Below are 55,253 nucleotides of genomic sequence, written 5' to 3' on the forward strand. Positions count from 1 at the left end.
CCCGCAACGCGGACCTGATCTTCGATGTGATCGCCGGCGCCGTCGTCCACCGGGCACTGGTCAGCGCGGAACCGGTGGACGAGGCGTGGGCACACCGCTTTACGTCGCTGCTGGTGAGCGGCCTGGGCGGGGTCCAGGGCCGGTAGTCGTCGGGCCTGGTCGCCCCTGACCGGCGGGCGTCAGACCTGGTAGCGGTCGGAAGCGAAGAGGTGGACGTTCTCGGCCACCCACTCGCTGGTCCGCCCGAGCCCTTCCTCCAGGGTCGTCCGCGGCTCCCAGCCCGCCCATGCGCGGGCCCGCGTGTTGTCGGAGAGCAGCCGTTCGACCTCGCTGCCCGGGGGCCGCAGCCTGGCGGGGTCGACGACCACCTCCGCGTCCCTCCCGGAGGCGGCGATCAGCGCGGCCGCCAGCTCGCCGATGGCGATCTCCCGGCCCGTGCCGAGGTTGACGGTCTCGCCGAGCGCCCGGTCGCACTCCGCCATCGCGAGGAAGCCGCGCGCGGTGTCGGTGACGTAGGTGAAGTCGCGGGTCGGGGTGAGCGAGCCGAGCTTGATCTGCCGGGCGCCCGCGTGGAGCTGGGCCAGGATGGCCGGGATGACGGCGCGGGCGGACTGCCTGGGTCCGTAGGTGTTGAAGGGGCGCACGACCGTCACCGGCAGCTCGAAGGCGTGGTGGAAGCTGAGCGCCGTCATATCGGCGCCGATCTTGGAGGCGGAGTACGGCGACTGCGGCTGGAGCGGGTGCTGCTCGCTGATCGGGGCGGTCAGGGCGGTGCCGTACACCTCGCTGGTGGAGGTGTGGACGAGGCGGCGGACGGAGTGCCGGCGGCAGGCCTCGGCGACGTTCTCTGTGCCGACGACATTGGTCTGCACGTAGGCGCCGGGCGAGGCGTAGCTGTACGGGATGCCGATCAGGGCGGCGAGGTGGAAGACGGTGTCCGTGCCGGCGACGGCGTCCGACACCCGGCCCGCGTCGCGCACGTCGCCCGCGAACATCTCGACCTGCGGGTTCGTCAGGTGGTGTTTGAGGAAGCCCTTCTCGGCGTACGGCTTGTAGTGCACGAAGGCCCGCACGTCCGCGCCCCGCTCCACGAGCAGGTCCACCAGCGTGGAGCCGATGAAGCCCTCAGCTCCGGTGACGAGGACCTTGCGGCCGTTCCAGTCGAGACGGTCGTTGCTCATGACGTGTGCTCCAGTTCGCGCTGTACGAGGCTGAGTTCGGGAAGGTCTGCGAGGCGCAGCACCTGGGCGGCAAGGAGGTCGGCGGCCTGGGCGTGGGTGCTGGGACGGACCGCGCGGGACATCGCGGCGAGCCGGGCCGGGTCTGCGAGCAGCGGTTCGACGAGTGCGGCCAGCCGCTCGGTGGTGGTCTCCGCGTCCGGTACGAGGTGGGCCGCGCCCGCGTCGGAGAGCACCCGGGCGTTGTGCGTCTGGTGGTCGCCGGGGGCGTGCGGATAGGGGACGAGCACGGCGGGCACGCCGACGGTCTCCAGCTCGGCGACGGTCGCGGACCCGGCCCGGCAGACGACCAGGTCGGCGGCGGCGTACGCCAGGTCCATCCGGTCCAGGTACGGCACGACGGTCGCGACCGGATTCCCCCCGGTCCGCTGCCGGGTCTCCGCGAGCTTGGCAGGTCCCGTCTTGATCAGCAGGTGTACGTCGTCCCGCCCGCGCCACCGCTCGGTGAGTCCGGTGGCCGCCTCGGTGAGCCTGGCGGCGCCGAGGCTTCCCCCGTTGAAGAGCACGAGCCGTGCCGTCGCGGGGACGCCCAGGGTCCGCCGGGCTTCGGCGCGCAGTCCTTCCCGGTCGAGGCGGGCGAGGGACGCGGCGATGGGCATGCCCACCGTCAGGGCGTGCCGGCCGCCCGCCAGGTGGGCGCGGCTGCGGTCGAAGGCGATCGCGATGTTGCCGGTGAGGCGGGCCGCGAACTGGTTCGCCCGGCCGGGGACGGCGTTCGACTCGTGGATGATGCTCGGCAGCCCGGCCGTCCTCGCGCCGACGATCACGGGGGCGCTGGGGTAGCCGCCCATGCCGACGGCGACGTGTGCGCCCTGCGCCTTGAGGATCGCGCGGGCCTGCGCACCCGACTTCAGCAGCGCCGCCGGGAGCAGGTACCTCTTCGCCCCCAGCGACGGGTCGAAGGGGATCATGTCGACGGTGTGCAGCCGGTATCCGGCCCCCGGTATGAGCTCCGTCTCCAGGCCCCGGGTCGTGCCGACGAAGGAGATGACGGCGTCGGGCACGGCCCGGCGCAGGGCTTCGGCGAGTGCGAGCCCCGGGTAGATGTGTCCCCCGGTGCCGCCCGCCCCGATCACGACTGAGAGTGGTGTGCGCATGGCCGCCACACTCACGAAGATCCTTAAGAAGGATCTAAGAGCCCGGTTCGGCATGATTCATGCCATGACGAAGATCCTGGTGGCGGACGACGAGCCGGAAGTGCGGGCCGCCGTCGAGGACGGCCTGACGATCGAGGGGTACGAGGTGCGGGGCGTGCCCGACGGTCTCGCGGCGCTGTCCGCGCTCGGCATCTGGCAGCCGGACGCGCTCGTGCTGGACGTGATGATGCCGGTGCTGGACGGCCTCGCGGTGTGCCGCCGGCTGCGCGCGGTCGGCGACCGCACCCCGGTCCTCGTCCTCACCGCTCTCGACTCGGTGAGCGACCGGGTCGACGGCCTGGACGCGGGCGCCGACGACTACCTCGTCAAGCCCTTCGCGCTCGACGAGCTGGTCGCCAGGGTGCGGGCGCTGCTGCGGCGCGCCGCCCCGCTGCCGGAGGAGGACGGCTCCCTCGCGTTCGCGGATCTGGTCGTCGACCCGGTCACCCGCACGGGCCACCGTTCCGGGCGCCCGCTGGAGTTCAGCCGCACGGAATGCGCCCTGCTGGAGCTCCTGCTCCGTCATCCGGGCCAGGTGCTCCCCCGCGAGCTGATCCTCGAACTCGTCTGGGGCCGCGACTTCGGCCCGGACTCCAACTCCCTCGCGGTGTACGTGGGTTACCTGCGCCGCAAGCTGGAGGCGGCGGGCGAACGCCGCCTCGTCCACACCGTCCACGGCGTCGGCTACCGCCTGGACGTGGCGTGAGCGGCGGCCGTCGCCGCCGCGCCCTCGGGGCCCGCTGGCGCCGCCACCGCCCGCTGCGCACCCGCCTCGCGGTCTCCGCGTCCGCCGCTGTCGCCCTGGTCGCGATCGGTGTCTGCACGGCCGCGTACTTCGTCATCCGGTACGAGATGTACCACCAGCTCGACCTGCACCTGACCCAGTCGGCGACGCGCATCGTGCAGGCGGACCGCCACCCGGCGACCGGGGTGCTGTCGGGCGAGTGCCGCTTTCTCTCCGCCCCCGCGTGCGCCCAGGTCGTACCCTCGGATCCGGCGGAGGACTCCCGGGAGCGGTACGTCCTTCCCGTCTCGCCGCCGGTCCGTGAGGTGGCGTCGGGGCAGCGCGCCCCGTACTTCTCCAACTTCCGGTACGAGGGCCACCCGGCCCGTCTCGCGGTCACCCCGATCGGCGGCGGCCGGGCCCTCCAGCTCGCCCTGCGCGCCGACTCGGTGGAGCGGGGAGTCCGGCAGGCGGCCCTGCTCCTGTCGGCGGTGGGGGCGGCCGGTGTGCTGCTGGCCGCCGCGCTCGGTTACTGGGTTTCGCGGACCGGACTGGCCCCGGTGGCCCGCCTCACCGCCACCGCCGAGCGCATCGCCGCCACCCGCGACCCGCGTCACCGCATCGAGCTCCCGCCGGGCCCGTCCTCGCGCGAGGACGAGGTCACCCGCCTCGCCACGAGCTTCAACACCATGCTCGGCGAACTGGAACAGTCGGTGTCCGCCCAGCGCCGCCTGGTCGCCGACGCCTCCCACGAACTGCGCACCCCCCTCACCGCCCTGCGCACCAACGCCGAACTCCTGGCCCGGGCCGACCGGTTGAGTCCGGAGCAGCGGGAGCGGGCGTCGGGGGCGCTGGGCCGTCAGCTGCGCGAGGTGACGGGCCTGGTCAACGACCTGATCGAACTCGCCAGGGACGAGGAGCCGCAGCCGCTGCTGGAGGAGGTCCGCCCGGCCGCCCTCGTCGAGCACGCGGTGGCGGCGGCCGCCGCCCACTGGCCGTCCACGCCCTTACCCCTGCACGTGGCCCCCGACGCCGTGCCGGTCACCCTGCCCGGCGTCCCGGCCCGGCTGACCCGCCTCCTGACGAACCTCCTGGACAACGCGGCGAAGTTCAGCCCGCCCAAGGCCCCGGTGGAAGTCGAACTGACCGTGGTCGGCGCGCACCTGGAACTCACGGTCCGCGACCACGGCCCCGGCATCGCTCCCGAGGACCTCCCGTACGTCTTCGACCGCTTCTACCGCGCGGAAGCCGCCCGCGCCCTGCCCGGCTCGGGCCTGGGCCTGGCCATGGCCCGCCAGATCGCCCGCGCCCACGGCGCAGAACTGACGGCGGAACGGGCAGCGGGCGGCGGGGCGCTGTTCCGCTTGCGGTTCGGGGATCCCACGGTCAGCTGACGTGGGCCGGGCCCCACACAGCCTGCTCGACTCTTCCGAGTGGCACGCAAAGGAATGCCGCCCCGCCCGGCCCTGCTGCCGGCTCGGTAAGGAGCAACACTGCCGAAGCGAGACGGCGTGGCGATGTCCGAGTTACCCGCTGCACACGATCGAAGTCGAGCCCGAGGTACGCGCGTGGCTGGAGACCCGACGTCTGCAGTAGGCCGGAGGAGGACTCATGAGCAGCGGATACCACACCAGCTGGACGGTCCCGCCCGAGCACTGTGAAGACCCCGCCTACCGTGCAGCAGGCCGCCGGATGGACTTCGCGCAGGCCGTCTACGACCGGCGTTCCGCTCTGGGCTGGAGCACCGCGGAACTGGCCCGGCGGGCCAGAATGGCCGAGTCGGACATCGAGTCCGTCAAGGAGAGCGCGGTGGATCCCACCCTGGAGCTGATCGAGCTGCTCGCTGCGGCCCTGGACACGGGGCCCGTATCGACCCCGGCTCGACCCCGGAATTCCGGTTTGAGGGGCACGCCGCCTGAGCAGTCCGGGGGCGCCGGATCCGGCGCCCGGTTGTGCCCGGTGACACCAGTGTCAACTCCCCGTCCCGTCCCCCGCATTCCCGATTCCGATGTGACTCTTCGCCGTCTACTCCTCCCTTTCCCGCGCCCCGCCGGGCCCGCATACTCCGAGTCGGCATCCGCCAGGAAGCCCCTGTGAAGCCGACCCAGAGGATTTGCATGCCCGACCGCCCCACACTCGCCGCAGCCGCCGCCGGGACCTGGAAGCTCGGTGGTGAGCTGGCCGTCCGCCGTCTCGGTTACGGCACCATGCGCCTTCCGCAGATCGGGGCGGCGTTCGACGCCGCCTCCGCCCCGCGCGACCGGGGCGAGGCCGTCGCCCTGCTCCGCCGGGCCGTGGGCCTCGGTGTGAACCACTTCGACACCGCGGCCTTCTACTTCTCCTCGGCGCACTCCGCCAACGAACTGCTCCGGGAGGCCTTCCACCCGTACGCCGAGGACCTCGTCATCACCACCAAGGTGTGGCCGGCCCGTACCCCGGACGGGGAGTGGTGGTACGCCGAGCCCCATCAGCTCCGGGGCCAGGTCGAGGAGAACCTGCGCCAGCTGGGCCGGGACCATCTCGACGTCGTCAATCTCCGCATCCCGCGCAGCAGGTCGACCGGCTCCATCGCCGAGCACTTCGGTGCCCTCGCCGATCTGCGCGAGGCCGGGCTCATCCGGCACCTGGGCGTCTCCAACGTCACGGCCGCCCACCTCGCGGAGGCCCTGACCATCGCGCCGGTGGTCTGCGTGCAGAACCCGTACGGCCCGGGGGCGGCGGCCGAAGACACGGCGCTGCTGCGCAACTGCGGCGAGCAGGGCATCGCGTTCGTCCCCTTCTACGCCATCGCGGGGGCGGGCCGCGAGACCGGCGCGACGGGCGCCGAGGAGGAGCGGGTCCTCGCGGTCGCCCGCGCCCACGATGCCTCGCCCGCCCAGGTCCGCCTGGCCTGGACCCTCCAGCAGGGCCCGCACGTCCTGGCCATCCCGGGGACGGGCGACCCGGCCCACCTCGCGGCGAACGTCGCCGCCGCCTCGCTGCGGCTCACCGCGGCGGAAATGGCGCTGCTGGAGTCGCCCGGCACCGTCCCGGCCTAGCGGGCCTGCCCGGCGGGTCCTGCCCGGCGGGCCGGCGGCGGGTCCTGCCCGGCGGGCCGGCGGCGGGTCCTGCCCGGCGGGCCGGCGGCGGGTCCACCCCGGCGGCGGCCTACTGCCAGGGGTGGGTGCTCTGCTTCGCGTTGGCGGTCATGCGGCGCAGGACCTTCAGTGCGGCCACGTACTCCTCGTCGCTCACACCCTCGTGGACCTGGGCGCGCAGCCGGGTGACCAACTGCTTGACCTCCGCCTTGCCGCTGCGGCCCGACTCCGTGAGGGAGAGGCGGTCCTGCGGGTCCGCCGTGAGCCAGCCCCGGTGCAGGAGCTGGTCGATCACGCGGGGGATGTCGTACGGGGTCTCGGCGACGTCCGCGAGGGCGGCGATCACCTCGGCGCGGGTGGAAGGGGCCGCGTCGACGCGGTTCAGCACCCACCACTGGGGCTGGGTGACGTCGTAGTGGGCCATGGAGTCGCGCAGCAGGTTCTTCACTGCGGTGCTCGCCACGCCCGTCCAGTAGGCGACGGGCTGCGAGGCGAGGTCGGCGTCGGCGGCGTGGGGGTCGGCGGTGGTGATCACGGGTGCGGTGGCTTCTGTGGTCGTCATGCGGGCGACGCTATGACCTCAACCGAGGTTGAGGTCAAGCGCCCTTCCGCACCAACTTCCGCTAGAACCCCGGCGGTTCGACGTACACGCCCCACTCGTCCCGCAGCACCCCGCAGATCTCGCCCAGCGTCGCCTCGGCGCGTACCGCCTCCAGCATCGGCTCGATCATGTTGGATCCTTCGCGGGCCGCGGCCAGCATGGCGTCCAGCGAGGCCCGCACCTCGGCGTCGTCGCGGCGTGCCTTGCGCTCGGTGAGCACCCGCACCTGCTCCGTCTCGACCTCGTGGCTGACCCGCAGGATCTCCAGGTCGCCGGTGACCGAGCCGGTCGCGGTGTTCACGCCGACGACCTTCTTCTCGCCCTTCTCCAGGGCGCGCTGGTACTGGAAGGCGGACTCGGCGATCTCGCCGGTGAACCAGCCGTCCTCGATGCCGCGCAGGATGCCCGAGGTGATCGGGCCGATCGGGTGCTGGTTGTCGGGGTGGGCGCGCAGGCCGCGTTCCCTGATCTGGTCGAAGATCTTCTCGGCCTCGGCCTCGATGCGGTCGGTCAGCTGCTCGACGTACCAGGAGCCGCCGAGGGGGTCGGCGACGTTGGCGACGCCGGTCTCCTCCATGAGGACCTGCTGGGTGCGCAGCGCGATCTCCGCGGCCTGCTCGGACGGCAGTGCCAGGGTCTCGTCGAGGGCGTTGGTGTGCAGGGAGTTGGTGCCGCCGAGCACGGCGGAGAGGGCTTCGACGGCGGTGCGTACGACGTTGTTGTACGGCTGCTGGGCGGTGAGGGAGACGCCCGCCGTCTGGGTGTGGAAGCGCAGCCACTGTGCCTTGTCGGTCTTCGCCCCGTACACCTCCTTCATCCAGCGGGCCCAGATCCGGCGCGCGGCACGGAACTTGGCGATCTCCTCGAAGAAGTCCAGGTGCGCGTCGAAGAAGAAGGACAGGCCGGGGGCGAAGACGTCGACGTCCAGGCCGCGGGACAGGCCGAGTTCGACGTAGCCGAAGCCGTCGGCGAGGGTGTACGCCAGCTCCTGTGCGGCCGTCGCCCCCGCCTCGCGGATGTGGTAGCCGGAGACCGAGAGCGGCTTGTACGCGGGGATGCCCGCCGCGCAGTGCTCCATCAGGTCACCGATCAGGCGCAGGTGCGGCTCCGGCTGGAAGAGCCACTCCTTCTGCGCGATGTACTCCTTGAAGATGTCGGTCTGGAGCGTGCCGTTGAGAGTGGCGGGGTCGACGCCCTGCCGCTCGGCGGCGACCAGGTACATGCAGAAGACGGGGACGGCGGGCCCGCTGATCGTCATCGACGTGGTGACGTCACCGAGCGGGATGTCCTGGAAGAGGACCTCCATGTCGGCGGCCGAGTCGATGGCGACCCCGCAGTGCCCGACCTCGCCGAGCGCGCGCGGCTCGTCGGAGTCGCGGCCCATCAGCGTGGGCATGTCGAAGGCGACGGAGAGTCCGCCGCCGCCGGCCGCGAGGATCATCTTGTAGCGCTCGTTGGTCTGCTCGGCGTTGCCGAAGCCGGCGAACTGGCGGATGGTCCAGGTCCGGCCGCGGTAGCCGGTGGCGTGCAGCCCTCGGGTGAAGGGGTACTCCCCCGGCCAGCCGATGCGCTCGAAGCCCTCGTACGCGTCGCCGGGGCGCGGGCCGTAGACGGGTTCGACCTCGTCGCCGGAGAGCGTGCTGAAGTCGGCGTCGCGCTTGCGCGCCTTGTCGTACCGGGCCTGCCAGCGCTGGCGGCCCTCTTCGATCCGGTCGGCGTCCATGCTCTCCAATTTACTAGGACGTCCTAGTAAATGTCGATGGACAACCGCCGTACGAATCCGTACGGCGGGGGTGCCCGGCTGTTATGCCCGGGCGGTGACCGGTCCCTCGTCCTTGATCAGCGGCTCGACCTCGCGGACGACCTTGCGCTCCACGAAGAAGGCGGCGGTCGGGATGGTCCCCGCGATCAGCACCCAGAGCTGCTTCTTCACCGGCCACTTCGCCTTGGAGCCCAGGTCGAACGCGAAGATCAGGTAGAGGACGTACAGCCAGCCGTGGGCGATGCCGACGAACGTGGTGAAGCCCGCCGCGCCGTCCATGCCCAGCAACCGCTTGGCGATGAAACCGCCGGTCAGCAGGATCAGCAGGACGCCGGTGACGTAGGCCATCACGCGGTAGCGGGTCAGCACGCTTCGTTTCATGCCGTCGAGCCTAACCGGACGTACGGGGCGATCTTGCGGCGGGCCGTACCCGTTCCACGGGCCGGTGGCCTACGCCTCGTCGAAGTCCTTCGCCGCCACCCGCAGCGGGCGCAGCATCGCGAAGATCTCCGCGCACTCCTCGGCGTCGTACACCCCGAGCCCGAAGTCCATGGCCATCAGGTCGCGGGTGGCGCTCTCCACGACCTCGCGGCCCTTGGCTGTGATGGAGGCGAGGGTGCCGCGTCCGTCGTTCGGGTTCGGCCGCTTGTCGACGAGGCCGGACTTCACCAGCCGGTCGACGGTGTTGGTGACCGAGGTCGGGTGGACCATGAGCCGCTCGCCGATCTTCGACATGGGCAGCTCGCCCGCCTTGGAGAAGGTGAGCAGCACCAGTGCTTCGTACCGGGCGAAGGTCAGCCCGTACGGCTTGACGACGGCGTCGACCTCCGCGAGGAGGATCTGGTGGGCGCGCATGACCGAAGTGATCGCGGCCATCGAGGGCACGGGGCCCCAGCGCTGCTGCCAGAGTTCGTCGGCGCGAGAGATGGGGTCGAAGGGGAGGCTGAGCGGCTTCGGCACAGAGCGACCCTACCGGTCGGTCATATGCTGGTCGGCCCTGTCTCGCGGATCGGTACGACGATGTCCTCATCCGTCCGGCGGACCTCGGCGATCAGCAGCAGGGCGGCGAGCGTGCCGAGGACGCCGGCGCCGGTCACCACCAGGTGGACGGGGAAGAACTCGGCGGCCAGCCCCGCCAGGGCCATCCCGATCCCCTGGACGGTCATCAGCCCGGCGGTCTGCAGGGTCATGCCGCGGCCGCGCAGTTCCTCCGGCAGCGCGTCGACGAACCACTGGTCGAGCCCGAGGACGTACGCCCCGCCCGCGCCCGCCAGCGCGAGGAGGGACGCCGCCCATCCGACGCCCGGCACGGTGACGTACCCGAGCAGGGGCAGCAGGCCGAGGGCGGCGAGCGGCAGCACCAGGCGGGAGCGGGTGCGCGGGGAGAGGGCGGAGCCCGCGTACAGCTCGGCGGCGATGTGGCCGACGGGCATCGCGCACATCAGCAGGCCGAGGGCGACCGGGCCCACCCCGATGGCGTCGGCGTACGGGGCTGCGAGCGCCTCCGGCACCACGACGAAGCCGGTGGGCACCCAGAACAGCAGCATCAGCGCGCGCAGCCGCCGGTTGCCGAACACGAGCCGTGCCCCGGCCAGGGAGTCGCACAGCAGCACGCCGCCGCGCCCGCCCGCCGCGCCGGTGCGGGCCGGGCGCTTCTTCGTGCCGAAGCGCAGCAGCAGCGCCGAGCAGAGGAAGGTGCAGACGGTGACGGTGATCGCTCCGCGCGGGGAGACCGCGGCGAGCAGCAGCCCGCCGGCGCCGAACCCGACGAGCACGGCGCTCTGCGACACGATCCGCAGCAGCGACCGGCCCAGGACGTACAGCTCGCCGTCCCCGAGGATGTCGGCGAGCGTCGCCATCCGGGTGCCGGAGAACACCGGCGAGACGGCGGCCACCAGGCAGCGCAGGGCGAGCAGGCCGGCGACGGGCGTCCCCGGAAGCACCATGCCGGCCGCACAGACGGCACAGAACAGATCGCACACGACGAGCACGCGCCGTGCCGGGTAGCGGTCGGCGATCCCGGAGAGCAGGGTGCCGCCGATCAGGTAGGGGAGGAAGCCGAGGGCGAAGGTGAGAGCGGAGAGGAGGGGCGAGGAGGTGAGGTCGTAGACGAGGACGGTCAGTGCGATCTCGCTGACGACGACACCGAGCAGGGAGAGGAGATGGGCGACGAACACGGCCCGGAACTCGGGCACCCCGAAGAGCGCGGGATAGCCCCAGGAAGCGGACTCGGCGAGCGGCTCCGGGGACACCGGAGAGGTGGGTACGGACATGTCGGCGAGCGTGTCAGCGGCCGTTTCGTGTCGGTACTCTTTCGGCGTGGGCCGAATCCTGGTCCGAATCCTGGGCGGGACCCCGGGACCCCGGGACCCCGGGACCCCGGGACGCCGGGACGCCGGGACGCCGGGACGCCGGGACCCCGGACGCTGGGACCCCGGGAACTCGGGACCCGGGAACTCGGGACCCCGGGACGCCGGACGCCGGGCCGCCGGGACCCCGGGGCCCCAAGGCACCGGGATGGGGGCGCGGTCGGCCCCCTGAGCCACCGTGCCGCCGTCCCCGCTCTTCCACCGTGCCGCCGTCCCCGCCCACGGAACCGTCCGCCCCAGGAGAAGCCCCCTTGGCCTACCACCTCGATTTTCATCAGAGCTCCCTCACCCGCTGCCGCTTCGCCGCCTCCCCGCTCTGGGAGACCCAGGAGGCCGTGCGGACCCTCGCGCGGCCCGCGCGGCACGGGCACCACCTTCCCTGGCTGCGGCGCGTCCGTTCCGCCGCGCAGGCGCTCGATCTGCGGCCGCTCTGGCTGCTGATGCCCGAGCGCGGCTTCACCCCCGGCTTCTTCGGGCCGCCGCCCGCCGGGTCCGGTGCCTCCTTCGCGCAGGAGATCGCCGCCGCCCGCCGCACCGATCCGGCCGTGGTGCACGCGGAGATCGTCCGGGCGCTGGACTGCACGCCCGGGGCGGCGGACTCGGGGACGGGCCGGGCGCTGCTCGCCGACCCCGTGGCTGCTCTGGCGGAGCTGACCGGCCTGCTGGAGGCCGCCTGGCGGGCGCTGGTGGAACCCGACTGGCCACGGCTGCGCGACCTCTTCGAGGCGGACATCCTCTTCCACTCCCGGCGCCTCGCCCAGGGCGGGCTTCAGGCCCTGTTCTCTGAGCTGCACCCCCGGCTGGCCTGGGCGCCGCCCACCCTCACCCTCACCACCCGGTCGGGGTGGGAGGAACGCCAGCAGCTGGACGGCCGGGGGCTGGTGCTGATGCCGAGCCTGTTCTGCTGGCCGGATCTGGCGACCGGGTTCGACGGGCCCTGGCAGCCCGCGCTCGTCTACCCGGCCCGGGGCATCGGCGCCCTGTGGAGCGAGCAGGCGGCCATCGGCACCCCCGACGCCCTCGCCCGCCTCCTGGGCCGGGCCCGCGCCGACGTCCTGTGCGCACTCGGCGAACCCTCCTCCACCTCCGCCCTCGCCCTGCGCCTGGGCCTCGCCCCGTCCTCCGTCTCCGCCCACCTCACCACCCTGCGCGACGCCGGCCTCCTGGTGTCCCGCCGTTACGGCCATCAGGTGCTGTACGAACGCACGCCGCTCGGCATCGCTCTCGCCACGGGCACGTGACCCTCGGCATCACCCTCACCACCGGCACGTGACCCTCGGCATCACCCTCGCCACCGGCACATGGCCTCGCGCACTCCCGGGTCGTAACACCGCATCAGATGTCCGACATGCCAGGATTGGGCGTTCGTATCCGCCAGTCAGCAGTCGTCCCGAGGGGGCTGGATGTCCGGCCGAAGGATCTTCCGTACGCGTACGTCGACCGGCCTCGCACTCGCCGCCCTGCTGACCGCGGCGGTGGGCTGCGGCTCGCCCGGTCCCGCCGAGGAGCAGCCGCAGCCCCGGCAGCCCTCGGGGGCGCCGTCGGGGCCGCCCGTCCAGGCCTCCCCCTTCTGGGTGGACCCCGAGTCCAGCGCCGCGAAGCAGGTGGCGGAGTGGACCGCGCAGGGGCGTACCGACGACGCGAACCAGATCAGGAAGATCTCCGAGCGGCCGGTCGCCAACTGGCCCGCCGGGGACGACCCGGCCCCGGACGTCCGCCGGGTCACCACGGGCGCCGCCAAGGAGGGCAGGACCGCGGTTCTGGTCGCCTACAACATCCCGCACCGCGACTGCGGCCAGCACAGCGCGGGCGGCGCCGCCGACGCGAACGCCTACCGCACCTGGATCGACTCCTTCGCCCGCTCCATCGGCGACGCGTCCGCCACCGTCGTACTGGAGCCCGACGCCGTACCGCACATCGTCGACGGCTGCACCCCCGCCGAGGCGCACGGCGAGCGCAACGCCCTGCTCACCGGGGCCATCGACCGGCTCAAGCGGCAGCCGCGCACCAAGGTGTACCTGGACGCCGGGAATCCGGCCTGGATCGACGATCCGGGCAAGCTGGTGGATCCGCTGAAGCGCGCCGGGATCGGCAAGGCCGACGGGTTCTCACTGAACGTCTCGAACTTCCAGCGCGACAAGCAGGTCAAGGAGTACGGCGCCCAGCTGGCCGGGCTGCTGGGCGGCGCCCACTTCGTCATCGACTCCAGCAGGAACGGCGCGGGCCCGCTGCCCGGGTCCCGCGGCGACGCCTGGTGCAATCCGACCGGCCGGGCGCTGGGCACCCCGCCCACCGACAGGACCGGGGACCCGCTGCTCGACGCGTACCTGTGGATCAAGCGGCCCGGCGACTCGGACGGCGAGTGCCGGGGCGGCCCCCCGGCCGGGACCTGGTGGCCGGACTACGCGCTGGGGCTGGCCCGCAAGTCGCGCTGATCCGGAGCCACTTCGCCCCTTGGGCGCATCGGCCGGATTCAGCCGACCCGGATCCACTTCGCCTCGGACGGCACGCCGTCCTTGTCCGTGACGAAGAGCATGTACCAGCCGTGCGGCACCAGCGTCCGGTCCTGCGGCACGGTCAGGGTGACGCCGTTCGCGTCCTTCTTCAGGCCCAGTTCGATCGAGCGCTGTTCGACGTCCGTGGTGTGGGTGACCGCGCTCGGCCGCATCAGCCGCGCCTTGACGATCCGGCCGGCGTCCTTGGTCCGGAAGACCGCCTTGCCGCCGGCGAAGGCGGCCGGGCCGCTTTCCAGGACGGGGCGCTTGCCGCCCTTGTGCAGGTAGGGCGGGGTGAAGATCTCCACCCGCTGCTCGAAGGTGCCCAGTTTGGTGTTGTCCTTGTCGCCGTAGAGCGGGTCGGAGCCGAAGGTGGCGACGCGGCCGTCGGGCAGCAGCAGGGCCTCGGAGTGGTAGTTGCGGCCCACGGTCGGCTCGGCGGCGTCGCGGAAGGCGTTGGCCCTCGGGTCGTAGAACTGCGCGGTCAGGATGTCGCTGGCGCTGCGGCCCCGGTAGTCCCCGGAGCCGCCGGTGGTGAAGACGGAGTCGTCGGGCATGAGGACGCTGGAGAGGTAGCGGGTGCCCCGGGCGAGCTGCGGGCCGGTCCGGAAGGCGGGGTTGTCGGCCTTCAGGTCGGCGATCGCGGTGCGGGGGGTGGCCTTCTCGGACTCTCCGACGCCGCCACCGCCGAGGACCATCACCTTCTGGTCCTGCGCGGGCGGCAGGAGCACGGAGGCCGAGGTCTCCAGCTGGTCCTTGTCGGTGAGGCCGCCGACCTGGGTGAACTTGTTGGTCTTCACGTCCCAGATGCCCGGCTCGCGGCCCTTCTCGGCGGGGCCGTAGCCCGCGTTGGAGCCGGAGTAGAAGAGCTTGCCGCCCTTGGTGAGGAAGAGCGCGGGGTAGGTCGGGAAGTAGTGGAAGGGGCCCTTGCCCCACTTCTTGGTCTTGGGGTCGTAGATCTCGTTGTCGCCGGGGACGACGTCGCCGACGTCGTTGAGCCCGGAGGCGGCGAGCACCCGGCCGTCCTCCAGGGTGGTCAGGGTCGGGTACCAGCGGGCGTCCTTCATCGGCTGGACGGGGACGTACTTCTCCGCCCGGGGGTCGAACTCGTAGGCCGCCTTGATGCCCTGGAAGTCCTGCTTCTCGGTGGTGATCCGCTGGGCGAGGCCGTAGACGTTGTCCGCGTCCTTCTCCGGCAGGCCGACGATCTCGTACTGCGCGGCCTGGGTGGTGAGCGCGCCCGCGCCCTCCTTGACCGCCTCGACGAAGACCCGTGCCTCGGCGGCGCTCACCTTGGTCTCCCAGGGCTTCATCTGACCCGACGCGAAGTAGCCGATCTTGAAGTCGCGCTTGGCCTTGGGCACGGTGACGTCGAACTTCGACACGTACTCGACCCCGGAGGGGGACCGGAAGCGGGTGCCCTTCTTGAGGGTGATGGGCTTGTCGGGCGACTCGTTCTTCACGCGCATGCCGCCGCCGGCCCGGGTGACCTTGTCGTCGAGGACCTCGTAACGGGCGGTGCCGCCGGCCACCAGGAGCTGCCCGTCGGGGAGCTGGGCGTGTCCGGCGCAGAAGAAGTCCTCGGGAGTGGGGATCTTCTTGAAGGTGTTCTTCTTCGGGTCCCACAGGACGGTGTCGAAGGTGCCCGAGTCGAACTTCTTCTGGTCGTTGCCCGAGCCCGCGATGAGCAGCACCTTGCCGGTGTGCAGCAGGGCCGCGTGGATCGCGTTGAGCCGGTACTCGCCGGGGACGTCCAGCATCGCCCAGGAGCCGAACTCGGCCTTGTAGCCGGGCTGGGCGATCTTGTACGCGTGGTACTTGTCCTGCGCGAAGTCCAGCGCGGCGGGCGCGTTGAGGCCGACGAGGAGGACGACGGCGCCGCCGCCGAGCAGGACGTTCCTCAGCTTCCTGGGCGGTGCGGCGGCCTTGTCCGCGCCGTCGGACCGCTCCGGCGGGCCGGGCTCGGGCCTCTTCGGCCTGCTGGTCGGGCGGAAGCCCATGTCACTTCCCTCCGGTGGTGGTGGCGCTCGCGGTGGCGGCGGCAGGAGCCGTGCCGGCGGTCGGCTCCGGTTTCGGTTTCGGCGTCGGTGCCGGCGTCGGTGCCGGGTCGGCGTGCGGGCGGGCGGGCTGTACGGCCGGGGCAGCGGCGCGGCGCTCGGCGTACCGGCTCCAGATCCAGACCGTCACCGGTGCGAGCGTAATGACCAGGGCCAGTACGGCCCAGGTGCGCATCGCGGCGTGGGTGTGCCCGTAGTGCACCGACGCCCACAGCGAGGCGATCAGCACCGCGGCCCAGAAGAAGTGGATCCGGAAGGTGAGCAGCCGGTCGGGGCTGGCCTCGCCGCCCTTGGGGGTGACGACGAACCGGCCGCGTCTGCCGAGCACGGCCGCGCCCAGCGACTTCAGGTAGATGGGCGCGCAGATCGCGGACATCGCCATGCCGGCCAGTCCGCCGGAGCCCTCGGGTTCGTGCGGGGAGACGTTGTGGCGCCGGTTCCACAAATAGAGGCAGATCTGGAGGGCGACGGCGTCGCTGTAGAGCATCAGCCAGACGGAGGTGGAGACCTGGGTGCCCGACGCCCCGAACCACAGGAACAGCACGCAGCTCAGGATGCCCAGCAGCCAGTTCAGGGCCGTCATGGGGTAGTACACGAGCATCAGGCCGTAGTTGAGGAGCCGGCCCGGCGGGATCCGGAAGGGTGCCTTCCAGAACTGCTTGAAGACCGTCTCGTACGTGCCCCTGGACCAGCGCATCTGCTGGGTGAAGAAGTCCGTCCAGGAAGCCGGGCCCTCGCCGACCGCGAGCACGTCGGGGGTGTAGACCGAGCGCCAGAAGTGGTTGGTGCGCGGGTTCCTGCGGCGGTGCAGTTCGAAGCCGGTGGCCATGTCCTCGGTGATCGAGTCGTACAGACCACCGACCTGGGTGAGCGCGCTGACCCGCACGGCGTTGTTGGTGCCGACGAACATGGGTGCCCGGTAGCGGTTGCCGGCCCGCTGGATGAGGGCGTGGAAGAGGTACTGCTGCGACTCGGCGGCCTTGGTGACGGCCGCGGTGTAGTTGCCGTACACCTGCGGGCCCACGACGAAGGCGATGTCGGGGTCGCGGAAGTAGCCGAGCATCCGCTCCAGGTAGTTGGGCAGCGGGATGTGGTCGGTGTCGACGGAGGCGAAGAAGTCGTAGGAGCCGCCGTGCATGGCCAGCCAGGCGTTGTAGTTGCCGTGCTTGGTCTTCGCGCGGTGCGGTCCCTTGTCCTGGTTCCAGTCGGGGATGCCCTTGCGGGTGAAGTGCCGTACGCCCAGCTCCTCGCAGAGCGCCCTGGCGGCCTCGTCGTCGCCCTCGTCGAGCAACCACACGTCCAGCTTCCCGCAATGGCGCACCTTGACGGCGCCTTCGAGGGTCGCGCGGACCATCGCGAGGGGCTCCTTGCCCGGGACGTACGTCGTCAGGAACGCGACCCGCGTCCCCTTCTGCGCGGTCACCGGTACCGGGTCGCGGGCGACCAGCGTGGCGTGCGCGATCGACGCCACGTTGACCAGCATGAAGAACATGATGAAGGCGATCGAACCGAGCATGACGTGGTCCGCGCGGACCAGCCACGGATCGGCGTTCTCCCGCTCGGTCCAGTGCGTGGGCCACACCAGATAGGCGAGCAGCACCGCGGAGAGCACGGGCGCGAGCGTCATCAGAAGAACGGCTCGTATTCGGTGGGGCTCCTTCGAGAGCAGGCTCGTGTACTGGACCGTGTAGGGGCCGTCCCCCGGGTCCGTCAACGGCCCGGCGAGGCGGCTGTGCTTCTCGTAGTCGTAGCCCTCCGGCAACACTCTGCCTCCCAGCTGATCGCGCGAGGCGCATACCTCACAAAACCAACCAAAGATCAGATTTCGGGGCGTGTCGACTCCGAGAGCGCAGAAGGGTTACGGGACGCCCGCGTCAGCTCCGCTGTGTCCTGCGGCGGAGCTGGTGGCGGACCGCGCGCTGGGCGACGGGCCCGAGTTCGTCGAGTACGCCGACCAGTGCGGCCAGTTGCTCCAGCGCGCCCAGCGCGGCCTCGGCACCCCGCGCGTCCACGCCCTCGTACAGCTCCAGGCCGACGAAGGCGGCGGCCACCGCGCGGGCGAGCCCGGCCGGGTCGGTGAACTCGCCGACCGGGCTGAGGGCCAGCACCCGGACGAGCACCTGCTCGATCTCCTCGATCCAGAGGTCGAGCCCGGCGGCGGTGGCCGGGGCGAGAGCAGGATGGGTCTGCGCGCCGGCCAGCAGCTGGCCGAGGAAGGCGACGTGGCCGCCTGCCTTCTCCTCCGCGTGCAGGGTCCGCCCGAGGGCGAGCAGCTCGGCGAGGGTGGTGACCTGGGCGAGGCGGGGGCGGTAGTGGGCGACGCGCTGTTCGGCGCCGTACCGGCAGGCGGCGGCGAGGAGCTCGTCGACCGAGCCGAAGTGGTAGAAGACGAGTGCCTGATTGACTCCGGCGGTGGCGGCGACGGAGCGGGCGGAGGTCTTCGCGATGCCCTGCTCGGTGAGCGTGCGCAACGCCCCCGCCAGCAGCTTCTCCTTGGTGTCCGCCGAACTCATGCGCGCGCTTCCTCATCGATCGGCCGCAGCCCCGGGCGCGGCTCGCGGCCCCGCACGTCCCGGTACTCGGCCCGGAAGGACCCTTCGTACCCGAACAGCGGGCCGAACCGCCTGCTGGTCACCCTGACACGGATCCGGAAGCACCCGGACCGCTCGTCGAAGCTCTCACGGACCTCCGCGTCGCCGCCGATCAGGTCCGGCACCCGGACGTCGAGCCGGCCTTCGCGGAAGCGGTGCTCGCCGGAGCGGATCACCAGGCCGCCCGCCGGGTCGGCGGAGAAGTGCAGGTCGCTGGCGAGGTGCTGATGGGTGCCGAGGTAGTCCAGGACGCAGTTCCGCTCCGGGCTGTGCACCATCGTGGCGTCGAAGCGGCGGGGTCCGTCGGGGAAGTCGAAGGTGCGGACGAAGGTGACCGTCTCGCGCCCCCAGCTGTCCAGGTAGGGCACGTTCTCGATGACGAACGGGATCCGGCGGCCCTCGCGCGGCAGCAGGATGTTGCGGGTCGCGCCGAGTGCGAGGAAGGGGCGCACCCATCTGCCGCCGTGCCATATCTGCTCCATGACGCCGCGCCCGGTGCACGCCTCGCCGCTGCCGAGCCCGACGGAGAAGCGCCGCTGGAGCTGGGGGTGCAGCCGGCCGAAGACCTCGTCGCCCATGGCGGTGCGGAAGATCGATGCGGGGGCGGATGTGCTCATGCGGGGGGCTCCTTGGCCGGTGCGGGGGCGGGGGGCCGGTGTGCTCATGCGGGGGGCTCCTCGACCGGTGCGGGGGCGTACGTGTGCGGCTCCTGGTGGGTGAGTGCGGTGAGCAGGGACGGCGCACGTACGGGTACGGGTGGGCGGCGCAGGCAGCGGCGGGCGGCGGGGGTCCCGGGCAGGGGCGGCAGGAAGAGCGCCGCCGCGAGCAGCACGGCGCCGGCCACCGGGGCGCTGCCCGCGAGCACCAGGGCGAGCACCACGGCGGCCCCCCGGCCGGCCAGTTCGGCCAGCGCGTGCAGCAGGGAGCGGGCCGGCGGGGTGCCGCGCTCCAGCCACAGCCTCAGCCGGTCGAAGGACCACGCGGTGGCCCAGCCCATCAGCGGCCGGAACAGCAGCCGGTCCGCGACGGCGCCCGCCGCACCCCAGCGCGGCCGGTAGTCGTAGCCGGTGAGGAACCGGACGCCGTCCCCGGTCGGTACGTAGCGCCAGTAGCCGCTGCCCTCGGCGAGCAGCGAGAGCGGGTGCGGGGAGGAGAACCGCAGCGCGGAGGTGCGGGTGCCGTCGGGGCGGTGCCGCTCCCCCGCGGCGATGCCGGTGCCGGCCACGGTCAGCCAGGGCAGCACCCGGGTCGCGTACCGGAAGCGCTGCGGCTGCCCCTCGACGGGCGGCAGGTAGTCGATCTCGGTGAAGCGGAGGTCCCAGCGCCGGTGCATGTCCGGCTCCTGGGTGCGTTCCCAGAGGGCGTCCTGGTCGGCGCGGATCAGCGCCTCGACGTACAGCTGCTTCATGGGCAGGCCCCTGCGCCTTCCGGATTCAGAATTTGAGCAGTCGCTCAAAATGCAAGGTACGCCCTTTTGAGCGACTGCTCAAGAGGTGTTTGAGCACTCGCTCAAACCGAGGGCGGCAAAAAACCCCTGGTCCTCGGGACCAGGGGTTTCAGCGGGCTTCGGGCAATGGATCAGGCGGACAGGTGGCGCTCCACCGTGTCGACCTTGGAGGTCAGAGCGTCACTGACGCCCGGCCGGATGTCGGCCTTCAGGACGACGGAGACGCGCGGTGCCCGCGCCTCGACCGCGGCGACGGCCCGCTTCACGACCGCCATCACCTCGTCCCACTCGCCCTCGATGGAGGTGAACATCGCGTCGGTGCGGTTCGGCAGACCGGACTCGCGGACCACGCGCACAGCGTCGGCGACGTACTCCCCGACGTCCTCACCCACGCCCAGCGGGGTGACGGAGAAGGCGACGATCATGCGAGCGCCCCGCTCTCCTTGCGGGCGCGGGCGGCGATCACGCCGTCCTGCTCCTCGCGCTTGAGCTTCTTGTCGCCGTACAGACCGCCGAACGGCACCACCGCGAGCACCGCGAAGAACGCGACCCGCCCGAGCGACCACTTCGCCTTGACCCACACGTCGGCCAGCATCACCAGGTACAGCAGGAACAGCACCGCGTGCAGGATGCCCAGCGGCATCACCAGGTCGATGTCGGAAATACGGCTGAGCAGCGACCCGAAGATCAGCAGCAGCGGGAAGGAGATCGCCTCCGGGATGGAGACGAGGCGGAGCCGGTGAATGGCGGCGGCGGTCTTGATGTCCACGGGGAGGCACCTTCGGGTCTGCGGATCTGCGGGGTCCGCGGGGCTGCGGTCCGCCGGTCCGCGGGTCGTCTGCGGGGTCGTCTGCGGGTCTGCGGGGCAAAGCACGGCTGATCTTGTGAACGCGCGCACAAGCTCGGCCCATTGTGGCATCCGGCTTTGCCTGCCCTTGGCTCAGGGTCCGCTCAGGGGTGGTGCGCTCCGCCGCCTCGGGGTCCGCTCAGGGGTGACCTCCGCCGGAAGGCCCTGGCCGGGAGGGCACGCGCCCGATACCGTCGACCATGTGGCTCAGTTCCGACTCCAAGGCAGCAAGGTGCTCGCCGTCGACATGACCGGGGACGCCGTCAAGGCGAAAAACGGCTCCATGGTGGCGTACGACGGCCAGATCGCCTTCAAGAAGATGTCCGGCGGCGGTGAAGGCGTGCGCGGCATGGTGACCCGCCGTCTCACCGGCGAACAGATGACGGTGATGGAGGCGAAGGGGCACGGCACGTGCTACTTCGCCGACCGCGCCAGCGAGATCAACCTGGTGAACCTCACCGGTGACAAGCTCTACGTCGAGTCCAGCAATCTGCTGTGCACCGACGCGGGCCTGCGCACCGGCACCACGTTCACCGGGCTGCGCGGTGGCGCGAGCGGCAACGGCCTGTTCACCACCACCGTGGAGGGGCACGGCCAGGCGGCCATCACCTCCGACGGACAGGCCGTCGCCCTGCGGGTCAGCGCGCAGTACCCGCTCCAGGTCGACCCCGGCGCGTACGTCGCGCACACCGGCAACCTCCGCCAGTCCTTCCAGTCCGGCGTCAACTTCCGGACGCTCATCGGCGAGGGTTCCGGCGAGGCCTTCCAGATCCGCTTCGAGGGCGAGGGCCTGGTGTACGTCCAGCCCAGCGAGCGCAACACCGTCGGGGGCGACGTCTGATGCCGTTCCGCGAGATCAATCCGAGGATGGTCGAGGCGCAGATCGCTCCCGGCCAGAAGATGTTCAGCCAGCGCGGCGCGATGCTCGCGTACAAGGGCGAGGTCTCCTTCACCCCGAGCCTCACCGGCGGCCAGGGCGGCGTCATGTCGATGATCGGGCGCCGGGTGGCGAACGAGCAGACCCCGCTGATGACCGTCGAGGGCAGCGGAACCGTGATGTTCGGCCACGGCGGCCACCACATCCAGGTGATCGCCCTGGCCGGCGACACCCTCTACGTCGAGGCCGACCGGCTGCTGGCCTTCGACGGCACCCTCACCCAGGGCACCATGTTCATGGGCTCGCAGGGCGGTGTGATGGGCATGGTGCGCGGCCAGGTCTCCGGCCAGGGCCTGTTCACCACGACCCTCAAGGGCCACGGCTCGGTCGCGGTGATGGCGCACGGCGGCGTGATCGAGCTGCCGATCACCCCGCAGCGCCCGGTGCACGTCGACCCGCAGGCCTATGTCGCCCACCACGGCGACGTACGCAACAAACTCTCCACCGCGCTCGGCTGGCGCGACATGGTGGGCCGCGGCTCCGGCGAGGCGTTCCAGCTGGAACTCTCCGGCAACGGCGCGGTGTACGTCCAGGCCTCGGAGGAGAAGCTGTGAGCACCCCTGTGTCCGGTGGCCCCGCGGTCTTCGACCCGCACTCGCTGCCGTCCGACGACAACGTCAACGCCTACACCTTCTGCGTGGAGCTCAAGGGGAGCCAGTGGTTCCTGCAGAAGGGCAAGATGATCGCCTACTACGGGCAGATCGAGTTCAACAGCATCGGCCACGGCCGCTTCGACCGGCTGCTGCGGACCTCCTTCCACTCCCCGCTGCACGCCAGTGACTGGGTGGTGGCCGAGGGCAGCGGCAAGATGCTGCTGGCCGACCGCGCCTTCGACGTGAACTCCTTCGACCTGGAGGAGGGCAATCTGACCATCAGGGCCGGAAACCTCCTCGCGTACCAGCCGACGCTGGCGCTCAAGCAGTCGATCGTGCCCGGCTTCCTCACCCTGATCGGTACGGGCAAGTTCGTCGCGGCCTCCAACGGTCCCGTCGTCTTCATGGAGCCGCCGATCCGCGTGGACCCGCAGGCGCTGGTCGGCTGGGCCGACTGCCCCTCCCCCTGCCACCACTACGACCACGGCTACATGACCGGCGTCATGGGCGGCCTGCGCGCGATGACCGGCGTCGGCGGGGCGTCCGGCGAGGAGCACCAGTTCGAGTTCGTCGGGGCGGGTACGGTCCTGCTCCAGTCCACCGAGCAGCTGATGGCCGAGCAGGCGGTGGGGGCGGTCGGCGGTGCGGCGGGGCAGAATGCCGGAGTGCCCGGCGGCGGCCACGCACCGGGGCAGGGCGGCTCCGCACCGCGCCTTCCCGGCCAACTCGGGGACCTCCAGCGCCGCTTCGGTCTGTAAGGGGTAGTCTGCGGAGTGTGACGCGCTGGCGGATGCCGGGCGTCACACCCGCGAACATCGGCCATTTTTGTCCAGCATTCAACTTCTTGGGTAGAATGCCGACATGCCTTCCATGGACAGCGGCCCCTCATCCCACGACACTGCCGCCACCCGCTGGCTCAGCGACGACGAGCAGTGCGCCTGGCGCACCTATCTGGAATCCAGCAAGCTGCTGATGCACCAGCTGGAGAAGGACCTCCAGCCCTTCGGCCTGACCAACAACGACTACGAGATCCTGGTCAACCTCTCCGAGTCCGCCGACAAGCGGCTGCGGATGAGCGATCTGGCCACGGCCACTCTCCAGTCGAAGAGCCGCCTCTCGCACCAGATCACCCGCATGGAGAAGGCGGGCCTGGTCCGCCGCGAGAACTGCGAGTCCGACCGGCGCGGCCTGTACGCGGTCCTCACCGAGGAGGGCGACAAGATGATGCAGCGGGTCGCCCCGCACCACGTGGCATCGGTCCGCCGCCACTTCCTCGACACCATGTCGACGGAGGACCTGCTCCAGCTGCGCGACGCGCTGACCCCGATGACGCAGGAGCTGCGCGGCAAGCGCGGCAGGATCTGAGGCGGGGCGGGGCGGGCCGGGGCGGTACGGACCGGTACGGACCGGTACGGACCGGTACGGACCGGTTACAGCTGCTTCCGCTGCTCAGCGCCCCTTACCGCTGTGGCAGTACGAGCGTGAAGAGCGCACCCCCGCCCGGCGCCCTGCCCACCGTCAGCGACCCGCCGTGCCGCTCGGCCACGTCCCGGGCGATGGCCAGGCCCAGCCCGGCCCCGCCGTCGTCCCGGCTGCGCGCGTCGTCGAGGCGTACGAACCGCTCGAAGATCCGCTCCCGCTCCGCCTCCGGCACCCCGCCCCCGTCGTCCGCGACCGTCAGCACCGCCCGGCCGTCCGCACCGCTCAGGGCCACCTCGACGGAACTCTCCGCGTGCCGCTGCGCGTTGTCGAGCAGATTGCCGAGCGCCCGCGCCAGCTGACCGCGCGATCCGGCCACTTCCACCCCGTCCGGCGCCCGCACCGCCACCGGATGCCCGCCCTGCCCCTCGCGCTGCGCGACCTGCGCCCGTACGAGCGCGGACAGGTCGACCCGCGCCGCCCCGGGCCGCTCCCCCGCGTCGAGCCTGGCAAGCAGCAGCAGGTCCGCCGCCAGGTCCTGGAGCCGTACGGTGTCCTCGACGGCCCCCTCCAGGTCGAGCAACTCCGGGTGTGCGGAAGCCACTTCGAGCTGGGTGCGGAGCGAGGCGATGGGGCTGCGCAGTTCGTGCGAGGCATCGGCGACGAAGCGGCGCTGGCGCTCCACGGAGGACTCCAGGGCGGCCAGGGTCTCGTTGGTGGTGACGGCGAGCCGGTCCACCTCGTCCCGGGTGCCGGGCACCGGCACCCGCCGGGTCAGGTCCTCGGACGCGGTGATGGCCGCCATCTCGCGCCGGATGCCCTCGACGGGGCGCAGGGCCCGCCGGGTGACCAGCCAGGTGACTCCGGCCACGATCACCAGCAGCACCGGCAGCCCCACCAGCATCGCGGACCTGACCGTGCCGACGGCGTCCTGCTCGGCGGCGAGCGGTGCGCCCGCGTGAACGGTGACGGTGGCTCCCGCTCCGGTGGTGGCCTCGACGGCGGCGAACCGGTAGTCGGCGCTGTCGCCGTCCACGGTGGCGGCCCCGGAGGTGAAGCGGGGTTCGTCGCGGGAGACCTCGCCGCGGCCCGTGTCGCGCCGCCCGTCGCCGCCGTCCTGGCCGTCGCCGTCGCCGTCGGCCGGGGCGGCTCCGGGAGCGACCGGCCGGACCTGGCTGCTGCCCGTGCCGGAGATCGCCTCCAGCTTCTCGCTGACGGCCACCACCCGCCCGTCCTCGGTGACGACCTGGACGGGGTTCTCGTCCTTGTCCGGCATCTCCAGCCGGTCGTACGCCACGCCCAGCGCCACCTGCGAGGCGACCTCCTGGGCGGCCACCTCGGCCTGGAGGTCGGTCTGGTCGGTCAGCTTGGCGACCAGCACCAGCAGCACCGCGAGGCCGGCCCCGATCAGAGCCACGGCGACGACCGCGGTGGCGCCGAGCGCCGCCCTGGCCCGTACCGAACGCATCACGCCCCCTCGCCGTCCACCGCGACCAGCCGGTACCCGGCGCCGCGCACGGTCTGGATGCGGGCGGCGCCCAGCTTGCGGCGCAGCGTGGAGATGTACACCTCGACGATGTTGGGATCGCCCTCGTAGGCGAAGTCCCAGACGTGTTCCAGCATCTCGGTCTTGCTGACGACGGCACCCGGGCGCAGTGCGAGCTGCTCCAGCACCGCGAACTCCTTCGCGGTGAGGGTCACCTCGGTCCCGCCGCGGTGCACCCGCCGGGCCGCCGTGTCCAGGGTGAGCGCGCCGACGGTGAGCAGCGGGGAGGACGGCCCGGCGCCCCTGCGGCGCAGCAGGGCGCGGATGCGGGCGAGCAGGACGACGTACGAGAAGGGCTTGGTGAGGTAGTCGTCGGCCCCGGTGTCGAGCCCCTCGGCCTCGTCGTACTCGCCGTCCTTGGCGGTGAGCATCAGGATCGGTACGTCGTTCCCGGCGGCGCGCAGGGTGGCGCAGACCCGGTAGCCGTTCATGCCGGGCAGCATGATGTCGAGGACGACCAGGTCGTACGGCTGCTCGCCGGCCAGGTGCAGCCCCTCGAGCCCGTCGTGCACGACATCCACGGCGAAGCCCTCGGCGGTGAGTCCCTTGGCCAAGGACACCGCGAGCCGCTTCTCGTCCTCCACGATCAACAGGCGCATGGGGACCAGGGTCGCAGGCGGAAGCTGAAGGGCGCTTCAGGTGACTTCAGGTGACGTTCAGCCTGTCCGGTCCAGGTTGGGGGACACAAGCGAAGCCCCTGAATCCCGACGGAGGAACACCCCATGCTGAAGCGCAAGTACGTCATCGCCGCCGCGGCCGCAGTGGTACTGGCAGGAACGGGCACGGCGACGGCGCTGAGCGCGCCCGACGGCGACTCCCCGGCGACCGCGACGTCCGCCGCAGGTGACGCCAAGGGCGCCGGTACCGGACACGCCAACGGCAACGCGGCCAAGGCGGTCGCCACCGCCGTCTCCGCCGTCCCCGGCACCGTGACCGGTGTGGATCTGGAGGACGACGGCGGGGAGTGGGACCTCGACGTGTTCGGCAAGGACGGCAAGTGGCACGACGTGACGGTGGACGCAGCGGGCACCAAGGTCGTGAACAAGCACCTCGACGAGGACGCGGACGACCGCGCCGACCGTGCCCCGCAGAGCGCTCCGGTCACCGTCCAGCAGGCCATGACGGCCGCCCTGAAGACCGCTCCGGGCCAGGTGACCGAGGCGGACCTGGAGCAGGGCCACTGGGAGATCGAGGTACGCGGGCAGAACGGCACGCACCAGGACGTGACCGTGGACGCGAAGACGGGCGCGGCGGCGGTCGTGAAGGACCAGGACGCGGACGCCCGGGACGCCGATGACAAGGCCTCGGGCTCGCAGGACGCCGATGAGGCGGATGCGGGCACCCAGGACACCGACGACAAGGCCTCGGGTGACCAGGACTCCGCAGGCCGGCCCGGCGACGACAAGGACGACACCGCGGACGCCGACGGGGCCGGTCACTAGGAAACCGGCCGACGGCCCCGGGGCCGCAAGGCCGCCGGGCGCGCCGCTGCACGGGGCATAACACCGCGCGTGCGGCGTACGAAGGCAAGCACGGCGGGCAGCGCCTCGTAAGCGGCCCTCACGGCGTCGGGCCGCCCCGCACGCCCTCGCAGGCCGACGGCAGCGGCCCGGGCGGGCGGGCAGGGACCTCCCGCCACCTCGCCGGCCCGGCCGCCCCGCGGCCCTCAGCCCTCCGTGACTCCCGCCACCAGTTCGTCCGCCGCCGCGTACGGGTCCAGTTCACCGGCCACGATGCGTTCCGCCAGGGCGCCGAGGCGGCGGTCTCCGCGGAGGTCGCCGATGCGTTCGCGGAGTGCGGTGACGGCGATGGTCTCGACCTCGTGGGCCGCGCGGGCCGCCCGCCGCTCCGCCAGGACGCCGTGCTCCTCCATCCAGGCCCGGTGCTTCTCCAGCGCCTCGACGACCTCCTCGATGCCCTCGCCCCGGGCCGCCACCGTCTTCACGATCGGCGGGCGCCAGTCGCCGGGCCCCCGTGACTCGCCGAGGCCGAGCATGTGGTTCAGCTCGCGGACCGTGGCGTCCGCCCCGTCCCGGTCGGCCTTGTTGACCACGTACACATCGCCGATCTCCAGGATTCCGGCCTTGGCGGCCTGGATGCCGTCGCCCATCCCGGGGGCCAGCAGCACCATCGACGTATCGGCCTGCGAGGCGATCTCCACCTCGGACTGGCCGACGCCCACCGTCTCGACCAGCACCACGTCGAATCCGGCCGCGTCGAGCACCCGGATCGCCTGCGGTGCGGCCCAGGCCAGCCCGCCCAGGTGTCCCCGGGTGGCCATGGACCGGATGTAGACCCCGGGGTCCGACGCGTGGTCGGCCATCCGGATCCGGTCCCCGAGGAGCGCGCCCCCGGAGAAGGGCGAGGAGGGGTCGACGGCGAGCACCGCCACCCGCTTCCCGGCCCGCCGGTACGACGCCACCAGCGCGGACGTCGAGGTCGACTTGCCGACACCCGGCGAGCCGGTGAGCCCGACCACGTACGCGTTGCCCGCCAGCGGTGCCAGCGCCGCCATCACCTCGCGGAGCTGCGGGGACGCCCCCTCGACCAGCGAGATCAGCCGGGCCACGGCCCTGGGCCGGCCCTCCCGGGCCTGCTCGACCAGCGTGGGGACGTCCTGCATCACTAGCTCCGCTCAGTCAACGCGTCATTTCCCCGCGTACGTACGTGGGCGTACGCGGGCACCTCCCACAGCCGTCCGGCGGCTACTTCCCGGGCACCCGCACGATCAGCGCGTCGCCCTGACCGCCGCCGCCGCACAGGGCCGCGGCGCCGACGCCGCCGCCGCGCCGCTTCAGCTCCAGTGCCAGATGCAGCACGAGGCGGGCGCCGGACATGCCGATGGGGTGGCCGAGGGCGATGGCACCACCGTTGACATTCACCTTTTCCGGGGAGATGCCGAGGTCCTTCATTGACTGGACGGCGACGGCGGCGAAGGCCTCGTTGATCTCGACCAGGTCGAGGTCGTCGACGCCGAGGCCCTCCTTCTTCAGGGCGTGCGCGATGGCGTTGGACGGCTGCGACTGGAGCGAGTTGTCGGGGCCCGCCACATTGCCGTGGGCGCCGATCTCCGCGATCCACTCCAGGCCGAGCTCCTGCGCCTTCGCCTTGCTCATGACGACGACCGCGGCGGCGCCGTCGGAGATCTGCGAAGCGGTGCCGGCCGTGATCGTGCCCTCCTTGCCGAAGGCGGGGCGCAGCTTGGCCAGGCCCTCGACGGTGGTCTCCGGGCGGATGCCCTCGTCCGTGGAGACCAGCACCGGGTCGCCCTTGCGCTGCGGGACCTCGACCGGGGTGATCTCGGCGGCGAAGACGCCGTTCTTCTGCGCGGCGGCGGCCAGCTGGTGCGACCGGGCGCCGAAGGCGTCCTGCGGGCCGCGCTCGATGCCCAGGCGCCCGTTGTGCTTCTCGGTCGACTCGCCCATGGGGATGTTCTCGAAGGAGTCGGTCAGACCGTCGTACGCCATCGAGTCCAGCATCTCGATCGCGCCGTACTTGTGGCCCTCGCGCGACTTCGGCAGCAGGTGCGGGGCGTTGGTCATGGACTCCTGGCCGCCCGCCACCACGATGTCGAACTCGCCCGCGCGGATCAGCTGGTCGGCCAGCGCGATGGCGTCCAGACCCGAGAGACAGACCTTGTTGACGGTCAGGGCGGGGACGTTCATCGGGATGCCGGCCTTGACGGCGGCCTGGCGGGCCGGGATCTGGCCCGCTCCGGCCTGCAGCACCTGGCCCATGATCACGTACTGGACCTGGTCGCCGCCGATGCCCGCACGCTCGACGGCCGCCTTGATCGCGAAGCCGCCGAGGTCGGCTCCGGAGAAGGACTTGAGGGATCCCAGCAGACGGCCCATGGGAGTACGGGCGCCCGCCACGATGACGGAGGTGTTCGTTCCGGGAGTTCCAGGCATGAGGCACGGCCCCTTGGGAGGTTGGGAGTGAACGAGGGTTTACCTGAATGTACTGACGCGTAAGGCGCCCGTCACCGGGCATCCGGTGTGATCGCGCGCACGTTGCGTAACCACCCCCAACCGCGCTGCACTGGACCCATGCTGACGCGAATCGACCACATCGGAATCGCCTGCCACGACCTCGACAGGACAGTCGAGTTCTACCGGGCCACGTACGGCTTCGAGGTGCACCACTCCGAGATCAACGAGGAGCAGGGTGTCCGCGAGGCCATGATCAGGATCAGCGGCACCTCCGACGGCGGCGCCTCCTACCTCCAGCTCCTGGAGCCCACCCGCCCCGACTCCGCGGTCGGCAAGTGGCTGGCCAAGAACGGTGAGGGCGTGCACCACATCGCCTTCGGCACCGAGGACGTGGACGGGGACGCGAACGACATCCGCAGCAAGGGAGTTCGAGTGCTGTACGACGAGCCGCGCACCGGCTCGATGGGCTCGCGCATCACCTTCCTGCACCCCAAGGACTGCCACGGCGTGCTGACCGAACTGGTCACCGCGGCCCTCCCGGCCGCCGGCACCGACGCGGAGCACTGAGGCCGCGGGGACCGAGTACTGAGGAGGACCGCCGTCCCCCGCCCGACCCGGCCGGTAGAGTGGGCCGTTCCGGGCCGGGGCCGGTATCGGGGCCTGCGACTTGTGGTCCGCAGTTGATCTGACACCATTCCCCGGAGGCCCGCCCGCTGACAGGGTGGGGCCGTACGGCAGGTGGGTTCACGGCGTGAGTGCCCCAGGGGCTTCACGAGGTGACTCACCACAAACGGAGTCACGACAGACAGTTGCGACCAGGGGACGGATGGGACCGCGCAGTGCGGGGCTACGAACGCCAGGAGAGCCCTCAGCGGGCTGAATCCGACCATCTCTCGCGGTTCGAGGCCGAGATGGACCGGCTGAAGACCGAGCGGGAGAAGGCGGTCCAGCATGCCGAGGACCTCGGCTACCAGGTCGAGGTGTTGCGCGCCAAGCTCCACGAGGCGCGCCGCAACCTCGCGTCCCGGCCTGCCTACGACGCGGCGGACATCGGTTACCAGGCCGAGCAGTTGCTCCGCAACGCCCAGGTGCAGGCCGACCAGCTGCGCACCGACGCCGAGCGCGAGCTGCGGGACGCCCGCGCCCAGACGCAGCGCATCCTCCAGGAGCACGCGGAGCACCAGGCCCGGCTCCAGGCCGAGTTGCACCAGGAGGCGGTCACCCGCCGCCAGCGCCTGGACCAGGAACTCGCCGAGCGCCGGCAGACCGTCGAGTCGCACGTCAACGAGAACGTGGCCTGGGCCGAGCAGCTGCGCGCCCGTACCGAGGCGCAGGCCCGCAGGCTCCTGGAGGAGTCGCGGGCCGAGGCCGAGCAGGCCCTGTCCGCCGCCCGCGCCGAGGCGACCCGGATCGCCGAGGAGGCCCGTCAGCGGCTGAACGCCGACGCGGAGACCGCCCGCGCGGAGGCGGAGGCGACGCTGCTGCGGGCCCGCAAGGACGCCGAGCGGCTGCTGAACGCCGCGTCGACGCAGGCGCAGGAGGCCACCACCCACGCCGAGCAGCTCCGCTCCACCACGACCGTCGAGTCCGAGCAGGCCCGCAAGCAGGCCGCCGAGCTGAGCCGCACCGCCGAGACCCGGATGCAGGAGGCCGAGACGGCCCTGCGCGAGGCCCGGCTGGAGGCGGAGAAGGTCCTCTCCGAGGCGAAGGAAGCCGCCGCCAAGCAGCTGGCCGGCGCCGAGTCCGTCAACGAGCAGCGCACCCGTACCGCCAAGTCCGAGATCGCCCGTCTGGTCGGCGAGGCCACCAAGGACTCCGAGGCACTCAAGGCGGAGGCCGAGCAGGCCCTCGCGGACGCCCGCGCCCAGGCCGAGCGGCTGGTCAACGAGGCCGCCGACAAGGCCCGCACCGCGGCCGCCGAGGACTCCGCGGCCCAGCTCGCCAAGGCCGCCCGTACGGCCGAGGAAGTCCTCACCAAGGCGTCCGAGAACGCGCAGGAGACCACCCGCAAGGCCGCCGAGGAGGCCGAGCGGATCCGCCGCGAGGCGGAGGCGGAGGCCGAGCGGCTGCGCGGCGACGCCGCCGAGCAGGCCGACGAGCTCAAGGGCGCCGCCAAGGACGACACCAAGGAGTACCGGGCCAGGACGGTCGAGCTCCAGGAGGAGGCCCGCAGGCTGCGCGGCGAGGCCGAGCAGCTGCGTTCCGAGGCCGTCGCCGAGGGCGAGCGGATCCGCGGCGAGGCGCGCCGGGAGGCCGTCCAGCAGATCGAGGAGGCGGCCAGGACCGCCGAGGAGCTGCTGACCAAGGCCCGTACCGACGCCGAGGAGCTGCGGGGAGCCGCGGGCGCCGACGGCGAGCGGGTCCGCTCCGAGGCCACCGAGCGGGCGAACTCCCTGCGCAAGCAGGCCGAGGAGCTGCTGGAGCGCACCCGCGCCGAGGCCGAGCGGCTGCGCACCGAGGCCGAGGAGCAGGCCGAGCACGCGAAGGCGGAGGCCGAGGAGTCCGTACGGTCGCTGCGCGAGGAGGCCGACCGCGGCATCGAGGCGCGCCGCGGCGAGGCCGCCGAGGAGCTGGCGCGACTGCGTGCCGAGGCCGAGCAGCGGGTGACGGCGTCCGAGGAGGCGCTGATCGGCGCCCGCGCGGAGGCCGAGGGGATCCGCAGGGAGGCCGGCGAGGAGAGCGACCGGCTGCGCGCGGAGGCCGCCGAGCGGGTCCGCACGCTCCAGGCGCAGGCCGAGCAGGAGGCCGAGCGGCTGCGCAACGAGGCCGCCGCCGACGCCTCGCGCTCCCGCGCCGAGGGCGAGGCGGCCGCGGTGCGGCTGCGCAGCGAGGCTGCGGCCGAGGCCGAGCGGCTGAAGACGGAGGCGCAGGAGAGCGCTGACCGGGTGCGCGCGGAGGCGGCTGCCGCCGCCGAGCGGGTGTCCGGCGAGGCCGCCGAGGCGCTGGCCGCCGCGCAGGAGGAGGCCGTACGACGCCGCAGGGAGGCCGCGGAGACGCTCGAGGGCGCCCGCGCCGAGGCCGAGCGCGAGCGCACCCAGGCCCGCGAGCAGAGCGAGGAGCTGCTGGCTTCCGCCCGCAAGCGGGTGGAGGAGGCACAGGCCGAGGCGCAGCGGCTGCTTCAGGACGCGGACCGGCGGGCCACCGAGCTGGTGTCGGCCGCCGAGCAGACCGCCCAGCAGGTGCGGGACGCGGTGGCCGGGCTCCAGGAGCAGGCCGAGGAGGAGATCGCCGGGCTGCGCAGTGCCGCCGAGCACGCGGCGGAGCGCACCACGACCCAGGCGCAGGAGGAGGCGGACCGGGTCCGCGCGGACGCGCACGCCGAACGGGAGCGGGCCGCCGAGGACGCGAGCCGCATCCGCAGCAGGTCGCAGGAGGAGTCCGACGCGGCCAAGGCGCTCGCCGAGCGCACGGTGGGCGACGCCATCGCCGAGGCCGAGCGGCTGCGGACCGACTCGCAGGAGCGTGCGCAGCAGCTGCGTACCGAGGCGTCGGACGCCCTCGCGGCGGCCGAGGAGGCGGCGGCGAAGTCGCGTGCCGAGGCCCGCGCGGACGCCAACCGCATCCGCGGCGACGCGGCCGCCCAGGCGGACCTGCTGATCGGCGAGGCCCGTACCGAGGCCGAGCGGATCCAGACGGAGGCGGCCGAGGTACGCACGAAGGCCGACCGGGATGCCGCGCAGGCGCGGGACGAGGCGGCGCAGGAGGCCGAGCGGATCACCGCGCGGGCCGCCGCCACCCTGACGTCGGCGGAGCAGGACGCGGAGCGGTTGCGGGCCGGGGCCCAGCAGGTGCGGGACGAGGGCGAGGCGGAGGCCGAGCGGCTGCGGGCGGCTGCCCGTACCGAGGGCGAGCAGGTGCTCGACGAGGCCCGCAAGGCCGCGGACAAGAGGCGCAGCGACGCCGCCGGGCAGGCCGACAAGCTCATCACGGAAGCGGCGGGCGAGGCGGAGAAGCTGGTCGCCGAGGCCACCACGCAGGCGGAGCGGCTGGTTTCGGACGCCACCGGCGAGGCCGAGCGGTTGCGCGCGGAGGCGGCGGAGACGGTGGGCTCGGCCCAGCAGGCCGCCGAGCGGATCCGTACCGAGGCGGACAGGCACCGCGAGGACGCGGACGCGGCGGCCGAGCAGGTGCGCAGCGAGGCGCGTGCGGAGGCGGACCGGCTGCTCGACGAGGCGCGGCAGGCCGCGTCGAAGCGGCGCGGCGACGCCGCCGAGCAGGCCGACCAGCTGGTCGCGAAGGCCCAGGAGGAGGCGCTGCGGGCCGCCACCCAGGCCGAGGAGCAGGCCGACACGATGGTCGGGGCGGCCCGCAAGGAGGCCGAGCGGCTGGTGTCGGAGTCCAGGGTCGAGGGCAACTCCCTGGTGGAAAGGGCGCGTACGGACGCCGACGAGCTGCTGGTCGGTGCCCGCAGGGACGCCACCGCCATAAGGGAGCGGGCCGAGGAGCTGCGGACCCGGCTGGAGGGCGAGATCGAGGAGCTGCACGAGCGTGCGCGCCGCGAGACCGCCGAGCAGATGAAGACGGCCGGCGAGCGCGTCGACAAGCTGATGAAGGCGGCCACCGAGCAGCAGGCGGAGGCCGAGGCGAAGGCCAAGGCGATGGTTTCCGAGGCGAGTTCGGAGGCCGGCAAGGTCCGGATCGCGGCGGTCAAGAAGGCCGAGCAGCTGCTCAAGGAGGCCGAGCAGAAGAAGGCCGAATTGGTCCGCGAGGCAACGAAGTTGCGGGACGAGGCGAAGGCCGAGGCGGAGCGCACGGTCGCCGAGGGCCGGCGCGAACTGGATGTTCTGGTGCGCAGGCGCGAGGACATCCAGGCCGAGATCTCCCGTGTCCAGGACGTACTTGAGGCGTTGGAGTCATTCGAGGCACCGTCCGGCGGCAAACCGGCCGGTGGCTCGGCGGCGAGCGGCGTCAAGGCCGGAGCGGCGGCCGGCGGGACCCGATCGGGTGGCAAGTCTTCGGGCAACTGACGACCGGACGCACGGTGACTCATGTGATGAAGGGTTCTGTGATTGAGCTGTGATTCGAGCCAGGTTTGACGAGGCGTTCATCCGTGCGGGTGGCAAGAGCTCCGGCAGGTTGCCACTCAAAAGGAGGGTCATTCTCCAGATCAAACCGGCATTGGCTCGATGACACGCCGCTTAGGCCCCTAGGATTCCCCTATCACCTCACCGGTCTCATTCGACAGGAACCTCATGAGCGACACATCCGCCTCCCCATACGGCTTCGAGCAGGTGCGGCGTGGTTACGACCGCGGTCAGGTGGACGACCGCATTGCCAAGCTGCTCGCCGACCGTGACAGTGCACTCGCCCGAATCACCTCTCTGGAAAAGCGCATCGAGGAGCTCCACCTCGAAACGCAGAACGCTCAGGCCCAGGTCAACGACGCGGAGCCGTCGTACGCCGGCCTCGGTGCCCGCGTGGAGAAGATCCTCCGCCTTGCCGAGGAGGAGGCGAAGGACCTGCGTGAGGAGGCCCGTCGCGCTTCCGAGCAGCACCGCGAGCTGGCCGAGTCGGCCGCCCAGCAGGTGCGCAACGACGCCGAGTCGTTCGCCGCCGAGCGCAAGGCGAAGGCGGAGGACGAGGGCGTCCGGATCGTCGAGAAGGCGAAGGGCGACTCCGCCCAGCTCCGCTCCGAGGCGCAGAAGGACGCGCAGTCCAAGCGCGAGGAGGCGGACGCGCTCTTCGAGGAGACGCGCGCCAAGGCCGCCCAGGCCGCCGCGGACTTCGAGACCAACCTGGCCAAGCGCCGCGAGCAGTCCGAGCGCGACCTGGCCTCCCGTCAGGCGAAGGCGGAGAAGCGTCTCGCGGAGATCGAGCACCGGGCGGAGCAGCTGCGCCTGGAGGCCGAGAAGCTGCGCACGGACGCCGAGCGCAGGGCCCGTCAGACGGTGGAGACGGCGCAGCGTCAGGCCGAGGACATCGTGGCCGACGCCAATGCCAAGGCCGACCGGATCCGCAGCGAGTCCGAGCGCGAGCTGGCGGCGCTCACCAACCGCCGCGACTCGATCAACGCCCAGCTGACCAACGTCCGCGAGATGCTGGCGACGCTGACCGGTGCGGCCGTGGCCGCCGCCGGCGCACCGGTCGAGGACGAGCCGATCTCCCGCGGAGTCCCGGCCCAGCAGTCCCGCTAGACACCACCCCGCCGTACCCCCCGTGCGGTGACAAAGCCCCTCGCCACTCCCCGGTGGCGGGGGGCTTTGTCCGCATTTAGCGTGGCAGGCATGATCGAGGTTTCCGGCCTGACGAAGCGGTACGGCGAGAAGGTCGCGGTGGACGGCCTCACCTTCCATGTGAGCCCCGGCATCGTCACCGGCTTCCTCGGCCCCAACGGGGCGGGCAAGTCCACCACGATGCGGATGATGCTGGATCTCGACCGCCCGACCGCGGGCCACGTACGCATCGACGGCAAGCGCTACACGGACCTCAGGGAGCCCCTGAAGTACGTGGGGGCACTCCTGGACGCCAAGGCCCTGCACGGCGGCCGCAGCGCCTACCACCACCTCCTGTGCCTGGCGCAGAGCAACGGCATCCCGGCCGCCCGGGTCGGCGAGGTGCTGGACACGGTCGGGCTGACGGGGGTGGCCAGGAAGCGTTCCAAGGGCTTCTCGCTCGGCATGGGTCAGCGCCTGGGCATCGCGGCCGCGCTGCTCGGCGACCCGGAGATCCTGATGTTCGACGAGCCGGTGAACGGGCTCGACCCCGAGGGCATCCACTGGATCCGCAACCTCATGAAGTCGCTGGCCGCGCAAGGGCGTACGGTCTTCGTCTCCTCGCACCTGATGAGCGAGATGGCGCTGACCGCCGACCACCTGGTGGTCATCGGGCAGGGGCGGCTGCTGGCGGACATGTCGATGGCTGAGTTCATCCGCACCAATTCACGCGCGTACGTCAGGGTGCGCAGTCCGCAGCAGGAGCGGCTGCTGGACGTGCTGCACCAGGCCGGGATCACGGCCGTCGCGGCGGGCAACGGGAGCCTCGAGGTGGACGGCGCCGCGTCCGAGCAGCTCGGTGAGCTGGCCGCGCGGCACCAGCTCGTGCTCCATGAGCTGAGCCCGCAACAGGCTTCGCTGGAGGAGGCGTTCATGCGGCTCACCGCGGAGTCGGTCGAATATCACGCACACGCGGTCTCACCCGCGCAGCCGACGGGATGGCGGACCTGAGATGCATGCCGGTTACGTACTGAAGTCGGAATGGACCAAGATCAAGTCGGTGCGGTCCACCGGGACGACACTCGCGCTCGCCGTGGTGTTCACCATCGGGCTCGGATTTCTGATCAGCGTGCTGTCCAGGAACGAGTTCGCGAAGATGGACGCGAAGGAGCTGCGGTTCGCCGATCCGACGTTCCTCAGTTTCGCGGGAACGAGCCTCGGCCAGCTCGCAATGATCGTTTTCGGTGTGATGGTGGTCGGCAACGAATACAGCACCGGAATGATCCGCACCTCGCTGGCCGCGGTACCGCGGCGGGGCATTTTCCTGTTCAGCAAGATCGGAATTGCGACCCTGCTCGCATTCCTCGTCGCACTGGTCACCAGCTTCGTGACGTTCTTCGTCGGACAGGCGGCGCTGGGCGAGTACAAGGCGACGCTGAGCGATCCCGGCGTACTGCGGGCGGTCTTCGGCTGCGCGCTGTACATGACGCTGATCGCGGTGTTCGCGATGGGAGTCACCGCGGTCCTGCGCTCGCCGATGCTCTCGCTGGGCATCCTGATGCCGGTGTTCTTCCTCCTCGCGCCGATCCTGGGCAATGTGGAGGCCACCCGCAAGATCGGCCGGTTCCTCCCCGACCAGGCCGGCAGCAGGATCATGCAGGTGGTCACCCCGGAGAACGACACGGTGCCCTACGGCCCCTGGGGCGGGCTCGGGATCATGCTGATCTGGGTGGCACTGGCGCTGCTGGCGGGCTGGCTGGTACTGAAGAGCCGGGACGCCTGAATCCCAGGACGCCTGAGTCCGGGGACGGGACGACCCCCGCGAGTGGTCTTGCGAACATCCGTTCTTGGCCGGAACCGCATGCCCCTGGTTAAGCTCCTAGTGCTTACGGGGGCGTTACGGATCGCTGTAGACCGCACGTGATCTTTCCCCCGACGATCTGTCGATGGGGCTCTGGAGAATGATCGAGGCAGTCGGCCTGACGAAGCGCTACGGCGCCAAGACGGCCGTGTACAACCTTTCCTTCCAGGTACGGCCGGGCACGGTGACCGGCTTTCTGGGGCCCAACGGCTCCGGCAAGTCCACCACCATGCGCATGATCCTGGGGCTTGACGAGCCGACCGAGGGCCATGTCACCATCGGCGGCCACCCCTTCCGCAAGCTGCCCAACGCTCCCCGCCAGGTCGGTGCCCTGCTCGACGCCAAGGCCGTGCACGGCGGCCGCAGCGCCCGCAACCACCTCCTGTCGCTGGCCCAGCTCTCCGGCATCCCGGCGAGCCGCGTCGACGAGGTGCTCGGCGTGGTCGGCCTCCAGGACGTGGCCCGCAGGCGCTCCAGCGGCTTCTCCCTCGGCATGGGCCAGCGCCTGGGCATCGCCGCCGCCCTGCTCGGCGACCCGCAGGTGCTGCTCTTCGACGAGCCGGTCAACGGCCTGGACCCCGAGGGCATCCTCTGGGTGCGCAACCTGATGAAGATGCTGGCCTCCGAGGGCCGTACGGTCTTCGTCTCCTCGCACCTGATGAGCGAGATGGCGCTCACCGCCGAGCACCTGATCGTGATCGGCCGCGGCATGCTGCTCGCCGACATGAGCGTGCGGGACTTCATCGCCGCCAACTCCGCGGGTTTCGCCCGGGTGCGCACCCCGCAGACCGACCCCGCCCAGCGCGAGAAGCTCTCCGCAGTGCTCACCGAGGCGGGCGGCCAGGTGCTGCCCGAGCCGGACGGCGCGCTGCGCGTCACCGGCCTCGCCCTGCCGAGGATCTCGGACCTGGCGCACGAGGCGGACGTACGGCTGTGGGAGCTGGCGCCGCACCAGGCGTCGCTGGAGGAGGCGTACATGCGGATGACGCAGGCCGCCGTCGACTACCGCTCCACCGCCGACCAGCTCGCGGGCTTCGACCAGGCCCCGGCCGGCCTGCTGCCCGGACAGCCGCTGCCCGGACAGCCGCTGCCCGGCGGGCCCGTCGACGCGCAGGCCGCGCCGCAGCACGGCTGGTACGCCCCGCCACCGCCCCAGCCGGGGCAGCCGCACCCCGGGGTGCCGCCGGCCTCGCCCGCCACCGTCCCGGTACCGGCCGGGCAGAACCCGTACGCGGCCCCGGCCGCTCCCCCGGCCCCCGCCGCGGGTCCGGCCCCCGCCACGGATCCGGCCCCCGCCGCAGGTCCGGCACCCGCCGCGGCGCCCGCGCCCGGCAAGAGCGACGACACCAGCAGCGACACCCCCGAGGACGCCCGATGACGACTCCCGCGACCCCGTACCAGCAGCAGGGCGCGGCCCCCGCACAGCAGCAGCAGGAGTGGCAGGGACCGCAGCAGCACGGCCCCGGGTACGCCTCCCCCGTCCCGCTGCGCAGGGCCACGCTCATGGACGCGCTCGCCTCCGAGTGGACCAAGATCCGCTCGGTGCGCTCCACGATCTGGACGCTCGGCGTGATGGTCGTCCTGGTGCTCGGCGTCGGCGCGCTGATCACCCTCGCGCTCACCTCCGCGGACTCGCTGCCGACGGAGGAGTCGCCGGTCATGTTCGGCTTCGTCGGTGTGCTGCTCGGCCTCATCCCGGTGATCACCCTCGGCGTGATGACCATCGCCTCCGAGTACGGCACGGGCATGATCCGCACCACCCTGACCGCCTGCCCCAGCCGCGCACGGGTGCTGACCGCCAAGGCCGTGGTCTTCTTCCTGCTGACGTTCTGCATCACGCTGGTGGCCACCGCGATCGTCTCCGCGCTGATGGCGGGCGTGCTCGGCGGCAGCACCGGCGGCGACCTGTGGCTGAGGGCGACCCTGGGCGTCAGCTTCTACGTCGCCTGCACCGGACTGCTCTCGCTCGCCGTCGGCTCGCTCATCCGGCACTCGGCCGGGGCGATCACCATCATGATCGGCTTCGTGCTGATGCCGCTGGTGATGGCGCTGTTCATGATGTCGGAGTCGCTGCGCGACGTACAGATGTTCCTGCTGGAGTACTCGGTGCCCAGCCAGCTCGGGTCCCTCTACGGCACCGAGATGGGCGACGGCGGCCCGACCGGCTGGGAGCCGCTGGGCATCATCGCCGTCCTGGCGGCGCTGTTCCTGGGCCTGGCGTTCCTCGTCCAGCACCGGCGCGACGTCTGACGCGACCGGGGCGCGTACCGTCGGACCGGCCCTAGTAGCGCGGCGCGTTGCGGGACCGCTGCACCCGTGTGGTGCGGCGGTCCTTCGCGTTCCAGCAGGCCTTGTGCCAGTGCCTGCGGTCGTCGACGCCGCCGTAGTCCGGCCAGGCCACCAGGTGCGGGACTCCGGAGGGAATCTCCTGGTCGCAGCCGGGGCAGCGGTACCGCTTGCCCTGCGCGCTCGCCCCGCTCACCTGCCGCACCAGCCACTCCTCCCCCTGCCAGGACTCCGCGTGCTGGAGTCCGTAGCGGTCCGGCGAGCCACCGCCGCCTCGGGTGCTGGGAGTCGGACTGGCGCCGCCTCGGGGACGGTTGTGGCGCGGAGACACGTAGCACCTCATGGGGCCGTACGGACTGTTTTCCCACAGCCTAGGCCCATCCGGCAGGGGTAGGCGTACCACTGAGGGAGGTACTGCGGTACCCCCGCGGCACCAGTAGCCGGACAATCACAAGATCTTTGCGCATGCCCGTGCCCTTGGCACTTGTCAGGCGTTAATGCCAGTGGGGGATCGCCGAACCGAGCACCCGCAAGGAGGCAAAAGGCGATGCACATTGGAGCTTTTGTACTGGCGGCCCAGTTCCCGGGCCAGGGGCAGGGGGAGACCCTGCACCGGGCCGTACGGACCGCGGAGGTCGCCGAGCAATCGGGCCTCGACTCGGTCTGGCTGGCCGAACACCACTTCGTGCCCTACGGGGTGTGCCCGTCCGCGGTGACGCTGGCCGCGCTGCTGCTCGGCCGCACCCGCCGGATCCGGGTGGGCACGGCGGTGACGGTGCTGCCCACCGCCCACCCGGTCAACGTGGCGGAGCAGGCGGCGCTGCTGCACATCACCTCCGGCGGCCGGTTCACCCTCGGCGTGGGACGCGGCGGCCCGTGGGTCGACCTGGAGGTCTTCGGCAGCGGCATCCGGGCGTACGAGGAGGGCTTCCCGGAATCGCTGGACCTGCTGCTGCGCTGGCTGCGCGAGGACCGGGTGGCGGCCGACGGCGAGCGCTACCGCTTCCGCGAGGTCGCCGTCGTCCCCCGCCCCGACGAACTGCTGGAGGGCACCCCGGGTCCCGAGGTCGTCGTCGCCTGCACCTCGGCGAAGAGCGTGAAGCTGGCCGCCGAGAAGGGCCTGCCGATGCTCCTCGGGATGCACTGCGGGGACGAGGACAAGGCCGGCATGACCGCCCTGTGGCGCTCCCACGCCCGCGCCAGTGGGCGCACGGCGGCGGAGGTCGAAGCCGGTGCGCGCGGCCATGTCTCCGCCGGGGTCGCGCAGATCGCGGACACCACCGCCGACGCCCGCGAGATCCTCACCAAGGCGATGCCGGGCTGGCTGAAGCAGGGGCTGGACGCACACGTCACGGTCGACGGCAGGCACCGCGCGATGCGCGACCCGGTGGCGTACACGGAGAAGCTGTGCGATCTGCACCCGGTGGGGACGCCGCAGGTGGCGGCGGACCGGCTGGCGGCGACCTCGGAAAGGACCGGAATCACGCGCTTCGCGCTGCTCACGGAGGGCTCCGGCGACCTCGCCTGCACGGAGGAGAACGTCCGCCGGCTGGGCGGCGACGTGCGGTCGCTGCTGCGGTGAGCGTCCGTGCCGCGGTGACCGTCACGGCGGGGGCATCCGTCACTGCCACGGTGACCGTCGCTGTCACGGTGACCGTCACTGCCCCGGTGACCGTCCGCCGCCTTCCGCCGGGCGCCTCCCGGCACCTCCCGGCGAGGGGTGGTCTCCCGGCGGGGGTTGCCACCCGGGGAGCTGCCGCCCCGGCGTCAATACACCTCCCGCGACGCGGGGGCGGCAGCCTCGTACGTCAGCAGTCCCGCAGTTCCGGAGATTGGTTGAGCAGCTGGCCGCGGATCGAAGTGAAGCGGGCGAGCCGCTCGTCGACCGAGGAGTCCAGCGGGAACACCGCGACGCGGTGGCAGTTCTGGAATGCGAGACGTACTCCGAAGTGACGCTCCAGCGAACCGCGGATGGCGTCACTCGCCAGGGCGCGCAGCAGCTGACCGCGCGCCTGCTCGTCCGGCGGCGGCGTCTGGTTGTCGGCGAACTGACCACCGTCGACCTTCAGCTGTGCCACCAGCGAGCTGATCATCTCCCATGCGAAGGGCAGGGAGGTCCGGACGCAGTCGACGAATTCTGCTTCGTCGACCTCGCCTCGCTCGGCCTGTTCCAACAGAGCCGGTGAGACGTCGAGCGACATGGGTTCTCCTCTCGCGACCCCGCACAGAGACGGGGTCTTCCGGGCAGGGCAGGAGCGCCGCAACGCAGCGTGCACGCACGGCAACCTCCTGCATCCACGGTAAGCGCGCCGCCCCTGCCGCGACAGGGGATTGCGCATACAACCGGCCATCACGGAGGGGGCGCACCGGTGCTGCGAAGGGGGTCGTACGGGGCGAATCGCGTGCACCCCGCCGCGTCGAGTAGCGTTGCTCCCCATGCGTCTCGTCATCGCCCGCTGCTCCGTGGACTACGCGGGCCGGCTCACCGCCCATCTGCCCTCCGCCCCCCGTCTGATCCTGGTGAAGGCGGACGGCAGCGTCTCCATTCACGCGGACGACAGGGCGTACAAACCGCTCAACTGGATGTCGCCGCCCTGCACTTTGAAGGAGGGCACCGGTGACGACGCCGGTGTCTGGACGGTGATCAACAAGGCGGGCGAGAAACTGATCATCACGATGGAGGAAGTCCTCCACGACTCGTCCTACGAGCTCGGCGTCGACCCCGGGCTCATCAAGGACGGCGTGGAGGCGCACCTCCAGGAGCTCCTGGCCGACCGCATCGAAATCCTCGGCGAGGGCCACACCCTGATCCGCCGTGAGTACATGACGGCGATCGGCCCGGTCGACATCCTGTGCAGGGACGCGGACGGGGCGACCGTGGCCGTCGAGCTGAAGCGCCGCGGTGACATCGACGGTGTCGAGCAGCTGACCCGTTACCTCAAACTCCTCAACCGGGACCCGCACTTGGCGCCGGTGACCGGTGTCTTCGCCGCCCAGGAGATCAAGCCCCAGGCCCGTGTGCTGGCCACCGACCGCGGTATCCGCTGCGTGGTGCTGGACTACAACGCCATGCGCGGCATCGAGGACGACAAGCTCCGGCTCTTCTGAGCCCTCGGAGCCCCGCCGGTGGCGGGTGTGCCCTGGCCGTGACGCGTGTGCGCCTTGCGCCTTGCCGTGGCGGGGGTGCCTGCCCGGGTCCCGCAGGGGATCTGGCCGCCGGTCCCGCCCGCCATCGGGAAAGAGTTCTGCCCCGCCTGTGCGACAGGCGGGGCAGAACTCTTTGTGTGCGCGGGGGCGCGTGAGTGGCGCACCCCGCGCGGAGCGCCGGTGCGCTCAGCCGATCCGCGCGACCGTGGGCCCGGCCGCGCTGACCGCCGTCCCCGGTGAGGTCGGCGGCTGGTCGTCGACGGGCGACGTCGGCGGGTTGTCCGGCGAGGTCGCCGGCGGGTTGCCCGGTGACGTCGGCGGATCGGGCTTGGGAGTCGTCGGGTCCGGTTTGGGCGTGGTCGGCGGCACCGTCGGTGTCGTCGGCGGATCGGTCGGCTTGGTCGGCGGGACCGTCGGCTTGGTGGGCGGAACCGTCGGCCTGGTCGGCGGATCGGTGGGCCTGCCCGGTGTCGTGGGCGGCTTCGTCGGCTCGCCGGCCCCGTCGGTCGGCTTGCCCGCCCCGGGGCCGGTGGTGGACGTCGGGTCCGGGGACCCGGGGCCCCTGTCGCGGCTGGTGCTGTCGGCGGCGGGCACCCCGCGCCCGGCCGAGCCGTCGTCGACGCTGCTGCTGCCGCCGCCGGAGCCGTTGCCCTCGGAGCCCTCGGCCCGGTCGGCGTCCAGGCCGCCCTTGCCGGTGTCCTGGTTGGCGGACTGCTCAGGGGTCCGGCCGCCGTCGTCGCCGACCTTGTTGCCGGTCGCGCCGAGGGTGACCACCGTGCCGAGGACGGCGACGAGCAGTGCACCCGCCCCCGCCGCGACCAGGTTGCGCCGCGCGCCGTGGAGCATCGAGCGGCGCGACGGCGGACCCTCCGCACCCCCCGCCGACCTCGTCACCAACGGCTCGTCGGAGTCCGGTGCCCCGGACAGCGACAGCGCGCCCATCCCGGCCGGCACCCCGGCGGGCGGCGAGGCGGACTCCTCGTACCCTGCGGCGGGTATCTCCTCGCCGGCCGACGAACGCTCGGTGAAGGGGTCGTACGGCGTGTCGAAGGGCGAGCGCGGGACGGCGGCGGCGTGAGCACCGGCACCGAACCCACGGCCCGCGAGCACGGGCCCCGGCGCACCGCCACTGCGGTCGGTGACCAGCGCCAGGGCCCGCCGGGCGGCGACGGTGCCCCGCTTGTCGGCGAGCGCGCCCCGCAGCCCGACGGAGGTCTCCAACTCGGCGCGCGCCCGGTCGAGCCGACCGCCGCACAGGGCGAGAACGCCCAGCTCGTGGTGGAAGTAGGCCTCTTCGCCCACCTCCCCGGCGAGCCGGGAGGCCTCAGCGCCGGTGCGCAGCGACCGCTCCCAGGCCCCCCACTGCAACCCCGCCGCGAAGGCGGGAGCCGCGGTGCGGGCCAGCAGCACGGCGGCGCTCGGGTGCTCCACCTCGGTCCCCGGCACCAGCGCGGCGAGCGCGGCCAGCACGGCGTCGGACTCGGCGGATATCCGCTCCGGCGTCACCGAGGGATGGCCTGCCCACCAGGCGTAGTGCTGGGCCGCGGTCAGCGCGTGCTCGGTGGCGTCCTCGCCGTACCCGGCGTCGAGCAGCTGTATCTCGGCCCCGGCGGCCAGCCGGTGGCGTGCCCCTGACCGCGACAGCAGCCCGCACTCCAGCAGTTCGCCGAGGGCGGCGTCCGCGTGGGTGTCGCCCACCAGCGCGGGCAGGTGGGCCTGGTGCGGCACCTCGCCGCCGAGCGCCACAGCGAACCGCAGGGTGGCCCGCGCGGACTCGCTCAGCCGTGCCGCCAGCGGCGCGACCGGGGCCATGCCCTCCGCGAGGGTCGACAGCGGTACGTCGTGGCCGTCCTCGGCATCGAAGGGCGCGTCCAGCGGTGCCTCGGTGAAGTACCCGTACTCGTCGAAGGCCCCCGGGTCGGCACGCAGGACGTCCCGCTGCCGCAGCAGTGCACCGGCCTGCACGAAGCGCAGCGGCAGCCCCTCCGACTCGAACCAGAGGTCACCCGCCCAGTTCGCCTCCTCGTCGGTGAGCGGCCGCTGCACGGCCCGCTCCAGGAGCTCCAGCGAGGAGCCCCTGCCGAGTCCGCCGAGCAGCACCTCTTCGAGGAGCCCGGACGGCGTCAGGGCGGCCGCCTCGGGCGTCACGGAGATCAGGAACGCGCACTCGGGCGTCGCGTCCAGCAGTTCCTGGAGCGCGTCGCCGCCGAACTCCAGGTCGTCCAGGACGACGACCGCCCCGATGTCGTGCACGTAGGCGCGCAGTTCGTCGGGTCCTGGCCGGTGCCGGGGCGCCCGGAAGACCGCCGCGAACAGGTCCTGCAGCAGTTCCGCCTGGGTGCGCCGGTACCCGGAGAGCCGTACGACGCCGTCCGGCGCGAGGCCCGCGCAGTCCGCGGCGACAGCGTCGAGCAGTGCGGTACGCCCCGATCCGGCGGACCCCACCAGCCGCACGGAACGGCCGCGGGAGACCAGTGCCACCAGCCGCTCGCGCTCCTCCTGCCGCTCCAGGAGCGGCAGTTCGGGTGTGGCGGGCCCGGGCGGCACGGCCGGCTTCGCCGCGCGCGCCAGTTCGGCGCGGTCGGCGGCCGGGTGCCTGACGGGCGCCCCGGGGCGCTCGCCGGGCGGGCACGGTTCTATCTCGCTGCCGTCCACCGGATTGACGGTCAGCAGGAAGTCGCCCGACGTGAGCTGTACGGTGCGGGCCGGCGCGGATGCCGCGCTCGGCCCGAGGTCACGGGTCATCGGGTCGCGCGGACGCGAACCCTCCCGCTCGTCGTGGTTGCCGTTGTTGTCCTGCCCGTACTCTTCGGATCCCCGGTTCATCGGGTCCATGGTCAAGCCCCCCAGATGCGTTGCGTGCTGACTGCCCCCTCCGGCCTTTCGCACGCTCGCTGTCGCTTCTGGTCCGGTGCCCGCCGACGTGGGTGCATCCATTACCGGGCTCGTCAAGCGGCAGGCGACCGAACCCCAGACCTTCGCCCATTATCTCCGAGCGCCGGGGGAACGAGGTCTACGGGACGTCACAGTCCTGTGAGGATTGCGCCGCCCCGCCGCGCGCCCCGCGGGGCAGCAAGTCCCCGGCCCGGTCCTCAGACCCGGGGCAGCGAGTCCAATGCCAGTCCGCCCTCGATCGCCAGGATCCGGTGCAGCCTGGTCGCCACGAGCAGCCGCTGCATCTGGGGCGGCACGCCGCGCAGCACCAGGCGCCGCCCGCACCGGCCGGCCCGTCGGTGGGCACCCATGATGACGCCGAGTCCGGCGGCGTCCCAGGAGTCCAGCTCGGTCAGGTCGAGCACCAGGTCGCCCGCTCCGTCGTCGACGGCCGAGTGCAGAACCGTACGGGCGTCCGCCGCGCTGCGGACGTCGAGGCGGCCCCCGACGACCAGCTCGACGTGATCGCCCCTGATGTGCATGTGCGCTCCCCACGAGTGCTTGAGTCCCTGTTGACTGAGTCTCTGTGCTTCCACCGGCCGTCCGGCCACTCAGTTGTCCCTCAACTGACTGTCGGAAGACCCAAGAAGTTGCCGTCTGTAAGCGAATCGATGCGAAATTCACCCCCCAGGGTGAACTCCGCACCTTTTCCCCTCCACCGTTCGATCAGTGCTTGTAGAAGCCCTGTCCGCTCTTGCGGCCGATGTCGCCCGCGTCGACCATGCGCCGCATCAGCTCCGGCGGCGCGAACTTCTCGTCCTGCGACTCGGTGTAGATGTTGCCGGTGGCGTGCAGCAGGATGTCGACGCCGGTCAGATCGGCGGTGGCGAGCGGGCCCATGGCGTGCCCGAAGCCCAGCTTGCAGGCGATGTCGATGTCCTCGGCGCTGGCAACACCCGACTCGTACAGCTTCGCCGCCTCGACGACGAGCGCCGAGATCAGCCGGGTGGTCACGAAGCCGGCCACGTCGCGGTTGACGACGATGCAGGTCTTGCCGACGGACTCGGCGAACTCCCGTGCGGTGGCGAGGGTCTCGTCGCTGGTCTTGTAGCCGCGGACGAGCTCGCAGAGCTGCATCATCGGCACCGGCGAGAAGAAGTGCGCTCCGACCACGCGCTCCGGGCGCTCCGTCACGGCGGCGATCTTGGTGATCGGGATGGCGGAGGTGTTGGAGGCGAGCACCGTGTCCTCGCGCACGATCTTGTCGAGGGAGCGGAAGATCTCGTGCTTGACCTCCAGCTTCTCGAAGACGGCCTCGACGACGATGTCCGCGTCGGCGACGGCGTCCAGCTCGGTGCTGGTGGTGATCCGGGCGAGGGCTGCCTCGGCGTCCTGAGCCGTCAGCTTGCCCTTGCTCACGAACCTGTCGTACGAGGCCTTGATGCCGTCGGTGCCACGGGTCAGCGCCGCGTCGGTCACATCGCGCAGGACCACGTCCCAGCCCGCCTGCGCCGAGACCTGGGCGATGCCCGATCCCATGAGACCGGCACCGATGACGGCAAGCTTCCTGGCCACTGCACACTCCCTTGACTACTGCTCCGGCCGACTCCGGCTGACGGGCCCTCAGGCACCGCGCGCTACCGGGTGTTCGTTGTCCTGAGGCGGAGGCTATCGCCGGATGCGGCCGCTGGGGCGGCGAAGAGATGCGCGTCACGTCTCACATGACGGACATCACACTGGTACGGGCGGGGGTGCGACGAGTGACTAGGCTCCTACGCATGGTCAATCTGACGCGTATCTACACCCGTACCGGCGACAAGGGCACCACCGCGCTCGGTGACATGAGCCGTACAGCCAAGACCGATCTGCGGATCGCGGCGTACGCGGACGCCAACGAGGCCAACGCGGTCATCGGTACGGCGATCGCGCTGGGCAGCCTCGGCGAAGACGTGGTCAAGGTCCTCACCCGGATCCAGAACGATCTGTTCGACGTGGGCGCCGACCTGTCGACGCCGGTCGTGGAGAACCCCGAGTACCCGCCGCTGCGGGTCGAGCAGTCGTACATCGACAAGCTGGAGGAGGACTGCGACGGCTACCTCGCGGAGCTGGAGAAGCTGCGCTCCTTCATCCTCCCGGCGGGCACGCCGGGCGCCGCGCTGCTGCACCAGGCGTGCACGGTGGTCCGGCGCGCGGAGCGCTCGACGTGGGCGGCCTTCGAGGTGCACGGCGACACCATGAACCCGCTGACGGCCACGTATCTGAACCGGCTGTCGGACCTGCTCTTCATCCTCGCCAGGACGGCCAACAAGTCGGTCGGCGACGTCCTGTGGGTGCCGGGCGGCGAGCGCTGACCGGAGAAAAACGGGGACGGGCGGCGGGACGCCGGACACGGGCGGCGGCCGACGTGCGGACGCCGGGGTGCCGGGTGCGGGCGCCGGGGTGCCGGACGGCGGGCGCCGGGGTGCCGGACGGCGGGGGAAGCCGCCGCCCGGCACCGGATCACTTCTTGAGGTACGTCCCGGCCTTCCCCGGCTCCGCGTCCGCGTCCCGCGCGTCCGGCGCCGGATCGGACTTCGGGAACAGTGTGTAGCTGCCGGCGATGATCAGGTTGATCACGGCCACGATCCCCATCTTGGACTGCCAGTTGCGCAGCGACGCCACCTGGCCGCTGTCCCCCACGTACAGGATCGCGAGCTGGAGGAGCCCCGCAGCGATACCGGCCGCCAGGATCCACCGGGCGGCGCTCTTCCACTCGTACACCATCCGTGCGGTGCCGTACTTCGGCGGCTTGACCGGTGCGGGCCCGCCCGCGAACCGGTGCGCGAACCGCACGTCGATGACCTTGATCATGTAGTGGCCCATGGCCACCGTGAAGCCGATGTAGACCGCGGCGAGACCGTGCTTCCAGTCCGCCTGCGCACCATTCTTCAGGTCGATCGCGGTGACCACCAGCAGCACCACTTCCAGCAGCGGCTCGCACAGCAGCAGCGCCGCCCCGAGCCGCGGCATCTTCGCCAGATACCGCAGCGAGAGCCCGCCGAGCAGCAGCACCCAGAACGCGACCTCGCACGCGATGATCAACGCGACGATCATGACGACACCTCTCCCGTGAGCATGTCCCCATGGTCGCCGCGCCCCCACCCGCAGGTCATCGTCCCCAGTGAGGAAAACGGCCTGCATCCTTCGGTGGAGAAGGGGTGGAGAAGAGTGGACAAGGCGGGTCGCGGGGCGGAACGGGCCGCGACCTTCTCTGGTCCAGACCTCTTGACGATTGGTCCAGACCTTGGCACGCTCGCCGCACTGCAGTGGTGAGCACGCCATGACAACACCTCCCCCATTACGGGCGTGCTCACCAGGCGGCGCAGGTCCCATACCCGTCATGTCGGACCTCTCTCTCGGGAGCAACCCTTGAGTACTGCAACCCCCCCTTGTCCCCCGCGCACCTCGCGCCTGAGAAGGCGCCTCACGGCCACGCTCACCGCGCTCGTCGTTCCCCTCGCCGCGATGGTCGGCCTCGCCTCCCCCGCGCAGGCCGCGCCCGCCGCGACGGCGACGTACACCAAGAAGTCGGACTGGGGCTCCGGTTTCGAGGGCTCGTGGACCGTCAAGAACACCGGCACCACCACCATGACCTCGTGGACCGTGGAGTGGGACTTCCCCACCGGCACCAAGGCCGGCTCCGCCTGGGACGCCTCGCTCAGCGCCTCCGGCAACCACTACACGGCCAAGAACCTCTCCTGGAACGGCACCCTGGCCCCCGGTGCCGCCGTCACCTTCGGCTTCAACGGCACCGGCCCCGGCAACCCGAGCGGCTGCAAGCTCAACGGGCTGTCCTGCGACGGTGACACCCAGCCGGGCGACGCCGCCCCTTCCGCCCCGGGCACCCCGGTGGCCGGCGGCATCACCGACACCTCGGCCAAGCTGACCTGGACGGCCGCCACCGACGACAAGGGCATCAAGAACTACGACGTCCTGCGCGACGGCTCCAGGGTCGCCACCGTCACCGGCCTCACGTACACCGACAACTCCCTGACCAAGGGCACGAGTTACTCGTACGCGATCCAGGCCCGCGACACCGCCGACCAGACGGGCCCGGCCAGCGGCTCCGTCGCGGTCAAGACCACTGGCGGCGGCACCGACCCGGGCCCCGGGCCCGGTGACCAGGTGAAGCTCGGATACTTCACCAACTGGGGCGTCTACGGCCGCAACTACCACGTCAAGAACCTGGTGACGTCCGGCTCCGCGGCGAAGATCACCCACATCAACTACGCCTTCGGCAACGTCCAGGGCGGCAAGTGCACCATCGGTGACGCCTTCGCGGACTACGACAAGGCGTACACCGCCGAGCAGTCGGTCGACGGGGTCGCCGACACCTGGGACCAGCCGTTGCGCGGCAACTTCAACCAGCTGCGCAAGCTGAAGGCCAAGTACCCGCACATCAAGGTGATCTGGTCGTTCGGCGGCTGGACCTGGTCCGGCGGCTTCGGTGAGGCGTCCAAGAACCCGGCCGCGTTCGCCGACTCCTGCTACAAGCTGGTCGAGGACCCGCGCTGGGCCGATGTCTTCGACGGCATCGACATCGACTGGGAGTACCCGAACGCCTGCGGTCTGACCTGTGACACCAGCGGTCCCGCCGCCCTCGGCAACGTGGCCTCCGCCCTGCGCACCAAGTTCGGCGCGAACAACCTGGTCACCGCCGCCATCACCGCCGACGCCTCGGAGGGCGGCAAGATAGACGCCGCCGATTACGCCACCGCGGCCAAGTCCTTCGACTGGTACAACGTGATGACGTACGACTTCTTCGGCGCCTGGGCGGCGAAGGGCCCGACGGCCCCGCACTCCCCGCTCACCTCCTACCCGGGCATCCCGCAGGCCGGCTTCAACTCCGCCGAGGCGATCGCCAAGCTGAAGGCCAAGGGCGTCCCGGCCAAGAAGCTCCTGCTCGGCATCGGCTTCTACGGCCGCGGCTGGACCGGCGTCACCCAGAAGGAGCCGGGCGGCACCGCCACGGGCCCGGCGGCCGGAACGTACGAGCAGGGCATCGAGGACTACAAGATCCTCAAGGCCAAGTGCCCGGCCAACGGCACCGTCGCCGGCACCGCCTACGCGCACTGCGGCACGGACTGGTGGAGCTACGACACCCCGGCCACCATCAACTCCAAGATGGCCTGGGCCAAGGGCCAGGGCCTGGGAGGCGCCTTCTTCTGGGAGTTCAGCGGTGACACCGCCAACGGCGAGCTGGTCACGGCGATCGACTCCGGCCTGAAGTAGCCCCCGGGGATCACGCAGCAGGACAGACAGAAGGCCGGCAGTTCGGGTCCGCCCCCGAACTGCCGGCCTTCTTCATGTCACCCGCACCAGTCCTGCGCCACGTTGACGCTCACCAGTCCTGCGCCACGTCGACCTTCCCCCAGACTTCGTCCGGGGGTACCCCCCACCAACGAGAAGGCCTGTCTAAGCCACATTGACTCTCCCCCAGACTTCGTCCAGGGGTACCCCCCACCAACGAGAAGGCCTGTCTAAGCCACATTGACTCGTTGGCCGGGCGGCGCCGCTTCGAGCCACGCGAGGAACCCGGTGAGGGCGTCCTCGCTCATCGCCAGCTCCAGTCGCGTACCCCGGTGGACACAGCCCAGGATGTGCGCGTCGGAGAGCAGCGCCAGCTCCTCCTCGCCCTCGGGCGCGCGTCGCGTGACGACCTCGATGGCGGAGCGCTCCAGGACCCGGCGCGGCTTGGGAGAGTACGAGAAGACCCGGAACCAGGCGATCCGGTCGCCGCTGTAGCGGGCGACGCCGTACACCCAGCCCTTGCCGGAGGTGTCCAGCTCTTCGGGGGTGTCCCAGCGCAGCGAACAGTCGAAGGTGCCCCCGGAGCGCTGGATCAGCCTCCGGCGCAGCCCGAAGACGAACAGTCCCACCAGCACCAGCAGGACGACAGAGCCGCACACAAGCAGAGCGAGGATCATCTCCTACGACCTCCTCGCCTCATCCAGTACCACTACGGAAAAGCACTACGCACTCGGAACAGCAGCACACGCGACACAGAACCGCATCTGCATCGCCTCAGCCGCGACCCGTCCCGGAAGTATCCAGTACGAGCCGCGGCTGAGGAAAAAACTCTTGTCGCGAGACGGGATCAGTGTCCCGCCACCGCGCGCAGACGGACGTCGGCACGACGCTCGGCGGCGGAGTCGTCCGCCGCCTTCGCGGCTTCCAGCGCCCGCTCCGCACGCGCGGTGTCGATCTCGTCGGCCAGCTCGGCGATCTCCGCGAGCAGAGACAGCTTGTTGTCGGCGAACGAGATGAAACCGCCGTGCACGGCGGCGACGACGGTGCCGCCCTCGCTCGTACGGATGGTCACGGGGCCCGATTCCAGCACACCCAGAAGCGGCTGGTGACCGGGCATGACGCCGATGTCGCCGGACGTGGTGCGCGCGACGACCAGTGTGGCCTCGCCGGACCAGACGTTGCGGTCCGCTGCGACCAGCTCGACGTGCAGCTCAGCAGCCAAGGGTGGCTCCTCGGGTCACCACCCGGCACTGCTGCCGGGTGTTGGGTCAAAGTCTAGGGGGTGTACGGGAGAGGGGCGGGGCAGGCCCGCCCCTCTCACACGTACGGCACTACGGGTGGTGCCTGGCGTCAGCTGACGCCGAGCTCCTTGGCGTTGGCCTTGAGGTCCTCAATGCCACCGCACATGAAGAACGCCTGCTCGGGGAAGTGGTCGTAGTCGCCGTCGCAGATCGCGTTGAACGCGCGGATCGACTCTTCCAGCGGTACGTCCGAACCGTCCACGCCGGTGAACTGCTTGGCGACGTGGGTGTTCTGCGACAGGAACCGCTCGACGCGACGGGCGCGGTGGACAACGAGCTTGTCCTCTTCACCCAGCTCGTCGATACCGAGGATCGCGATGATGTCCTGGAGGTCCTTGTACTTCTGCAGGATCCCCTTGACACGCATGGCGGCCGCGTAGTGGTCCGCCGCGATGTAGCGGGGGTCCAGGATGCGCGACGTGGAGTCGAGCGGGTCCACCGCGGGGTAGATGCCCTTCTCCGAGATCGGGCGCGACAGAACGGTCGTCGCGTCCAGGTGGGCGAAGGTGGTGGCCGGCGCCGGGTCGGTCAGGTCGTCCGCGGGGACGTAGATCGCCTGCATCGAGGTGATCGAGTGACCACGGGTCGAGGTGATGCGCTCCTGGAGGAGACCCATCTCGTCGGCCAGGTTCGGCTGGTAACCCACCGCGGACGGCATGCGGCCGAGGAGCGTGGAGACCTCGGAACCCGCCTGCGTGTAGCGGAAGATGTTGTCGATGAAGAAGAGCACGTCCTGCTTCTGCACATCGCGGAAGTACTCCGCCATGGTCAGACCCGAGAGCGCGACGCGAAGACGCGTGCCCGGCGGCTCGTCCATCTGGCCGAACACGAGCGCCGTCTTGTCGATGACGCCGGACTCGGCCATTTCCTCGATGAGGTCGTTGCCCTCACGGGTGCGCTCACCGACACCGGCGAACACCGACACACCGTCGTGGTTGTTGGCCACGCGGTAGATCATTTCCTGGATCAGCACGGTCTTGCCGACACCGGCACCACCGAACAGACCGATCTTTCCACCCTTGACGTACGGGGTGAGAAGGTCGATGACCTTGACGCCGGTCTCGAACATCTCGGTCTTCGACTCGAGCTGGTCGAACGACGGGGCCTTGCGGTGGATGGGCCACCGCTCGGTCACCTCGGCGTTGGCCTCCGGCTTGTTCAGGATCTCGCCGAGGGTGTTGAACACCTTGCCCTTGGTCATCTCGCCGACGGGGACGGTGATGCCCTCGCCGGTGTCGGTGACCGGGGCCTGGCGGACCAGACCGTCGGTGGGCTGCATCGAGATCGCGCGGACCAGGCCGTCACCCAGGTGCAGGGCGACTTCCAGGGTCAGCGTCTTGACCTTGCCGTCCTCGGCCGGGTCTGCGACCTGGACCTTGAGGGCGTTGTAGATCTCCGGCATGGCGTCGACGGGGAACTCCACGTCGACGACAGGGCCGATGACACGGGCAACACGGCCCGTGGCGGCGGCCGTCTCCACAGTGGTCGTCATTACTTGTCACTCCCCGCGTTCGCGTCGGCGAGGGCGCTGGAGCCACCGACGATCTCGCTGATTTCCTGGGTGATTTCGGCCTGGCGGGCCGCGTTGGCAAGCCGGGAGAGGCTCTTGATGAGCTCCCCGGCGTTGTCGGTCGCCGACTTCATCGCGCGCCGGCGGGCGGCGTGCTCGGAAGCGGCGGACTGAAGCAGTGCGTTGTAGATACGGCTTTCGACGTATCGCGGCAGCAGGGCGTCGAGGACGTCCTCCGCCGACGGCTCGAAGTCGAAGAGCGGAAGGATCTCGTCCTTCTTGCCCTCCTCCTTCTCGACCTCCGTGAGGCTGAGCGGCAGCATCCGGTTCTCCACCGGGTTCTGCGTCATCATCGACACGAACTCGGTGAACACGATGTGCAGTTCGTCGACACCGCCCTCGGCCGTCTCCCTGGTGACTGCCTCGATGATCGGGGCGGCCACCCGCTTGGCGTCCGCGTAGGTGGGGCTGTCGGTGAAGCCCGTCCACGAGTCCGCGACCTTGCGCTCGCGGAACCCGTAGTAGGCGACACCCTTGCGGCCGACGATGTACGTGTCGACCTCCTTGCCCTCGCCGCGAAGCCGCTCGGTGAGCTTCTCCGCAGCCTTGAGGGCGTTGGAGGAGTAGCCGCCGGCCAGACCGCGGTCGCTCGTGATGAGCAGGACCGCGGCGCGGGTCGGGGCCTCGGCCTCGGTGGTCAGCGGGTGCTTGGTGTTGGATCCGGTCGCCACCGCCGTCACCGCGCGGTTCAGTTCACGGGCGTACGGCGTGGAGGCCGCCACCTGGCGCTGAGCCTTGACGATGCGGGAGGCGGCGATCATCTCCATCGCCTTGGTGATCTTCTTGGTCGCGGTGACGGATCGGATGCGACGCTTGTAGACCCGGAGCTGGGCTCCCATGAGTCAGGTCCCTTCCGTCGTCACTTGGAGACGTTGACGGAGACGTCCTCGCCCAGGGACTTGCCGTCCGAGGTCTCGAAACGCCCCTTGAACGTGGTAATCGCGTCGGCGATGGACTGGAGCGTGTCGTCGTTCATCTTGCCGCCGTCGGCGATCGAGGTGAGGAGCTCCTTGCGCTCGCGGCGCAGGTAGTCCAGCAGCTCGGTCTCGAAGCGGCGGATGTCCTCGACCGGGACGTCGTCCATCTTGCCGGTGGTACCGGCCCAGACGGAGACGACCTGCTCCTCGACGGGCATCGGCTGGTACTGGCCCTGCTTCAGCAGCTCGACCATGCGCTTGCCGCGCTCCAGCGACGCCTTGGAGGCCGCGTCCAGGTCGGAACCGAAGGCGGCGAACGCCTCCAGCTCGCGGTACTGGGCGAGGTCCACACGCAGTCGGCCGGAAACCTGCTTCATGGCCTTGTGCTGGGCGGAGCCACCGACACGGGAGACCGAGATGCCGACGTTCAGCGCCGGGCGCTGGCCCGCGTTGAACAGGTCGGACTCCAGGAAGCACTGGCCGTCGGTGATGGAGATGACGTTGGTCGGAATGAACGCCGACACGTCGTTCGCCTTGGTCTCGACGATCGGCAGACCGGTCATCGAACCGGCGCCCATGTCGTCCGACAGCTTCGCGCAACGCTCGAGGAGACGCGAGTGCAGGTAGAAGACGTCGCCCGGGTAGGCCTCGCGGCCCGGCGGACGGCGCAGCAGCAGCGACACGGCACGGTAGGCGTCGGCCTGCTTCGACAGGTCGTCGAAGATGATCAGGACGTGCTTACCGGCGTACATCCAGTGCTGGCCGATGGCCGAACCGGTGTACGGCGCCAGGTACTTGAAGCCTGCCGGGTCGGACGCGGGGGCGGCGACGATCGTCGTGTACTCGAGCGCGCCGGCCTCCTGGAGCGCACCACGCACGGAGGCGATGGTGGAGCCCTTCTGACCGATGGCGACGTAGATGCAGCGCACCTGCTTGTTCACGTCGCCCGAGCGCCAGTTGTCACGCTGGTTGATGATCGTGTCGACGGCCAGTGCGGTCTTACCCGTCTGGCGGTCGCCGATGATCAGCTGACGCTGACCACGGCCGACCGGCACCATCGCGTCGACGGCCTTGTAGCCGGTCTG

The 55,253-nt window shown here is 71.4% G+C and carries 52 protein-coding genes (2 of these 52 cut by a window edge); 23 read left to right on the forward strand and 29 right to left on the reverse strand.

Translation table 11 applies throughout. The features are described 5' to 3' along the window. Positions 1-146, forward strand: the end of a protein-coding gene (locus ACFWVV_RS19030; RefSeq protein WP_384352089.1) for a TetR/AcrR family transcriptional regulator. It extends 484 nt beyond the left edge of the window; 146 of the gene's 630 nt are visible here — the last part of the coding sequence; its start codon lies off the left edge, out of view; the stop codon is at positions 144-146. Between the two features lie 33 nt (positions 147-179). Here ACFWVV_RS19030 and ACFWVV_RS19035 read toward each other — a convergent pair whose 3' ends face one another. Both ACFWVV_RS19035 and ACFWVV_RS19040 read right to left on the reverse strand, forming a co-directional pair. After that, a complete protein-coding gene (locus tag ACFWVV_RS19035) occupies positions 180-1,181 on the reverse strand; it encodes a GDP-mannose 4,6-dehydratase (protein WP_384352086.1) in 1,002 nt (333 codons plus the stop codon). Then, positions 1,178-2,335 carry a glycosyltransferase gene (locus ACFWVV_RS19040; protein ID WP_384352083.1) on the reverse strand — a complete coding sequence of 386 codons (1,158 nt, stop codon included), beginning with the start codon at positions 2,333-2,335 and terminating at the stop codon, positions 1,178-1,180. The genes ACFWVV_RS19035 and ACFWVV_RS19040 overlap by 4 nt, the downstream gene beginning before the upstream one ends. Positions 2,336-2,387: 52 nt before the next feature. On the opposite strand from ACFWVV_RS19040, the gene ACFWVV_RS19045 reads away from it, so the two are divergent. From ACFWVV_RS19045 to ACFWVV_RS19060, 4 genes are all read left to right on the forward strand, one after another. Beyond that, entirely contained in the window at positions 2,388-3,080 is a 693-nt protein-coding gene (locus tag ACFWVV_RS19045) for a response regulator transcription factor (protein WP_384352185.1), read from the forward strand. Further along, positions 3,077-4,492 (forward strand): ATP-binding protein, encoded by a 1,416-nt coding sequence (locus ACFWVV_RS19050; RefSeq protein ID WP_384352080.1) that lies wholly within the window; start codon positions 3,077-3,079, stop codon positions 4,490-4,492. The genes ACFWVV_RS19045 and ACFWVV_RS19050 overlap by 4 nt, the downstream gene beginning before the upstream one ends. Before the next feature lie 217 nt (positions 4,493-4,709). Next, positions 4,710-5,195 carry a multiprotein-bridging factor 1 family protein gene (locus ACFWVV_RS19055; RefSeq protein ID WP_384352077.1) on the forward strand — a complete coding sequence of 162 codons (486 nt, stop codon included), beginning with the start codon at positions 4,710-4,712 and terminating at the stop codon, positions 5,193-5,195. A 20-nt stretch (positions 5,196-5,215) separates the two neighbouring features. After that, positions 5,216-6,136, forward strand: a complete 921-nt coding sequence (locus tag ACFWVV_RS19060; RefSeq protein WP_384352074.1) for an aldo/keto reductase — start codon at positions 5,216-5,218, stop codon at positions 6,134-6,136. A gap of 109 nt (positions 6,137-6,245) precedes the next feature. On the opposite strand, the gene ACFWVV_RS19065 is transcribed toward ACFWVV_RS19060, so the two are convergent. From ACFWVV_RS19065 to ACFWVV_RS19085, 5 genes are all read right to left on the reverse strand, one after another. Further along, positions 6,246-6,737 (reverse strand): MarR family winged helix-turn-helix transcriptional regulator, encoded by a 492-nt coding sequence (locus tag ACFWVV_RS19065; RefSeq protein WP_384352071.1) that lies wholly within the window; start codon positions 6,735-6,737, stop codon positions 6,246-6,248. A gap of 61 nt (positions 6,738-6,798) precedes the next feature. Next, on the reverse strand, positions 6,799-8,499 hold the full coding sequence (locus tag ACFWVV_RS19070) for a methylmalonyl-CoA mutase (RefSeq protein WP_384352068.1): 1,701 nt from the start codon (positions 8,497-8,499) through the stop codon (positions 6,799-6,801). 81 nt (positions 8,500-8,580) lie between these two features. Then, positions 8,581-8,919 (reverse strand): DUF3817 domain-containing protein, encoded by a 339-nt coding sequence (locus ACFWVV_RS19075; protein ID WP_384352065.1) that lies wholly within the window; start codon positions 8,917-8,919, stop codon positions 8,581-8,583. Positions 8,920-8,988: 69 nt separating this feature from the next. Next, positions 8,989-9,498, reverse strand: coding sequence for a MarR family winged helix-turn-helix transcriptional regulator (locus ACFWVV_RS19080; RefSeq protein WP_384352062.1), 510 nt, complete (start codon positions 9,496-9,498; stop codon positions 8,989-8,991). Positions 9,499-9,518: 20 nt separating this feature from the next. Next, entirely contained in the window at positions 9,519-10,811 is a 1,293-nt protein-coding gene (locus tag ACFWVV_RS19085) for an MFS transporter (RefSeq protein ID WP_384352059.1), read from the reverse strand. Positions 10,812-11,158: 347 nt separating this feature from the next. Here ACFWVV_RS19085 and ACFWVV_RS19090 point away from each other — a divergent pair, with 347 nt between their 5' ends. Then, the gene (locus ACFWVV_RS19090; RefSeq protein ID WP_384352056.1) at positions 11,159-12,148 is read left to right on the forward strand and encodes a DUF5937 family protein; all 990 of its coding nucleotides are present in this window, start codon (positions 11,159-11,161) and stop codon (positions 12,146-12,148) included. A gap of 162 nt (positions 12,149-12,310) precedes the next feature. Then, positions 12,311-13,342: a glycoside hydrolase family 6 protein gene (locus ACFWVV_RS19095; protein WP_384352053.1), complete on the forward strand. Its 1,032-nt coding sequence runs from the start codon at positions 12,311-12,313 to the stop codon at positions 13,340-13,342. Positions 13,343-13,380: 38 nt separating this feature from the next. Here ACFWVV_RS19095 and ACFWVV_RS19100 read toward each other — a convergent pair whose 3' ends face one another. The 7 genes from ACFWVV_RS19100 to ACFWVV_RS19130 form a co-directional block, all read right to left on the reverse strand. Then, positions 13,381-15,402, reverse strand: a complete 2,022-nt coding sequence (locus ACFWVV_RS19100) for a galactose oxidase-like domain-containing protein (RefSeq protein ID WP_384352050.1) — start codon at positions 15,400-15,402, stop codon at positions 13,381-13,383. A gap of 1 nt (position 15,403) precedes the next feature. Further along, positions 15,404-17,224, reverse strand: coding sequence for a glycosyltransferase family 2 protein (locus tag ACFWVV_RS19105; RefSeq protein ID WP_384352047.1), 1,821 nt, complete (start codon positions 17,222-17,224; stop codon positions 15,404-15,406). Positions 17,225-17,333: 109 nt separating this feature from the next. After that, positions 17,334-17,972, reverse strand: a complete 639-nt coding sequence (locus ACFWVV_RS19110) for a TetR/AcrR family transcriptional regulator (RefSeq protein WP_384352044.1) — start codon at positions 17,970-17,972, stop codon at positions 17,334-17,336. Further along, on the reverse strand, positions 17,969-18,667 hold the full coding sequence (locus ACFWVV_RS19115) for a DUF4166 domain-containing protein (RefSeq protein WP_384352041.1): 699 nt from the start codon (positions 18,665-18,667) through the stop codon (positions 17,969-17,971). The genes ACFWVV_RS19110 and ACFWVV_RS19115 overlap by 4 nt, the downstream gene beginning before the upstream one ends. 44 nt (positions 18,668-18,711) lie before the next feature. After that, positions 18,712-19,458 carry a hypothetical protein gene (locus ACFWVV_RS19120; protein WP_384352038.1) on the reverse strand — a complete coding sequence of 249 codons (747 nt, stop codon included), beginning with the start codon at positions 19,456-19,458 and terminating at the stop codon, positions 18,712-18,714. A gap of 170 nt (positions 19,459-19,628) precedes the next feature. Beyond that, on the reverse strand, positions 19,629-19,922 hold the full coding sequence (locus ACFWVV_RS19125; RefSeq protein ID WP_384352035.1) for an MTH1187 family thiamine-binding protein: 294 nt from the start codon (positions 19,920-19,922) through the stop codon (positions 19,629-19,631). Then, positions 19,919-20,266 carry a DUF3817 domain-containing protein gene (locus ACFWVV_RS19130; protein ID WP_384352032.1) on the reverse strand — a complete coding sequence of 116 codons (348 nt, stop codon included), beginning with the start codon at positions 20,264-20,266 and terminating at the stop codon, positions 19,919-19,921. The genes ACFWVV_RS19125 and ACFWVV_RS19130 overlap by 4 nt, the downstream gene beginning before the upstream one ends. A 280-nt stretch (positions 20,267-20,546) precedes the next feature. On the opposite strand from ACFWVV_RS19130, the gene ACFWVV_RS19135 reads away from it, so the two are divergent. From ACFWVV_RS19135 to ACFWVV_RS19150, 4 genes are all read left to right on the forward strand, one after another. Then, positions 20,547-21,185 (forward strand): AIM24 family protein, encoded by a 639-nt coding sequence (locus ACFWVV_RS19135; protein ID WP_384352029.1) that lies wholly within the window; start codon positions 20,547-20,549, stop codon positions 21,183-21,185. After that, positions 21,185-21,835, forward strand: a complete 651-nt coding sequence (locus ACFWVV_RS19140) for an AIM24 family protein (RefSeq protein WP_384352026.1) — start codon at positions 21,185-21,187, stop codon at positions 21,833-21,835. Before ACFWVV_RS19135 ends, ACFWVV_RS19140 begins: the two co-directional genes overlap by 1 nt. Then, a complete protein-coding gene (locus tag ACFWVV_RS19145; RefSeq protein ID WP_384352023.1) occupies positions 21,832-22,632 on the forward strand; it encodes an AIM24 family protein in 801 nt (266 codons plus the stop codon). Before ACFWVV_RS19140 ends, ACFWVV_RS19145 begins: the two co-directional genes overlap by 4 nt. A gap of 112 nt (positions 22,633-22,744) precedes the next feature. Then, positions 22,745-23,239: a MarR family winged helix-turn-helix transcriptional regulator gene (locus tag ACFWVV_RS19150; protein ID WP_384352182.1), complete on the forward strand. Its 495-nt coding sequence runs from the start codon at positions 22,745-22,747 to the stop codon at positions 23,237-23,239. Positions 23,240-23,333: 94 nt separating this feature from the next. Here ACFWVV_RS19150 and ACFWVV_RS19155 read toward each other — a convergent pair whose 3' ends face one another. Together ACFWVV_RS19155 and ACFWVV_RS19160 are read right to left on the reverse strand one after the other, a co-directional pair. After that, a complete protein-coding gene (locus tag ACFWVV_RS19155) occupies positions 23,334-24,761 on the reverse strand; it encodes a sensor histidine kinase (RefSeq protein ID WP_384352020.1) in 1,428 nt (475 codons plus the stop codon). Beyond that, positions 24,761-25,438, reverse strand: coding sequence for a response regulator transcription factor (locus ACFWVV_RS19160; RefSeq protein WP_384352017.1), 678 nt, complete (start codon positions 25,436-25,438; stop codon positions 24,761-24,763). Before ACFWVV_RS19160 ends, ACFWVV_RS19155 begins: the two co-directional genes overlap by 1 nt. Positions 25,439-25,561: 123 nt before the next feature. Between ACFWVV_RS19160 and ACFWVV_RS19165 the strand changes: the two genes are divergently transcribed. Further along, complete coding sequence (locus ACFWVV_RS19165) at positions 25,562-26,281, forward strand: PepSY domain-containing protein (RefSeq protein WP_384352014.1); 720 nt, start codon at positions 25,562-25,564, stop codon at positions 26,279-26,281. Positions 26,282-26,505: 224 nt separating this feature from the next. On the opposite strand, the gene meaB is transcribed toward ACFWVV_RS19165, so the two are convergent. Together meaB and ACFWVV_RS19175 are read right to left on the reverse strand one after the other, a co-directional pair. Continuing rightward, on the reverse strand, positions 26,506-27,462 hold the full coding sequence (gene meaB / locus ACFWVV_RS19170) for a methylmalonyl Co-A mutase-associated GTPase MeaB (protein WP_384352012.1): 957 nt from the start codon (positions 27,460-27,462) through the stop codon (positions 26,506-26,508). Between the two features lie 82 nt (positions 27,463-27,544). Continuing rightward, complete coding sequence (locus ACFWVV_RS19175) at positions 27,545-28,750, reverse strand: acetyl-CoA C-acetyltransferase (protein WP_384352008.1); 1,206 nt, start codon at positions 28,748-28,750, stop codon at positions 27,545-27,547. 138 nt (positions 28,751-28,888) lie between these two features. On the opposite strand from ACFWVV_RS19175, the gene mce reads away from it, so the two are divergent. The 7 genes from mce (at position 28,889) to ACFWVV_RS19210 (ending at position 39,034) form a co-directional block, all read left to right on the forward strand. After that, positions 28,889-29,338 carry a methylmalonyl-CoA epimerase gene (gene mce / locus ACFWVV_RS19180; RefSeq protein WP_384352006.1) on the forward strand — a complete coding sequence of 150 codons (450 nt, stop codon included), beginning with the start codon at positions 28,889-28,891 and terminating at the stop codon, positions 29,336-29,338. Positions 29,339-29,610: 272 nt separating this feature from the next. Further along, positions 29,611-33,738: a polarized growth protein Scy gene (scy, locus tag ACFWVV_RS19185; RefSeq protein ID WP_384352003.1), complete on the forward strand. Its 4,128-nt coding sequence runs from the start codon at positions 29,611-29,613 to the stop codon at positions 33,736-33,738. A 225-nt stretch (positions 33,739-33,963) separates the two neighbouring features. Further along, positions 33,964-34,905, forward strand: coding sequence for a cellulose-binding protein (locus tag ACFWVV_RS19190; RefSeq protein ID WP_384352000.1), 942 nt, complete (start codon positions 33,964-33,966; stop codon positions 34,903-34,905). A gap of 90 nt (positions 34,906-34,995) precedes the next feature. Beyond that, positions 34,996-35,934, forward strand: coding sequence for an ABC transporter ATP-binding protein (locus tag ACFWVV_RS19195; protein ID WP_384351998.1), 939 nt, complete (start codon positions 34,996-34,998; stop codon positions 35,932-35,934). Between the two features lies 1 nt (position 35,935). Beyond that, on the forward strand, positions 35,936-36,706 hold the full coding sequence (locus ACFWVV_RS19200; RefSeq protein WP_384351996.1) for an ABC transporter permease: 771 nt from the start codon (positions 35,936-35,938) through the stop codon (positions 36,704-36,706). Positions 36,707-36,884: 178 nt separating this feature from the next. Further along, positions 36,885-38,162 carry an ABC transporter ATP-binding protein gene (locus ACFWVV_RS19205; protein WP_384352179.1) on the forward strand — a complete coding sequence of 426 codons (1,278 nt, stop codon included), beginning with the start codon at positions 36,885-36,887 and terminating at the stop codon, positions 38,160-38,162. After that, a complete protein-coding gene (locus ACFWVV_RS19210) occupies positions 38,159-39,034 on the forward strand; it encodes an ABC transporter permease subunit (protein ID WP_384351993.1) in 876 nt (291 codons plus the stop codon). The genes ACFWVV_RS19205 and ACFWVV_RS19210 overlap by 4 nt, the downstream gene beginning before the upstream one ends. Before the next feature lie 31 nt (positions 39,035-39,065). On the opposite strand, the gene ACFWVV_RS19215 is transcribed toward ACFWVV_RS19210, so the two are convergent. Further along, positions 39,066-39,401 (reverse strand): ATP/GTP-binding protein, encoded by a 336-nt coding sequence (locus ACFWVV_RS19215; protein WP_384351990.1) that lies wholly within the window; start codon positions 39,399-39,401, stop codon positions 39,066-39,068. 216 nt (positions 39,402-39,617) lie between these two features. Here ACFWVV_RS19215 and ACFWVV_RS19220 point away from each other — a divergent pair, with 216 nt between their 5' ends. Beyond that, entirely contained in the window at positions 39,618-40,652 is a 1,035-nt protein-coding gene (locus ACFWVV_RS19220; RefSeq protein WP_384351987.1) for an LLM class flavin-dependent oxidoreductase, read from the forward strand. A gap of 226 nt (positions 40,653-40,878) precedes the next feature. Here ACFWVV_RS19220 and ACFWVV_RS19225 read toward each other — a convergent pair whose 3' ends face one another. Next, entirely contained in the window at positions 40,879-41,271 is a 393-nt protein-coding gene (locus ACFWVV_RS19225; protein ID WP_384351984.1) for an SCO5389 family protein, read from the reverse strand. A gap of 235 nt (positions 41,272-41,506) precedes the next feature. Between ACFWVV_RS19225 and nucS the strand changes: the two genes are divergently transcribed. Continuing rightward, positions 41,507-42,178, forward strand: a complete 672-nt coding sequence (gene nucS, locus ACFWVV_RS19230; protein WP_384351981.1) for an endonuclease NucS — start codon at positions 41,507-41,509, stop codon at positions 42,176-42,178. 225 nt (positions 42,179-42,403) lie between these two features. On the opposite strand, the gene ACFWVV_RS19235 is transcribed toward nucS, so the two are convergent. From ACFWVV_RS19235 to ACFWVV_RS19245, 3 genes are all read right to left on the reverse strand, one after another. Then, positions 42,404-45,052, reverse strand: coding sequence for an ATP-binding protein (locus ACFWVV_RS19235; protein ID WP_384351978.1), 2,649 nt, complete (start codon positions 45,050-45,052; stop codon positions 42,404-42,406). Between the two features lie 257 nt (positions 45,053-45,309). After that, complete coding sequence (locus tag ACFWVV_RS19240) at positions 45,310-45,633, reverse strand: STAS domain-containing protein (RefSeq protein ID WP_384351975.1); 324 nt, start codon at positions 45,631-45,633, stop codon at positions 45,310-45,312. Between the two features lie 184 nt (positions 45,634-45,817). Continuing rightward, positions 45,818-46,666 carry a 3-hydroxyacyl-CoA dehydrogenase family protein gene (locus ACFWVV_RS19245; protein WP_384351972.1) on the reverse strand — a complete coding sequence of 283 codons (849 nt, stop codon included), beginning with the start codon at positions 46,664-46,666 and terminating at the stop codon, positions 45,818-45,820. Between the two features lie 203 nt (positions 46,667-46,869). Here ACFWVV_RS19245 and ACFWVV_RS19250 point away from each other — a divergent pair, with 203 nt between their 5' ends. Continuing rightward, positions 46,870-47,442, forward strand: coding sequence for a cob(I)yrinic acid a,c-diamide adenosyltransferase (locus ACFWVV_RS19250; RefSeq protein ID WP_384351969.1), 573 nt, complete (start codon positions 46,870-46,872; stop codon positions 47,440-47,442). Positions 47,443-47,590: 148 nt separating this feature from the next. Here the strand turns inward: ACFWVV_RS19250 and ACFWVV_RS19255 are convergent, their stop codons facing one another. After that, the gene (locus tag ACFWVV_RS19255; RefSeq protein WP_384351966.1) at positions 47,591-48,184 is read right to left on the reverse strand and encodes a hypothetical protein; all 594 of its coding nucleotides are present in this window, start codon (positions 48,182-48,184) and stop codon (positions 47,591-47,593) included. Between the two features lie 411 nt (positions 48,185-48,595). Here ACFWVV_RS19255 and ACFWVV_RS19260 point away from each other — a divergent pair, with 411 nt between their 5' ends. Continuing rightward, positions 48,596-50,362 carry a glycosyl hydrolase family 18 protein gene (locus tag ACFWVV_RS19260; protein ID WP_384352176.1) on the forward strand — a complete coding sequence of 589 codons (1,767 nt, stop codon included), beginning with the start codon at positions 48,596-48,598 and terminating at the stop codon, positions 50,360-50,362. A gap of 248 nt (positions 50,363-50,610) precedes the next feature. On the opposite strand, the gene ACFWVV_RS19265 is transcribed toward ACFWVV_RS19260, so the two are convergent. The 5 genes from ACFWVV_RS19265 to atpA all read right to left on the reverse strand — a co-directional run. After that, on the reverse strand, positions 50,611-51,057 hold the full coding sequence (locus tag ACFWVV_RS19265; RefSeq protein ID WP_384351964.1) for a DUF2550 domain-containing protein: 447 nt from the start codon (positions 51,055-51,057) through the stop codon (positions 50,611-50,613). 170 nt (positions 51,058-51,227) lie between these two features. Next, the gene (locus tag ACFWVV_RS19270) at positions 51,228-51,602 is read right to left on the reverse strand and encodes a F0F1 ATP synthase subunit epsilon (RefSeq protein ID WP_345228397.1); all 375 of its coding nucleotides are present in this window, start codon (positions 51,600-51,602) and stop codon (positions 51,228-51,230) included. Positions 51,603-51,730: 128 nt separating this feature from the next. Then, a complete protein-coding gene (gene atpD / locus ACFWVV_RS19275) occupies positions 51,731-53,173 on the reverse strand; it encodes a F0F1 ATP synthase subunit beta (RefSeq protein WP_384351960.1) in 1,443 nt (480 codons plus the stop codon). Next, on the reverse strand, positions 53,173-54,090 hold the full coding sequence (locus ACFWVV_RS19280; RefSeq protein ID WP_384351957.1) for a F0F1 ATP synthase subunit gamma: 918 nt from the start codon (positions 54,088-54,090) through the stop codon (positions 53,173-53,175). Before ACFWVV_RS19280 ends, atpD begins: the two co-directional genes overlap by 1 nt. Before the next feature lie 20 nt (positions 54,091-54,110). Then, positions 54,111-55,253 carry the 3' portion of a F0F1 ATP synthase subunit alpha gene (gene atpA / locus ACFWVV_RS19285; protein WP_384351954.1) on the reverse strand. The gene runs 450 nt beyond the window's last position, so 1,143 of the gene's 1,593 nt are visible here — the last part of the coding sequence; the start codon falls outside the window, past its right edge; the stop codon is at positions 54,111-54,113.

The sequence above is a fragment of the Streptomyces sp. NPDC058663 genome (assembly GCF_042716745.1).
Classification (GTDB): domain Bacteria; phylum Actinomycetota; class Actinomycetes; order Streptomycetales; family Streptomycetaceae; genus Streptomyces.

What these genes read in the sequence shown, in the direction of transcription:
- ACFWVV_RS19035 (WP_384352086.1), bottom strand. Translation starts at nt 1,181, where the DNA reads ATGAGCAACGACCGTCTCGACTGGAACGGCCGCAAGGTCCTCGTCACC.
- ACFWVV_RS19040 (WP_384352083.1), bottom strand. Translation starts at nt 2,335, where the DNA reads ATGCGCACACCACTCTCAGTCGTGATCGGGGCGGGCGGCACCGGGGGA.
- ACFWVV_RS19045 (WP_384352185.1), top strand. Translation starts at nt 2,388, where the DNA reads ATGATTCATGCCATGACGAAGATCCTGGTGGCGGACGACGAGCCGGAA.
- ACFWVV_RS19055 (WP_384352077.1), top strand. Translation starts at nt 4,710, where the DNA reads ATGAGCAGCGGATACCACACCAGCTGGACGGTCCCGCCCGAGCACTGT.
- ACFWVV_RS19060 (WP_384352074.1), top strand. Translation starts at nt 5,216, where the DNA reads ATGCCCGACCGCCCCACACTCGCCGCAGCCGCCGCCGGGACCTGGAAG.
- ACFWVV_RS19065 (WP_384352071.1), bottom strand. Translation starts at nt 6,737, where the DNA reads ATGACGACCACAGAAGCCACCGCACCCGTGATCACCACCGCCGACCCC.
- ACFWVV_RS19070 (WP_384352068.1), bottom strand. Translation starts at nt 8,499, where the DNA reads ATGGACGCCGACCGGATCGAAGAGGGCCGCCAGCGCTGGCAGGCCCGG.
- ACFWVV_RS19075 (WP_384352065.1), bottom strand. Translation starts at nt 8,919, where the DNA reads ATGAAACGAAGCGTGCTGACCCGCTACCGCGTGATGGCCTACGTCACC.
- ACFWVV_RS19085 (WP_384352059.1), bottom strand. Translation starts at nt 10,811, where the DNA reads ATGTCCGTACCCACCTCTCCGGTGTCCCCGGAGCCGCTCGCCGAGTCC.
- ACFWVV_RS19095 (WP_384352053.1), top strand. Translation starts at nt 12,311, where the DNA reads ATGTCCGGCCGAAGGATCTTCCGTACGCGTACGTCGACCGGCCTCGCA.
- ACFWVV_RS19100 (WP_384352050.1), bottom strand. Translation starts at nt 15,402, where the DNA reads ATGGGCTTCCGCCCGACCAGCAGGCCGAAGAGGCCCGAGCCCGGCCCG.
- ACFWVV_RS19110 (WP_384352044.1), bottom strand. Translation starts at nt 17,972, where the DNA reads ATGAGTTCGGCGGACACCAAGGAGAAGCTGCTGGCGGGGGCGTTGCGC.
- ACFWVV_RS19115 (WP_384352041.1), bottom strand. Translation starts at nt 18,667, where the DNA reads ATGAGCACATCCGCCCCCGCATCGATCTTCCGCACCGCCATGGGCGAC.
- ACFWVV_RS19120 (WP_384352038.1), bottom strand. Translation starts at nt 19,458, where the DNA reads ATGAAGCAGCTGTACGTCGAGGCGCTGATCCGCGCCGACCAGGACGCC.
- ACFWVV_RS19125 (WP_384352035.1), bottom strand. Translation starts at nt 19,922, where the DNA reads ATGATCGTCGCCTTCTCCGTCACCCCGCTGGGCGTGGGTGAGGACGTC.
- ACFWVV_RS19140 (WP_384352026.1), top strand. Translation starts at nt 21,185, where the DNA reads ATGCCGTTCCGCGAGATCAATCCGAGGATGGTCGAGGCGCAGATCGCT.
- ACFWVV_RS19150 (WP_384352182.1), top strand. Translation starts at nt 22,745, where the DNA reads ATGGACAGCGGCCCCTCATCCCACGACACTGCCGCCACCCGCTGGCTC.
- ACFWVV_RS19155 (WP_384352020.1), bottom strand. Translation starts at nt 24,761, where the DNA reads ATGCGTTCGGTACGGGCCAGGGCGGCGCTCGGCGCCACCGCGGTCGTC.
- ACFWVV_RS19160 (WP_384352017.1), bottom strand. Translation starts at nt 25,438, where the DNA reads ATGCGCCTGTTGATCGTGGAGGACGAGAAGCGGCTCGCGGTGTCCTTG.
- ACFWVV_RS19165 (WP_384352014.1), top strand. Translation starts at nt 25,562, where the DNA reads ATGCTGAAGCGCAAGTACGTCATCGCCGCCGCGGCCGCAGTGGTACTG.
- meaB (WP_384352012.1), bottom strand. Translation starts at nt 27,462, where the DNA reads ATGCAGGACGTCCCCACGCTGGTCGAGCAGGCCCGGGAGGGCCGGCCC.
- ACFWVV_RS19175 (WP_384352008.1), bottom strand. Translation starts at nt 28,750, where the DNA reads ATGCCTGGAACTCCCGGAACGAACACCTCCGTCATCGTGGCGGGCGCC.
- mce (WP_384352006.1), top strand. Translation starts at nt 28,889, where the DNA reads ATGCTGACGCGAATCGACCACATCGGAATCGCCTGCCACGACCTCGAC.
- ACFWVV_RS19190 (WP_384352000.1), top strand. Translation starts at nt 33,964, where the DNA reads ATGAGCGACACATCCGCCTCCCCATACGGCTTCGAGCAGGTGCGGCGT.
- ACFWVV_RS19195 (WP_384351998.1), top strand. Translation starts at nt 34,996, where the DNA reads ATGATCGAGGTTTCCGGCCTGACGAAGCGGTACGGCGAGAAGGTCGCG.
- ACFWVV_RS19200 (WP_384351996.1), top strand. Translation starts at nt 35,936, where the DNA reads ATGCATGCCGGTTACGTACTGAAGTCGGAATGGACCAAGATCAAGTCG.
- ACFWVV_RS19205 (WP_384352179.1), top strand. Translation starts at nt 36,885, where the DNA reads ATGATCGAGGCAGTCGGCCTGACGAAGCGCTACGGCGCCAAGACGGCC.
- ACFWVV_RS19210 (WP_384351993.1), top strand. Translation starts at nt 38,159, where the DNA reads ATGACGACTCCCGCGACCCCGTACCAGCAGCAGGGCGCGGCCCCCGCA.
- ACFWVV_RS19220 (WP_384351987.1), top strand. Translation starts at nt 39,618, where the DNA reads ATGCACATTGGAGCTTTTGTACTGGCGGCCCAGTTCCCGGGCCAGGGG.
- ACFWVV_RS19225 (WP_384351984.1), bottom strand. Translation starts at nt 41,271, where the DNA reads ATGTCGCTCGACGTCTCACCGGCTCTGTTGGAACAGGCCGAGCGAGGC.
- nucS (WP_384351981.1), top strand. Translation starts at nt 41,507, where the DNA reads ATGCGTCTCGTCATCGCCCGCTGCTCCGTGGACTACGCGGGCCGGCTC.
- ACFWVV_RS19235 (WP_384351978.1), bottom strand. Translation starts at nt 45,052, where the DNA reads ATGGACCCGATGAACCGGGGATCCGAAGAGTACGGGCAGGACAACAAC.
- ACFWVV_RS19240 (WP_384351975.1), bottom strand. Translation starts at nt 45,633, where the DNA reads ATGCACATCAGGGGCGATCACGTCGAGCTGGTCGTCGGGGGCCGCCTC.
- ACFWVV_RS19250 (WP_384351969.1), top strand. Translation starts at nt 46,870, where the DNA reads ATGGTCAATCTGACGCGTATCTACACCCGTACCGGCGACAAGGGCACC.
- ACFWVV_RS19255 (WP_384351966.1), bottom strand. Translation starts at nt 48,184, where the DNA reads ATGATCGTCGCGTTGATCATCGCGTGCGAGGTCGCGTTCTGGGTGCTG.
- ACFWVV_RS19260 (WP_384352176.1), top strand. Translation starts at nt 48,596, where the DNA reads ATGGTCGGCCTCGCCTCCCCCGCGCAGGCCGCGCCCGCCGCGACGGCG.
- ACFWVV_RS19265 (WP_384351964.1), bottom strand. Translation starts at nt 51,057, where the DNA reads ATGATCCTCGCTCTGCTTGTGTGCGGCTCTGTCGTCCTGCTGGTGCTG.
- atpD (WP_384351960.1), bottom strand. Translation starts at nt 53,173, where the DNA reads ATGACGACCACTGTGGAGACGGCCGCCGCCACGGGCCGTGTTGCCCGT.
- ACFWVV_RS19280 (WP_384351957.1), bottom strand. Translation starts at nt 54,090, where the DNA reads ATGGGAGCCCAGCTCCGGGTCTACAAGCGTCGCATCCGATCCGTCACC.